Source organism: Salipiger bermudensis, assembly GCF_017309175.1.
GTDB classification, from domain to species: Bacteria; Pseudomonadota; Alphaproteobacteria; order Rhodobacterales; family Rhodobacteraceae; genus Salipiger; species Salipiger bermudensis.
Genome location: NZ_JAEKJV010000003.1, coordinates 169,693 through 227,363, shown reverse-complemented (window position 1 = coordinate 227,363; position 57,671 = coordinate 169,693). Strand labels below are relative to the sequence as shown.

46 protein-coding genes (2 of these 46 only partly in view) are annotated in these 57,671 nt (G+C 67.2%); 18 read left to right on the top strand and 28 right to left on the bottom strand.

What is annotated here, in order from left to right; genetic code table 11:
- The 5 genes from JF542_RS05865 to JF542_RS05845 all read left to right on the top strand — a co-directional run.
- Positions 1-446, top strand: partial view of a malonyl-CoA decarboxylase gene (locus JF542_RS05865; protein ID WP_207075101.1) — the 3' end only. 802 nt of this gene lie to the left of the window's left edge; only the last 446 of its 1,248 coding nucleotides appear in the window; the start codon falls outside the window, past its left edge; it ends in the stop codon at positions 444-446.
- An 11-nt stretch (positions 447-457) separates the two neighbouring features.
- Positions 458-1,957 (top strand): malonate--CoA ligase, encoded by a 1,500-nt coding sequence (locus JF542_RS05860; RefSeq protein WP_207075100.1) that lies wholly within the window; start codon positions 458-460, stop codon positions 1,955-1,957.
- Positions 1,958-2,803: 846 nt separating this feature from the next.
- On the top strand, positions 2,804-3,505 hold the full coding sequence (locus JF542_RS05855; RefSeq protein WP_207075099.1) for a gluconate 2-dehydrogenase subunit 3 family protein: 702 nt from the start codon (positions 2,804-2,806) through the stop codon (positions 3,503-3,505).
- Between the two features lie 2 nt (positions 3,506-3,507).
- Positions 3,508-5,277: a GMC family oxidoreductase gene (locus JF542_RS05850; protein ID WP_207075098.1), complete on the top strand. Its 1,770-nt coding sequence runs from the start codon at positions 3,508-3,510 to the stop codon at positions 5,275-5,277.
- A gap of 11 nt (positions 5,278-5,288) precedes the next feature.
- Complete coding sequence (locus tag JF542_RS05845) at positions 5,289-6,641, top strand: cytochrome c (protein WP_207075097.1); 1,353 nt, start codon at positions 5,289-5,291, stop codon at positions 6,639-6,641.
- A gap of 250 nt (positions 6,642-6,891) precedes the next feature.
- Here the strand turns inward: JF542_RS05845 and JF542_RS05840 are convergent, their stop codons facing one another.
- From JF542_RS05840 to JF542_RS05790, 11 genes are all read right to left on the bottom strand, one after another.
- A complete protein-coding gene (locus tag JF542_RS05840; RefSeq protein ID WP_207075096.1) occupies positions 6,892-8,616 on the bottom strand; it encodes an ABC transporter substrate-binding protein in 1,725 nt (574 codons plus the stop codon).
- Positions 8,617-8,698: 82 nt separating this feature from the next.
- Complete coding sequence (locus tag JF542_RS05835; protein ID WP_007802785.1) at positions 8,699-8,974, bottom strand: DUF2160 domain-containing protein; 276 nt, start codon at positions 8,972-8,974, stop codon at positions 8,699-8,701.
- A 198-nt stretch (positions 8,975-9,172) separates the two neighbouring features.
- Complete coding sequence (locus JF542_RS05830) at positions 9,173-10,036, bottom strand: carbohydrate ABC transporter permease (protein ID WP_007802786.1); 864 nt, start codon at positions 10,034-10,036, stop codon at positions 9,173-9,175.
- Position 10,037: 1 nt separating this feature from the next.
- Complete coding sequence (locus JF542_RS05825) at positions 10,038-10,907, bottom strand: carbohydrate ABC transporter permease (RefSeq protein ID WP_207075095.1); 870 nt, start codon at positions 10,905-10,907, stop codon at positions 10,038-10,040.
- Positions 10,908-11,043: 136 nt separating this feature from the next.
- On the bottom strand, positions 11,044-12,120 hold the full coding sequence (locus tag JF542_RS05820; protein WP_207075094.1) for an ABC transporter ATP-binding protein: 1,077 nt from the start codon (positions 12,118-12,120) through the stop codon (positions 11,044-11,046).
- Positions 12,121-12,132: 12 nt separating this feature from the next.
- Positions 12,133-13,221: an ATP-binding cassette domain-containing protein gene (locus tag JF542_RS05815; protein ID WP_207075093.1), complete on the bottom strand. Its 1,089-nt coding sequence runs from the start codon at positions 13,219-13,221 to the stop codon at positions 12,133-12,135.
- Between the two features lie 12 nt (positions 13,222-13,233).
- The gene (glpD, locus tag JF542_RS05810; RefSeq protein WP_207075092.1) at positions 13,234-14,829 is read right to left on the bottom strand and encodes a glycerol-3-phosphate dehydrogenase; all 1,596 of its coding nucleotides are present in this window, start codon (positions 14,827-14,829) and stop codon (positions 13,234-13,236) included.
- A gap of 421 nt (positions 14,830-15,250) precedes the next feature.
- The gene (locus JF542_RS05805; protein WP_207075091.1) at positions 15,251-17,047 is read right to left on the bottom strand and encodes an IlvD/Edd family dehydratase; all 1,797 of its coding nucleotides are present in this window, start codon (positions 17,045-17,047) and stop codon (positions 15,251-15,253) included.
- A gap of 16 nt (positions 17,048-17,063) precedes the next feature.
- A complete protein-coding gene (locus tag JF542_RS05800) occupies positions 17,064-18,380 on the bottom strand; it encodes a TRAP transporter large permease (RefSeq protein ID WP_007802794.1) in 1,317 nt (438 codons plus the stop codon).
- Entirely contained in the window at positions 18,380-18,940 is a 561-nt protein-coding gene (locus JF542_RS05795) for a TRAP transporter small permease subunit (protein WP_007802795.1), read from the bottom strand. The genes JF542_RS05800 and JF542_RS05795 overlap by 1 nt, the downstream gene beginning before the upstream one ends.
- A gap of 72 nt (positions 18,941-19,012) precedes the next feature.
- The gene (locus tag JF542_RS05790) at positions 19,013-20,056 is read right to left on the bottom strand and encodes a TRAP transporter substrate-binding protein (RefSeq protein ID WP_007802797.1); all 1,044 of its coding nucleotides are present in this window, start codon (positions 20,054-20,056) and stop codon (positions 19,013-19,015) included.
- 282 nt (positions 20,057-20,338) lie between these two features.
- Here JF542_RS05790 and gntR point away from each other — a divergent pair, with 282 nt between their 5' ends.
- Genes gntR through JF542_RS05775 form a run of 3 tightly spaced genes read left to right on the top strand, consistent with a single transcriptional unit; the run spans position 20,339 to position 23,002 of the window.
- A complete protein-coding gene (gene gntR / locus JF542_RS05785; protein WP_207075090.1) occupies positions 20,339-21,370 on the top strand; it encodes an HTH-type transcriptional regulator GntR in 1,032 nt (343 codons plus the stop codon).
- A 29-nt stretch (positions 21,371-21,399) separates the two neighbouring features.
- The gene (locus JF542_RS05780; protein WP_207075089.1) at positions 21,400-22,359 is read left to right on the top strand and encodes a 2-dehydro-3-deoxygalactonokinase; all 960 of its coding nucleotides are present in this window, start codon (positions 21,400-21,402) and stop codon (positions 22,357-22,359) included.
- A 1-nt stretch (position 22,360) separates the two neighbouring features.
- Complete coding sequence (locus JF542_RS05775) at positions 22,361-23,002, top strand: 2-dehydro-3-deoxy-6-phosphogalactonate aldolase (protein ID WP_207075088.1); 642 nt, start codon at positions 22,361-22,363, stop codon at positions 23,000-23,002.
- A 53-nt stretch (positions 23,003-23,055) separates the two neighbouring features.
- Here the strand turns inward: JF542_RS05775 and JF542_RS05770 are convergent, their stop codons facing one another.
- From JF542_RS05770 to JF542_RS05735, 8 genes are all read right to left on the bottom strand, one after another.
- Complete coding sequence (locus JF542_RS05770) at positions 23,056-24,978, bottom strand: FAD-binding monooxygenase (protein WP_207075087.1); 1,923 nt, start codon at positions 24,976-24,978, stop codon at positions 23,056-23,058.
- Positions 24,979-25,301: 323 nt separating this feature from the next.
- On the bottom strand, positions 25,302-25,886 hold the full coding sequence (locus JF542_RS05765; protein WP_207075086.1) for a DUF1190 domain-containing protein: 585 nt from the start codon (positions 25,884-25,886) through the stop codon (positions 25,302-25,304).
- Between the two features lie 11 nt (positions 25,887-25,897).
- Positions 25,898-27,103 (bottom strand): glutathionylspermidine synthase family protein, encoded by a 1,206-nt coding sequence (locus tag JF542_RS05760; RefSeq protein WP_207075085.1) that lies wholly within the window; start codon positions 27,101-27,103, stop codon positions 25,898-25,900.
- 154 nt (positions 27,104-27,257) lie between these two features.
- Positions 27,258-28,550, bottom strand: coding sequence for a TRAP transporter large permease (locus JF542_RS05755; RefSeq protein WP_207075084.1), 1,293 nt, complete (start codon positions 28,548-28,550; stop codon positions 27,258-27,260).
- Between the two features lie 78 nt (positions 28,551-28,628).
- On the bottom strand, positions 28,629-29,630 hold the full coding sequence (locus tag JF542_RS05750) for a TRAP transporter substrate-binding protein (RefSeq protein WP_007802814.1): 1,002 nt from the start codon (positions 29,628-29,630) through the stop codon (positions 28,629-28,631).
- A gap of 26 nt (positions 29,631-29,656) precedes the next feature.
- Positions 29,657-30,142: a TRAP transporter small permease gene (locus JF542_RS05745; protein WP_207075083.1), complete on the bottom strand. Its 486-nt coding sequence runs from the start codon at positions 30,140-30,142 to the stop codon at positions 29,657-29,659.
- A gap of 38 nt (positions 30,143-30,180) precedes the next feature.
- Complete coding sequence (locus JF542_RS05740; protein ID WP_207075082.1) at positions 30,181-31,320, bottom strand: FAS1-like dehydratase domain-containing protein; 1,140 nt, start codon at positions 31,318-31,320, stop codon at positions 30,181-30,183.
- A gap of 35 nt (positions 31,321-31,355) precedes the next feature.
- Positions 31,356-32,933, bottom strand: coding sequence for an acetate--CoA ligase (locus tag JF542_RS05735; RefSeq protein ID WP_207075081.1), 1,578 nt, complete (start codon positions 32,931-32,933; stop codon positions 31,356-31,358).
- A 147-nt stretch (positions 32,934-33,080) separates the two neighbouring features.
- Between JF542_RS05735 and JF542_RS05730 the strand changes: the two genes are divergently transcribed.
- Genes JF542_RS05730 through JF542_RS05720 form a run of 3 tightly spaced genes read left to right on the top strand, consistent with a single transcriptional unit; the run spans position 33,081 to position 35,558 of the window.
- Positions 33,081-33,866 (top strand): IclR family transcriptional regulator, encoded by a 786-nt coding sequence (locus JF542_RS05730; RefSeq protein WP_207075080.1) that lies wholly within the window; start codon positions 33,081-33,083, stop codon positions 33,864-33,866.
- A gap of 13 nt (positions 33,867-33,879) precedes the next feature.
- Positions 33,880-34,308 (top strand): PaaI family thioesterase, encoded by a 429-nt coding sequence (locus JF542_RS05725; protein WP_207075079.1) that lies wholly within the window; start codon positions 33,880-33,882, stop codon positions 34,306-34,308.
- On the top strand, positions 34,305-35,558 hold the full coding sequence (locus tag JF542_RS05720; RefSeq protein ID WP_207075078.1) for a CaiB/BaiF CoA transferase family protein: 1,254 nt from the start codon (positions 34,305-34,307) through the stop codon (positions 35,556-35,558). Before JF542_RS05725 ends, JF542_RS05720 begins: the two co-directional genes overlap by 4 nt.
- Positions 35,559-35,627: 69 nt before the next feature.
- On the opposite strand, the gene JF542_RS05715 is transcribed toward JF542_RS05720, so the two are convergent.
- Both JF542_RS05715 and JF542_RS05710 read right to left on the bottom strand, forming a co-directional pair.
- Entirely contained in the window at positions 35,628-36,713 is a 1,086-nt protein-coding gene (locus JF542_RS05715; RefSeq protein WP_207075077.1) for an acyltransferase family protein, read from the bottom strand.
- A gap of 204 nt (positions 36,714-36,917) precedes the next feature.
- Entirely contained in the window at positions 36,918-38,651 is a 1,734-nt protein-coding gene (locus JF542_RS05710; protein ID WP_207075076.1) for an ArnT family glycosyltransferase, read from the bottom strand.
- Between the two features lie 141 nt (positions 38,652-38,792).
- On the opposite strand from JF542_RS05710, the gene JF542_RS05705 reads away from it, so the two are divergent.
- The 4 genes from JF542_RS05705 (at position 38,793) to treY (ending at position 44,817) form a co-directional block, all read left to right on the top strand.
- Positions 38,793-40,277, top strand: a complete 1,485-nt coding sequence (locus tag JF542_RS05705; RefSeq protein ID WP_207075075.1) for a UbiA family prenyltransferase — start codon at positions 38,793-38,795, stop codon at positions 40,275-40,277.
- Entirely contained in the window at positions 40,274-40,648 is a 375-nt protein-coding gene (locus JF542_RS05700; protein ID WP_007802839.1) for an EamA family transporter, read from the top strand. Before JF542_RS05705 ends, JF542_RS05700 begins: the two co-directional genes overlap by 4 nt.
- A 273-nt stretch (positions 40,649-40,921) precedes the next feature.
- Positions 40,922-42,637, top strand: a complete 1,716-nt coding sequence (gene treZ / locus JF542_RS05695; protein ID WP_207075074.1) for a malto-oligosyltrehalose trehalohydrolase — start codon at positions 40,922-40,924, stop codon at positions 42,635-42,637.
- Positions 42,634-44,817 (top strand): malto-oligosyltrehalose synthase, encoded by a 2,184-nt coding sequence (gene treY, locus JF542_RS05690; RefSeq protein WP_207075073.1) that lies wholly within the window; start codon positions 42,634-42,636, stop codon positions 44,815-44,817. Before treZ ends, treY begins: the two co-directional genes overlap by 4 nt.
- A 35-nt stretch (positions 44,818-44,852) precedes the next feature.
- Here treY and JF542_RS05685 read toward each other — a convergent pair whose 3' ends face one another.
- Both JF542_RS05685 and JF542_RS05680 read right to left on the bottom strand, forming a co-directional pair.
- Positions 44,853-45,668, bottom strand: a complete 816-nt coding sequence (locus JF542_RS05685) for an SDR family oxidoreductase (protein WP_207075072.1) — start codon at positions 45,666-45,668, stop codon at positions 44,853-44,855.
- Between the two features lie 23 nt (positions 45,669-45,691).
- Positions 45,692-46,489 carry an SDR family NAD(P)-dependent oxidoreductase gene (locus tag JF542_RS05680; protein ID WP_207075071.1) on the bottom strand — a complete coding sequence of 266 codons (798 nt, stop codon included), beginning with the start codon at positions 46,487-46,489 and terminating at the stop codon, positions 45,692-45,694.
- 232 nt (positions 46,490-46,721) lie between these two features.
- Between JF542_RS05680 and JF542_RS05675 the strand changes: the two genes are divergently transcribed.
- Both JF542_RS05675 and JF542_RS05670 read left to right on the top strand, forming a co-directional pair.
- The gene (locus JF542_RS05675; protein WP_207075070.1) at positions 46,722-47,927 is read left to right on the top strand and encodes an FAD-binding domain-containing protein; all 1,206 of its coding nucleotides are present in this window, start codon (positions 46,722-46,724) and stop codon (positions 47,925-47,927) included.
- Positions 47,924-49,255, top strand: a complete 1,332-nt coding sequence (locus JF542_RS05670; RefSeq protein ID WP_207075069.1) for an ABC1 kinase family protein — start codon at positions 47,924-47,926, stop codon at positions 49,253-49,255. Before JF542_RS05675 ends, JF542_RS05670 begins: the two co-directional genes overlap by 4 nt.
- Before the next feature lie 24 nt (positions 49,256-49,279).
- Here JF542_RS05670 and JF542_RS05665 read toward each other — a convergent pair whose 3' ends face one another.
- A complete protein-coding gene (locus JF542_RS05665; RefSeq protein WP_207075068.1) occupies positions 49,280-51,334 on the bottom strand; it encodes an ATP-binding protein in 2,055 nt (684 codons plus the stop codon).
- A gap of 593 nt (positions 51,335-51,927) precedes the next feature.
- Between JF542_RS05665 and JF542_RS05660 the strand changes: the two genes are divergently transcribed.
- A complete protein-coding gene (locus tag JF542_RS05660) occupies positions 51,928-52,176 on the top strand; it encodes a hypothetical protein (protein WP_007802852.1) in 249 nt (82 codons plus the stop codon).
- Positions 52,177-52,286: 110 nt separating this feature from the next.
- Here JF542_RS05660 and JF542_RS05655 read toward each other — a convergent pair whose 3' ends face one another.
- The 4 genes from JF542_RS05655 to JF542_RS05640 form a co-directional block, all read right to left on the bottom strand.
- Complete coding sequence (locus JF542_RS05655) at positions 52,287-53,831, bottom strand: S41 family peptidase (RefSeq protein WP_207075067.1); 1,545 nt, start codon at positions 53,829-53,831, stop codon at positions 52,287-52,289.
- A 27-nt stretch (positions 53,832-53,858) separates the two neighbouring features.
- The gene (locus JF542_RS05650; RefSeq protein WP_207075066.1) at positions 53,859-55,196 is read right to left on the bottom strand and encodes a SagB family peptide dehydrogenase; all 1,338 of its coding nucleotides are present in this window, start codon (positions 55,194-55,196) and stop codon (positions 53,859-53,861) included.
- The gene (locus tag JF542_RS05645) at positions 55,193-57,451 is read right to left on the bottom strand and encodes a TOMM precursor leader peptide-binding protein (RefSeq protein WP_207075065.1); all 2,259 of its coding nucleotides are present in this window, start codon (positions 57,449-57,451) and stop codon (positions 55,193-55,195) included. Before JF542_RS05645 ends, JF542_RS05650 begins: the two co-directional genes overlap by 4 nt.
- Before the next feature lie 108 nt (positions 57,452-57,559).
- Positions 57,560-57,671, bottom strand: the 3' end of a protein-coding gene (locus tag JF542_RS05640) for a hypothetical protein (protein ID WP_207075064.1). Its footprint extends 719 nt past the window's final position; 112 of the gene's 831 nt are visible here — the last part of the coding sequence; the start codon falls outside the window, past its right edge; the stop codon is at positions 57,560-57,562.

Genomic DNA, 57,671 nt, shown 5'->3' with positions numbered 1-57,671 from the left:
TCTCGTTCGGCAATTCGCTGATCAAGCAGGTGGCGGCCGATCTCGCGCTTGAGCTGCCGCAGCTGAGCACCTTTGTCACCCTCTCGCCGATCCCGGGCTTCGCCCGCTGGCTCGAGGCGGAAGGCCACGCCCATGACGTGACGGACGACGCGCGGATGACGCAGCTGGCCGCCTATTACCTGACCAACGCGCGGCGCCCGAACGGTGCGCCGCAGGACCCGGTGGCGCGCTTCCATCTCGGCAACGGCGCGCTGGTCCACAAGGTCCACGCGAGGGCCGATACCTCCGACAAGGGCATGGCCCAGTCGGGCGGCGTGATGGTGAACTACCTTTACGATCTCGCCCGCGTGTCGCAGAACCACGAACACTTTGCAGCCTCCTACCAGATTGCGGCCTCGCCCGAGATCCGGTCGCAGGCCGCAACCGCAGAAAAATCCTTCGGATAGGAGCCGAATCCATGCCGAACCCGCTGTATGACCGCCTCTTCGGGGCCCATGCCGGACAAGACACCCCCTTCCTGATGCTCGCTGATGGCCGCGTACTGAGCCATTCGGATTTCCTTGCCATGGCGGCGCGCTTCGCGCATGTCATCGCCGATCTTGGCGTCGCGCCGGGCGACCGGCTGGCGGCGCAGGTCGACAAGTCGCCCGAGGCGCTGGCGCTTTATGCCGCCTGCGTGCAGGCCGGGGTGGTCTTTTTGCCGCTCAACACCGGCTACACCGTCGACGAGCTGACCTATTTTATCGAGAACAGCGGCGCGGCGCTGGTGGTCTGCGGGCCCAAGCGCGAGGCCGGGCTGCGCCCGGTCGCCGAGGGACTCGGCGCGCAGCTTCTGACGCTCGACGCGGATGGCTCGGGCAGCCTCAGCGACGCCGCCGCCGGCAAGTCCGACAGCTTCGAGACCGTCGACCGCGACGGTGAGGATCTCGCGGCCTTCCTCTACACCTCGGGCACCACGGGGCGATCCAAAGGCGCCATGCTGACGCAGAACAATCTGCTGTCGAACGCCGAGACGCTGGCCGAACATTGGCGCTTCACCAAGGATGACGTGCTGCTGCACGCGCTGCCGATCTTCCACACCCACGGGCTTTTCGTGGCGTCGAACATCATGCTGCTTTCGGGCGGTGCGATGGTCTTCCTGCCGAAGCTCGACATCGACCAGCTGATCGAGTGGATGCCGAAGGCCACCTCGATGATGGGCGTGCCGACCTTCTACACCCGCCTGCTCGACGATCCGCGCTTCACCCGCGATCTGGCGCAGCACATGCGGCTCTTCGTGTCGGGCTCTGCGCCTCTGCTGTCGGACACGCACGAGAAGTTCGAGGCCCGCACCGGGCACCGCATCCTCGAGCGCTACGGCATGACCGAAACCAACATGAACACCTCGAATCCCTATGACGGCGAGCGCCGCGCCGGCACCGTGGGCTTCCCGTTGCCCGGGGTCGAGCTCAAGATCACCGATCCCGAGACCGGCAAGGAGGTGCCTCAGGGCGAGGTCGGCCAGATCGAGGTGCGCGGCCCGAACGTCTTCAAGGGGTACTGGAAGATGCCGGAGAAGACCGCCGAGGAGCTGCGCGCGGACGGGTTCTTCATCACCGGCGATCTCGGCACGCTGGATGCCGATGGCTACGTGCAGATCGTCGGGCGCAACAAGGACCTGATCATCTCGGGCGGCTACAACATCTACCCTAAGGAAATCGAGATGGTCATCGACGACCAGCCCGGCGTGCTCGAGTCGGCCGTGATCGGCATCCCGCACGCGGATTTCGGAGAGACTCCGCTGGCGCTGGTGGTGGCCGAGCCCGGCGCGACGCCCGATCTCGACGCCATCGCCGCGACGGTGAAGGGCGCGCTGGCGCGCTTCAAGCACCCGCAGCGTTACGAGATGATCGATGCGCTGCCGCGCAACACCATGGGCAAGGTGCAGAAGAACCAGCTGCGCGAGAGCTACAGCTGACGAGACGTCGCGTCTTCCGCTTTTTCCGTGTGGGGACAGGGGAGGAGGGGGAGGCGCGGCGACCCTCAGGGAGGAGGAGAGAGGGTCGCCGCTGATTCCCAGGCTCAGGGAGGAGGAGAGAGCCTCAGGAAACTTGCTGAACATCTAGCAATGTTCGTTGAAGAACATTTGGAGGATCGCTCCGAGTCTTTCAATGCACGAGGGTGCAGACCCGCTTTGCGGTGTGTGCATGGCGCAAACCGGCGCCGCCCAATCGCTGGCAGGACTACGCAGTTTCACGGAATTTTTTGCATTCATTTTAGGCGGTTCTGGTGTTTCCGCCCCGTTTCGAAACTTGCCATGGGTCAGGTTTCTGCGGTCCCGGTCCGAGCTGGCCGGAGGCTTCCACGATGCAGTGCTCAAGGATTGGGCAATCCTCTTAGGGGTGGGCTGAGATCGGCCCTTTGCGATCTGCCGGACCCTCGCGGGACGCAAGGCTCCGACGATTCCCGTCCGACTACCGGGCGACCTTGGGACCGTGGTGCATGAACGCTTTCCCGGCCGCGACCCGAGATCGGGCTCTCTGCGTTGATGCACACTCAGTGTGCGATAATCGACTGCTCGGTCGAAGTATATGATCGAACGGGCGGTCAGATATGACTGATCGGGTCCTTATAATAAGGGCATTCTGTAAGTTTCTGCGCGATTGCACGGTATACCGCAGCACTCCGCCGGATGGCCGCGCTGCCACCGTCTCGGTCCTGCAAGCCCGCCGCAGCGCTTGCGCGGCATCCTGCCGCGGCCTAGGTCGAGCCCAGTGCATTGTTAGCGCACTTACGTTCCACCCATACCGGCAGGACATTCTACATGACCGATCTCCCCGGATACCCGAGCCGACGCAACTTCCTCAAAGCGTCGGCGGCAGGTGTCGCACTCTCCGGTCTGGCCGCCCAAGCGAAAGCGCAGGAGACCACGCCCCCCGTTCCCCTCGAAGATTACGACCGCGCCTATCTGACCGCGGCCGAGTGGGCCTTCGTGATGGCCGCGACCGCGCGGCTGATCCCCTCCGACGGCGATGGCCCCGGCGCCATCGAGACCCGCGTGCCGGTCTTCATCGACCTCCAGCTGGCCGGCGACTACGGCACCGCTGACGACTGGTACATGGAAGGCCCCCACGATCCCGATGCCGAGCCGGCCCGCGGCTGGCAGACGCCTCTGACCCCCGCCGAGATCTATCGGCAGGCGATCCCGGTTTTCGACGCTTGGTGCGAAGAGACCCACGGCGCGACCTTCGCCGAGCTCGATGCCGAGCGTCAGGACGCGGCGCTGACCTCGCTGCAGAACGGGGATGTCGCGCTCGATTCCGAGATCCGCGACTTCTTCACCATCCTGCTGGCCAACACCAAGGAAGGCTACTTCGCGGACCCGCAATATGGCGGCAACCACGAGATGCAGTCCTGGGTCTATATCGGCTTCCCGGGCGCCCGCGCGGCCTATCGCGCGTGGCCGGAACGGCACAATGAAAAATACCCGCTCGGTCCGGTCTCGATCAGCGGCGAAAGGGCATAACCATGGCACGTCAGGAAAAGAAAAAGGACGTGGTCATCGTCGGCCTCGGATGGACCGGCTCGATCGCCGGCATCGAACTGGCGCAGGAAGGGCTCGACATCGTCGCGCTCGAGCGTGGCCATGACCAGAACACGGTCCCGAACTTCGAATACCCGCAGCAGATCGACGAGCTGAAATACGGCGTGCGTCTGAAGATGATGCAGAAGCCGTCGCAGCAGACCGTCACCGTGCGCCGCAACGGCGACGAGACGGCGCTGCCCTACCGCCAGCTCGGCTCCTTCCTGCCGGGCAACGGCGTTGGCGGCGCCGGCACCCACTGGAACGGCCTCAACTGGCGTCCGCAGGAAGTCGAGATGCGGCTGCGCTCCTATGTCGAGGAGACCTTCGGCGCCGACATCATCCCCGAGGGCATGAACCTCGGCGACTACCCGGTGAGCTATGACGAGCTCGAGCCGTTCTTCACGCAGTTCGAGAAGGTCGCGGGCATCTCCGGCTACGCCGGCAACCTCAACGGCGAGATCCGCGAGGGCGGCAACCCGTTCGAGGGCTGGCGTTCGGAAGACTTCCCGATGCCGCCGATGCCCACCACCTATGACAGCTCGAAGTTCCGCGAGGCGGCTACCGCGATGGGCTACCACCCGTTCCCGGCCTCGGCGGGCATTGCCTCGACCTCCTATGTGAACCCCTACGGGATGCAGATGGGGCCGTGCAATTTCTGCGGCTTCTGCGAGCGTTACGGCTGTTACCAGTATTCCAAGTCCTCGCCGCAGACCACCATCCTCGGCGCGCTCAAGCGCTACCCGAATTTCGAGTACCGCACCCAGTCCGAGGTGCTCCGCGTGGAGCTGGCCGAGGATGGCCAGACCGCGACCGGCGTCACCTACTGGGACGAGGCGGCACAGGAAGAGGTCTTCCAGCCGGCCGACATCGTCATCCTGTCGAGCTACCAGCTCAACAACGTGCACCTGATGCTGCTCTCGGGCTTGGGCGAAGCCTATGACCCGCTGACCGGCGAGGGCACGCTGGGCAAGAACTACGCCTACCAGATGAACGGCGGCATCTCGATGTTCTTCCGCGACGAGGAGTTCAATCCCTTCGTCGGCCACGGTGCCAACGGCATCTGCATCGACGATTTCTCGATTTCGCAGAACGATTTCGGCGCCGAGGGCTTCATCGGTGGCTCCTACTGGCGCTCGGGCACGTTCAACGGCCAGCCGATCCGCAACATGCCGCTGCCGGCGGGCACGCCGAGCTGGGGTGCGGGCTGGAAGCAGGCGATCGGCGAGAACTACGGCCACGCCATGTCGATCGGCTCGCACGGCTCGCACATGGCCTATGCCAACAACCACCTCGACCTCGATCCGACCTACACCGACCGGCATGGCCGGCCGCTGATGCGGATGACGTTCAACTGGCAGGACAACGACCTGAAGATGAACCAGTTCATGAAGTCGAAGATGGAGCCGCTGGCGGCCTCGATGAACCCGGACTCGATGCGCTCGGGCTTCAAGGGTGAGGGCGCGGAATACGACGTTCGCCCCTACCAGACCACGCACAACACCGGTGGCCACATCATGTCCGAGAACGCCCGCGAGGGCGCGGTCAACCGCTACTGCCAGAGCTGGAAGGCGCACAACGTCTTCGCCATGGGCGCGGGCAACTTCGTGCAGAACACCCAGTACAACCCGACCGGCCTTGTCGGCGGTCTGGCCTACCACACGGTGAATGCGATCCGCACCCAGTACCTGTCCAACCCGCGTCCGCTGGTCTGAGGAGAACGTAGATGAAAACCTTTCTCCGCATCGTCGCGGGCCTCGCCCTTGTCGGCGTGGTCGCGCTTCTGGCCTTCATCTTCGTGCCGGTGCAACGCACCCAGCCGGCCGAGGCGCTTGCCGCCGACTGGGAACCGGCAGAGGGGCAGGGCGAATACGTCCTGCACGCCTCGGACTGCGTTGCCTGCCACACCTCGGATGACGGCGAGAGCCTCGCCGGTGGCCGGGCCATCGCCAGCCCCATGGGCACGATCTGGTCGACCAATATCACCCCCGATCCCGAGACCGGGATCGGTGACTGGTCCTATGCCGATTTCCGCGCCGCGATGATCGACGGGCTCGAGCCCGACGGCACCCATCTCTACCCGGCGATGCCCTACGAGAACTACCGGCTGATGACCGAAGAGGACATCCGTGCCCTCTACGAATACATCATGACCGAGGTCGAGCCGGTCTCGAACGAGGTTCAGGAAACCGAGCTCAGCTTCCCGTTCAACCTGCGCTTCGGCATCCGGGCGTGGAACTGGCTGGCGCTGACCCACGGTCCGGGCTTCACCCCGGCGGATGGGCCGGAACTGCAGCAGCGCGGCCAGTACCTCGTCGAGGGGCCGGGCCACTGCGCGGCCTGTCACAGCCCGCGCAGCGTGTTCATGTCGCAGGACGGCGTGACCGCGGACGAGGACAGCTTCCTCGCGGGTGGCGTGATCGACGGCTGGAACGCCCCGGCGCTGCGCGGCGAAGGAACGGACCTTGCCAAGTGGTCGGTGGGCGAGCTTGCCGCCTACCTCGCTACCGGCCGCAACGCCCACTCCACCGCCAATGGCGAGATGGGTCTCGTGGTCGAGCACTCGCTTCAGAAGCTGACCGACGAGGACAACCTCGCGATGGCCGCCTTCCTCAAGGGGATCGACGGCGACGCGGTGGACCTGCCCGAGAGCTTTGCGACCGCGGCAGGAGCGATCGAGGTGCCGACTGCGGACAGCGCCGGTTCGGTGACCACCGAGATGCTGGCCTCGGCGGATCCCGACATGCCGCTCGGTGCGCGTCTCTACATGGACAACTGCGTCGGCTGTCACTTCGCAACCGGCAAGGGTGCGCCCGAGATCTTCCCCGAGCTGCAGGGCAACTCGATGGTGGTCGGCTCGGAAACCATGCCGCTGATCTCGGTGATCCTGAACGGCGCCGAGGTGCCCTCGACGGCCAAGCGTCCGATGGCGCTGCGCATGCAGGGCTATGCCGACCGGATGTCCGACGACGAGGTCGCGGAACTGGTGACGTGGCTGCGCGGGGCATGGGGCAACGACGCCTCCGCGGTGACGGCCGCGGACGTGGCCACCGTGCGCGAGGCCGATCACGGGCACTGAGCATGCCCGCCGAGACGAAAGAGGGGCCGTGGCGGAAACGCTGCGGCCCTTTTTCATTCTCACAGGACGTTCGCTTTGCGGCGAGGGCCGGTACGCAAGCCGGCGCGGAGGCAAAGCCGCAGGGTGCCGCACCTCGCGGGTGAGCGCCTTGAAAGACACACGCGCGCCCACGAAGACAAGAAAGCCGCGCCCGAAGGCGCGGCCCGATCCTGTCGCGACCGGCGCGCAAGCGCGCCGGTCAGCCGCTGGCTTACTGCCAGGACTTCAGCAGTTCGTCATAGGAGATCGTCTTGGGCTCTTCGTCCTCGTTCTCCAGCGCCGCCTTGGGCGAACCTTCTTGGCTGAGCCAGTACTCCGGATCCTGCTCGTCGTTCATCACCGGGCCGATATCGCCCTGGATGCCGGCGCGCTCGAGACGCTCCATCACGCGCTCCTGATCTTCGCAGAGCGCATCAAGCGCTTCCTGCGGGGTCTTGGCGCCCGACATGGCGTCGCCGATGTTCTGCCACCAAAGCTGCGCGAGCTTGGGGTAGTCCGGCACGTTGGTGCCGGTCGGCGACCACGCGGTGCGCGCGGGCGAGCGGTAGAACTCGACCAGGCCGCCAAGCATCGGGGCGCGCTCGGTGAAGCTCTCGTGCTGGATCGTCGACTCGCGGATGAAGGTCAGGCCGACATGGGCCTTCTTCACGTCCACGGTCTTGGAGGTGACGAACTGGGCATAGAGCCAGGCCGCCTTGGCGCGATCGTCGGGGGTCGACTTCATCAGCGTCCAGGAGCCCACGTCCTGGTAGCCGATCTTGGTGCCTTCCTCCCAGTAGACGCCGTGCGGCGAGGGGGCCATGCGCCACTTGGGCGTGCCGTCCTCGTTCAGCACCGCGTCGGCCCCGTCACCGACCATGTCGGCGGTGAAGGCGGTGTACCAGAACATCTGCTGCGCGATGTTGCCCTGAGCCGGAACCGGGCCGGCCTCGGAGAAGGTCATGCCTGCGGCTGCCGGCGGGGTATACTTCTCGAGCCACTCGATCGCCTTGGTGATGGCATAGACCGCGGCCGGACCATTGGTGGCGCCGCCACGGGCAACGCACGAGCCCACCGGCTGCGAGTTCTCGTTGACGCGGATGCCCCATTCGTCGACCGGCAGGCCGTTCGGCTCACCCTTCGATCCGGCACCCGCCATCGACAGCCATGCATCGGTGTAGCGCCAGCCGAGCGAAGGGTCCTTCTTGCCGTAATCCATGTTGCCATAGATCTCGTCCTCGACGCCCATGTGCGACAGGTCGCGGCCGGTGAAGAACTCGGCGATGTCCTCGTAGGCGGACCAGTTCACCGGCACGCCGAGATCGTAGCCATAGGCCTCCTTGAAGTCGGCCTGGTTCTTCTCGTCGTTGAACCAGTCGTAGCGGAACCAGTAGAGGTTCGCGAATTGCTGGTCGGGCAGCTGGTAGAGCTCGCCATCGGGGGCGGTGGTGAACTCGGTGCCGATGTAGTCGTCGAGATCCAGCGTCGGCGAGGTCACGTCGGCGCCCTCGTTGGCCATCCAGTCGGTCAGGCTGCGGGCCTGCTGGTAGCGCCAGTGTGTGCCGATCAGGTCGCTGTCGTTGACATAGGCATCGTAGATGTTCTCGCCCGACTGCATCTGCGTCTGCAGCTTCTCGACCACGTCGCCTTCGCCGATCAGGTCGTGGGTGAGGTTGATGCCGGTGATCTCGCTGAACGCCTTGGCCAGAACCTGGCTCTCGTATTCATGCGTGGTGATGGTCTCGGAGACCACCTTGATGTCCATGCCCTCGAACTGCTTGGCGGCATCGATGTACCACTGCATCTCGGCTTCCTGCTCTTCGCGGGTCAGCACCGACATGTCGCCGATCTCGGCATCGAGGAAGGCGCGGGCTTCGTCCATCCCCGCAAGCGCGGCCCCTCCGGTGAGGCTGAGCGCGAGCGCCAGCGCGGTGGTGGATTTCAGGGTCAAGTTCATGTGGTCCTCCCTAGTTTGAACTTGTCATGTCGTGTTCCGGGGTGGGCGGTCTCCTGCCGTCTGCCCCGGCCGTCTCGGGCGCCTAGACCCAGCGGAACACCGCTGCGGCGTAGGCCAGGCAAACCGCCAGCGCCCAGGGCTGGGTGTCGGCTCCGACGAGCCCCAGCCAGGCGAGGTTGATGAAGGCGCTGCCCAGAAGCGTGATGAAGAGCCGGTCGCCGCGCGTGGTCTCGATCCGCAGCACGCCGACGCGCGGCGTTTCGGGGAACTTGATCGCGAGGATCGTGAAGACGATCAGCAGCGAGGCGATCACCATGAAGAAGATCGCGGTTGGCCAGGTCCATGCCATCCAGTCCATGTCAGGTCTCCTTTCGAAGGCTGGCCATCGGGTGCAACCGGCGCGCATGCGCCAGGCCCGACCTCCCCCCCGGGAGGGCCTTTGTTGGGTCGATGAATGCGCGCGTGGCAGTGGTGCTTTGGAGTGCGACCGCCGGGCTGGCGATGACGCCCTCCCGAGGTCGGGCCCGGCGCATGCGCGCCTTTGTGAAGGCCGTCATCACACCCTCCCCAGGGCGAAGCCCTTGGCGATGTAGTTGCGCACGAAGTAGATCACCAGCGCGCCCGGCACGATGGTCAGGATGCCCGCCGCCGCCAGCACACCCCAGTCGATGCCCGAGGCGCCCTGCGTCCGGGTCATGATCGCGGCGATGGGCTTGGCGTCCACGGTGGTCAGGGTGCGCGACAGCAGCAGCTCGACCCACGAGAACATGAAGCAGAAGAACGCCGCCACGCCGATGCCGCTCGCAATCAGGGGCATGAAGATCTTCACGAAGAACTTCCCGAACGAGTAGCCGTCGATATAGGCGGTCTCGTCGATCTCCTTGGGCACGCCGCGCATGAAACCCTCGAGGATCCACACCGCCAGCGGCACGTTGAACAGGCAATGCGCCAGCGCCACCGCGATATGGGTGTCGAAGAGACCCACCGAGGAATAGAGCTGGAAGAACGGCAGCGCGAAGACCGCCGGGGGCGCCATGCGGTTGGTCAGCAGCCAGAAGAACAGGTGCTTGTCGCCCATGAAGCTGTAGCGCGAGAAGGCATAGGCCGCCGGCAGCGCCACAAGAAGCGAGATCACCGTGTTCATCACCACGTAGATCAGCGAGTTGACGTAGCCCAGATACCAGCTCGGATCGGTGAGGATCGTGCGGTAGTTGGCCAGCGTCAGGTCGCGCGGGAACAGGGTGAAATCGTTGAGGATCTCGGCATTGGTCTTGAGGCTCATGTTGAGCAGCCAGTAGATCGGCAGCATCAGGAAGAGCAGGTAGGCCCCCATCACCAGCGCGCTCTTGTTGACGCGCACGCGTTTGCGGGTGGTGTCCCCGCCGGCGGTGAGATTCTCGGGAATGGCGCTGTCGGTCATGTCACATGCCCTTCTTGTCGAGATTGACCATCACGGTGTAGAACACCCAGCTGATCAGCAGGATCACGAGGAAATACATCAGCGAGAACGCCGCCGCCGGGCCGAGGTCGAACTGCCCCAAAGCCATCTTCACCAGATCGATGGAGAGCAGCGTGGTGGCGTTGCCGGGGCCGCCCCCGGTGACCACGAAGGGCTCGGTGTAGATCATGAAGCTGTCCATGAAGCGCAGCAGGATGGCGATCATCAGCACGCCCATCATCTTGGGCAGCTCGATGTAGCGGAACACCTTCCAGCGGCTGGCCTGGTCGATCTTGGCGGCCTGGTAATAGGCGTCGGGGATCGACTTGAGACCGGCGAAGGCGAGCAGCGCCACCAGCGAGGTCCAGTGCCAGACATCCATCACGATGATGGTGATCCAGGCGTCGAGCGTGTCCTGCGTGTAGTTGTAATCGATGCCGAGGCGGTCGAGCACGTAGCCCAGCAGGCCGATATCGACGCGGCCGAAGATCTGCCAGATCGTGCCGACCACGTTCCACGGGATCAGCAGCGGCAGCGACATCAGCACGAGGCAGAAGCTCGACCAGAAGCCGGATTTCGGCATGTTGAGCGCCACGAAGATGCCCAGCGGGATCTCGATGGCGAGAATGATGCCCGAGAACAGCAGCTGCCGTTTCAGCGCGTTCCACATGCGGTCATCGTGCAGCATTTCCTCGAACCACTCGAGCCCGGCCCAGAAGAACTGGTTGTTGCCGAAGGTGTCCTGCACCGAGTAGTTGACCACGGTCATCAGCGGGATCACCGCCGAGAAGGCCACGAGGATCAGCACCGGCAGCACGAGGAACCAGGCTTTCTGATTGACGGTCTTGTTCATCGGTTATGTCCCCCGGTTTGACGGGTCGCGCTGTCATCCTCGGGTCCGACCCGAGGATCTCGGGCCGAGTGCGTGCGCGTTGAGTTGGAGATCCTCGGGGCAAGCCCGAGGACGACGGGGAAGGGGGAATGCTGCATCATGCGGCCGCCCCCTTCACGCGCCAGTCGTCGGCATAGACGTTGACCTGCGAGGCATCGAAGCTCACCCGGTTCATGTCGGGGCTGATGCGGTCGTCCTCGCCGGCGATGATGTTGATCTCCTGTCCGAACATGTCGGCTCGGATGATCTTGTGCCGGCCCACATCCTCGACCCGGCGCACCTTCACCGGCAGGCCCTCGGTCTGCGACAGGCGGGCGAATTCCGGGCGGATGCCGATCTCGACCTTGCCCGAGAGCGCGCCGTAACCCTGCCCCAGCGCGATCTCGGCGCCGCCCACATGGGCGGTCGCGCCCTCGACGCGGGCGGGGATCACGTTCATACCCGGCGAGCCGATGAAATAGCCCACGAAGGTGTGCTCGGGCCGCTCGAAAAGCTCTTCGGGCGTGCCGATCTGGACCACGCGGCCGTCATACATCACCACCACCTTGTCGGCGAAGGTCAGCGCCTCGGTCTGGTCGTGGGTGACGTAGATCATCGTGTGGCCGAACTCGTGGTGCAGCCGCTTGAGCTGGGTGCGCAGCTCCCATTTCATGTGCGGGTCGATCACCGTCAGCGGCTCGTCGAAGAGCAGCGCGTTCACGTCCTTGCGCACCATGCCGCGCCCGAGGCTGATCTTCTGCTTCTCGTCCGCGCCGAGACCGCGCGCCTTGCGGCGGAGCATGTGTTCCATGCCGATCATCTTGGCGATCTCGTTGACGCGCTCGGCCACATAGGCCTCGTCACGACCGCGGTTGCGCAGCGGGAAAGCGAGATTGTCGTGCACCGTCATGGTGTCGTAGACCACCGGGAACTGGAACACCTGCGCGATGTTGCGCTCGGCGGTGGGGGCGCGGGTGACATCCTTGCCGTCGAAGAGGATGCGCCCCTGCGACGGCGTCAGCAGGCCTGAGATGATGTTGAGCAGGGTGGACTTGCCGCAGCCCGAGGAACCGAGCAGCGCGTAGGCCTCGCCATCGACCCAGTCGTGGTTCAGCTCCTTCAAGGCGTAGTCGTCTTCCGTCGCCGGGTTGGGCTTGTAGCTGTGGGCGAGGTTGTCGAGCGTGATCTTTGCCATGGTCCTCTCCCCTCAGGCGGCCAGCGCGTAGGCGGCGGGCGCGACCAGCGCGCCGTCCTCGCCGAAGATGTAGACGTGCCGCGCGTCGAGCCAGACGTCGAGATCGGCGCCCAGCGTCAGGTCGTGCACGCCGTGGATCAGCCCGACCCAGCGCTCGCCGTGGTGGTCGAGATGCACGAAGGTCTCGGAGCCGGTCAGCTCGGTCACCTGCAGCTTGGCGGTGAACTTCATCGCCTCCGTGCCGTGGCTCATGATCTCGAGATGGTTGGGCCGGAAGCCGGCGGTGTAGCGCCCGTCCGGCAGCTCCGCGAGCTTGCCGAGCGCCGGCGCGCTCTGGCCGTCGCCGAACATCAGCCGGTCGCTGGTCTTGGAGACGGCGAGGAAGTTCATCGGCGGATCCGAGAACACCCGCGCCGTGGTGGCGTCGACCGGTTGGCGGTAGACCCGCGGGGTGGGTCCGAACTGCGTGATACGGCCTTCCCAGAGCGTGGCGACGTTGCCGCCGAGCAGAAGCGCCTCCTCCGGCTCGGTGGTGGCGTAGACGAAGATCGAGCCCGAGGCCTCGAAGATCTTGGGGATCTCCTGCCGCAGCTCCTCGCGCAGCTTGTAGTCGAGATTGGCCAGCGGCTCGTCGAGCAGCACCAGACCGGCATTCTTGACCAGAGCGCGCGCCAATGCGCAGCGCTGCTGCTGGCCGCCCGAAAGCTCGAGCGGCTTGCGGTCGAGCATCGGGGTGAGCTTCATCATCTCGGCGGTTTCGCGCACCCGGGTGTCGATCTCCTTGGCGGAGACGCCCATCAACTTCATCGGCGAGGCGATGTTGTCGTAGACGCTCATCGACGGGTAATTGATGAACTGCTGGTAGACCATCGCCACCTTGCGGTCCTGCACGCGCTGGCCGGTCACGTCCTCGCCCTGCCACAGGATCTGGCCGCTATTGGGCACGTCGAGCCCGGCCATCAGCCGCATCAGAGAGGTCTTCCCGGCCGTGGTCGGCCCGAGCAGCACGTTCATCGTGCCCTTTTCCAGCGTCAGGTCGGTGGGGTGGATATGGGTCTGTCCCTCCACCACCTTCGACACGCCCTTGAGTTCCAGTGTCACCGGTCGTCCTCCCTATTCCGCCGCCGCAGCGGCGCGCCGGCGCGCGCCCATCCAGCGGTCGAGCCGCGCGACCTCGTCCTCGGACAGGCGCAGGCCCAGCTTGTTGCGGCGCCACACCACGTCCTCGGCGGTGCGCGCGTATTCCTTGCTCATCAGCCACGCGACCTCGGTCGCGGTCAGCGTGGCGCCAAAATCTTCGCCAAGATCCGCCAGCGTCTTGGCGCCCTTCAGCATCTCGGCGGCCTCGGTGCCATAGGCCCGCACCAGCCGGCGGGCATGGAACGGCGAGAGATAGGGGTGGGCGCTTGCGAGATCCGAGACCAGCCGGTCGACCCCGTCGACCGGGAAATCGCCGCCGGGCAGCGGCACGCCGGCGGTCCATGGGCCCTCTGCGACGGTCAGGTGTTCACCGATCTTCTCGAGCGCGCTCTCGGCGAGGCGGCGATAGGTGGTGATCTTGCCGCCGAAGACGTTGAGCAGCGGCGCGCCGCCCTCGGCCTCGACCTTGAGCGTGTAGTCGCGGGTCGCCGCGGTGGCACTGCTGGCGCCGTCGTCATAGAGCGGGCGCACGCCGGAATAGCTCCAGACGATGTCGTCCTCGTCGATCGCCCGCTTGAAATACCGGTTGGCGAACTCGAGCAGGTAGGCGCGCTCTTCCGGGGTGCAGACCGGGCGCTGCGAGGGGTCGGCGTGCGCCGCGTCGGTGGTGCCGATCAGGGTGTAGTCGGTCTCGTAGGGGATCGAAAAGATGATCCGCCCGTCGGTGCCCTGAAAGAAGTAGCACTTGTCGTGATCATAAAGGCGGCGCGTCACGATATGCGAGCCGCGCACCAGCCGGATGCCCTCGCGGGTGTTGAGCCGGACCTTGCTGCGGATGATGTCGCCGACCCACGGCCCGCCGGCATTGACCAGCATCCGGGCCCGATGGGTGCGCATCTCGCCCGTCTCTGCGTCCTGCGTGTCGATCAGCCACAGGTCTCCGTCGCGCGCGGCCGAGAGCACCTTGGTCCGGGTCAGGATCTCGGCGCCGCGCGCCTCGGCGTCGCGGGCGTTCAGCACCACGAGCCGCGAGTCCTCGATCCAGCAGTCGGAATATTCGTAGGCGGTCTCGAGCCGGTCGACCAGCGGAGCGCCCTCGGGCGTGCCCTTGAGCGAGACCGTAGAGGTGCCCGGTAGAATCTTTCGCCCGCCCAGATGGTCGTACATGAACAGACCCAGGCGGATCAGCCAGGCCGGGCGGCGGCCCTTCATCCACGGCATGACCTTGGTCAGCAGCTTCGAGGTGGGCGTGTCACTCTCGAAACGCATCGACGGGTGATAGGGCAGCACGAAGCGCATCGGCCAGCTGATATGCGGCATGGCGCGCAGCAGCACCTCGCGCTCGATCAGCGCCTCGCGCACCAGCCGGAACTCGAAATACTCGAGGTAGCGCAGCCCGCCGTGGAACAGCTTGGTGGAGGCCGAAGAGGTTGCCGAGGCGAGATCGCCCATCTCGGCCAAGCGGACCGAGAGCCCGCGCCCCGCCGCATCGCGCGAGATGCCGCATCCGTTGATGCCGCCGCCGATCACGAACAGATCGACCACGTCGATGTCGTGGCTGTCGCGCACAAGCTCCTCCTCACCTTGGCGTGAGCGGTAACCTGCTTGATTGAGGGCGCGTTCGCAAGCGTAAATTTTCGCTTATGTTCGGTTTATGCTAAGTTATTGAAATATATATGGTCACAATGATAACATTCGGTATTAGCGATATGTTATCGATGCCTGTTGAGCTCACAAGCACGCATTGGCGTTCATTGAAGGCGAGTTTCCCTAGCGTCAGAGTGCCCGTTGGCGCGCTTTTCCATAAAGCGAACAAAAGCGAAAATTTCGGCTGTGGAAACGCCGCGCCGGTGGCGTGAAACCGCATTGCAAGTCCGGGGGATGGGCGGCCTGGCGTGAGACTCGGCGCGTTTGCCGCGCAGCGGGGCCAAAACGCGGCTGCGCCCCGACCGAGGGCCGGGGCGCAGCAGGCATTCGAAAAGGGGCGCGCTCAGTGGCTGTGGCGCGGCATGACCTTGTTGCCGATGTCGCGGAACTGGTCGGCGCCCTCGAGCACCATGCCGTCCGAGAACTGCCGCACCCGGTCGCGGAAGATCGCCTGCCAGGGCGACTGGCTCTCGGGCACCTTGTAGCCGCCCTCGGCCTCGAGCGCGGCGCGGCGCTCGGCGATCTCGGCCTCCGAGAGCTGAAGCTGCACCTGCCGGGTGTTGAGGTCGACGCGCAGCCGGTCCCCATCGCGCAGGATCGCGAGGTTGCCGCCATCCGCCGCCTCGGGCGAGGCGTTGAGGATCGAAGCCGAGCCCGAGGTGCCGGACTGGCGCCCGTCGCCCATGCAGGGCAGGCCGCGGATGCCCTGCTTGATCAGGTAGGAGGGCGGGCGCATGTTCACCACTTCGGCGCCGCCGGGATAGCCCTTCGGTCCTGCGCCGCGCATCACGAGGATGCTGTCGGCGGTGATGTTCAGCGCCGGATCGTCGATACGCTTGTGAAAATCCTCGGGCCCGTCGAAGACGAAGGCCGGGCCTTCGAAGGCCATCGGATCGTCGGCATTGGACAGGTAACGGTCGCGGAACTCCTGCGTGATCACCGAGGTCTTCATGATCGCGGTGTCGAAAAGGTTGCCGGTCATGTTGAGGAAGCCGGCCTCGGGGGTGAGCGCGCGGTCGAGCGGGCGGATGACGTCGTCGTTCTCGCACGGCGCGTCGGTGTAGAGCTGGCCGAAGCCCTCGCCGGTCACGGTCACCGCATCGGGATGCGGAACCAGCCCGCCGCGCAGCAGCTCGGCCACCACCGCCGGCAGGCCGCCGGCGAGGTGGAAGTCTTCCGAGAGGTACTCGCCCGCCGGCTGCACATTGGCCAGCAGCGGGATCTTGTAACCGTGGGTTTCCCAGTCGGCATTGCTGATCTCGATGCCAAGATGCTTGGCGATGGCGACGAGGTGGATTGGCGCATTGGTCGAGCCGCCGATGGCGGAGTTGACCACGATGGCGTTCTCGAACGCCTCACGGGTCATGATCTGCGACGGGCGCAGATCCTCGTGCACCATGTCGACGATGCGGCAGCCGGTGTAATAGGCCATCTGGCCGCGCTCGCGATAGGGCGCGGGGATCGAGGCCGAGCCCGGCAGTTGCATCCCCAGCACCTCGGCCAGCGAGTTCATCGTCGAGGCGGTGCCCATGGTGTTGCAATAGCCCACCGACGGCGCCGAGGCGGCGGCCATGTTGAGGAACCCCTCGCCGTCGATCTCGCCGGCGGCATATTTCTCGCGCGCCTTCCAGATCACCGCGCCCGAGCCCGCGCGCTCGCCCTTGTGCCAGCCGTTCAGCATCGGGCCGACCGAGAAGGCGATGGCGGGGATGTTGACCGTGGCGGCGGCCATCAAGAGCGCCGGGGTGGTCTTGTCGCAGCCGATGGTCAGCACCACGCCGTCGATCGGGTAGCCGAAGAGGCTCTCGACGAGGCTCAGGTAGGCGAGGTTGCGGTCCAGCATCGCCGTGGGCCGCTTGCCGGTCTCCTGGATCGGGTGCACCGGGATCTCGAGCGGGATGCCGCCCTGGGCCCGGATGCCATCCCGGGTGCGCTTGGCGAGCTCCACGTGGTGGCGGTTGCAGGGCGACAGGTCCGAGCCGGTCTGGGCGATGCCGATGATCGGCTTGCCCGAGCGCAGCTCTTCGAGCGTGAGCCCGTAGTTGAGGTAGCGCTCGAGATAGAGGGCGGTCATTTCCGGATCGCCCAGATCGTTGAACCAGCTCTCCGAGCGAAGCGGCTTGCGGGTGTTGTCGGTCATGGTGGTCTCCGGGAGGTCAGTGGCCGGTGATGCCGGGGAAGATGATGAGCATGGCGACGGCGAGGATCTGCATCCCGATGAACGGCAGCAGCGAGCGGAAGATGTCGCCCAGCGAGATGTCCGGCGGCGCCACCGATTTCAGGTAGAACGCGGCGGGGCCGAAGGGCGGCGACAGGAAGCTCACCTGCATGTTCATCGCGAAGACCACGCCGAACCAGACCGGGTCGTAGCCCATCTGCACGACGATGGGAACGAAGATCGGCATGCAGAGCAGCGCGATGCCCACCCAGTCGAGGAACATGCCCAGCACGAAAAGGATCGCCATCATGAACAGGATGACCACGGTCGGATTGTCCGAGATGCCGGTGATCAGGCCCGAGACGAAGTTGATGCCCCCCATGAGGTTGAACACGCCCACCAGCGCCGAGGCGCCGATGCCGATCCAGACGATCATGCCGACGGTGCGCAGGGTCTGCTTGGCGGCGCCGATCAGCAGCGAGATGCTGAACTCGCCGCGGATCACCGTCGAGAGGGTCACGCCGATCACGCCGATGGCCGAGGCCTCGGTGACCGAGGCGATGCCGCCATAGATCGAGCCCAGCACGAAGATCACCACGAGGATCGGCAGGAACAGGCCCTTGAGCAGGCGCAGTTTCTCGCCGCGGGTGATGTCCTCGGGCTCGGCGATGGGGGCGAGCGCGGGGTTCATGTAGGCGCGGATCAGGATGTAGGCGGCGTAGAAGCCCGCCAGCATCAGGCCGGGCAGGAAGGCGGCCGAGAACAGGTCGCCGACCGAGACGTTGGCGGTCAGGCCGTAAATGATCAGCACGATCGAGGGCGGCACCATGGTGCCGAGCGCGCCACCTGCGCAGCACACGCCGATGGCGAGGTTGCGGTCATAGCCCAGGCGCAGCATCTGCGGCAGAGCCAGCAGGCCCAGCAGGATGACCTCGCCGCCGATGATGCCCGACATGGCGGCCAGCACCACCGCGACCAGCAGGGTCTGGATCGCGACGCCGCCGCGGATGCGGCCGGCCAGCACCTTCATGGCGTCGAACAGGTCCCGGGCGATGCCCGAGCGGTCGAGGATCGCCGCCATCAGCACGAACATCGGCACCGAGACGAAGACGAAGCTGTTGACGAAGCTGAAGATCCGCGAGGTGATCAGCGGCACCGCCATGGGGCCGAACCAGCCGAGCGCGAAGATCAGTGCCACCAGCAGGGTGACGAAGGCCAGGGGCATGCCTGTGAGAAGCAGCACCATGAGCATGACGAACATGGCGAAGGTCGCGCCGCCGATGCCCATGGCCTGAAAGTCGGGGAGGAATTCCATCACTTGGCCTTCTTGCGCAGGTAGTTGACCGTGAAGATCGCGAACTGGAGCGCCAGCAGGATCATGATGACGAAGAGAAAGACCTTGAGCAGCCCGGGATAGGGTGGGTTCCAGGCCGAGCCCGAGGTCTCGAGGCGGAACTCGCCCTGCGGCGTCCAGGCGGCGCGCTCGACGCTGAGCCAGGCGGCCCAGGCGAAGAACAGCGACGCCACCAGGCAGGCCAGCGAGATCGCCACGTCGAAGAGCCGCTTCATGCCGGCGCTCAGCCGGTCATAGAACAGCACCACGCGGATGTGCTTGTCGATGGCGGCGGCGTAGAGCCCGCCGAAGACGAAGGCGATGGCGCTGAGGAAGACCACGGTCTCGTGGACCCAGCGCGTCGGCGCGTTGAACACGTAGCGCATCACCACCTCGTAGAACAGAAGCCCCGCCGATGCGAGGATGCCGATGGCAAAGACGATGCCCACGGCGTTGACCGCGTGGCCGAACATGCCGGCCTCGGGCACCGGTTCGGGCGTCTTGTTGTGCGAGGAAAGGGTCTCGTCGATGGCGTCGGTCATGGAAACGCGGCCTCCGGAGCGGAAGGGAGAAGCCCCCGGCCTTGGCCGGGGGCGAAGGGCCTGGCGGTGAGCTTACTCGGCCGCCATCAGGCCTTCTTCGACGAGGTAGGTGGTCAGCGTGTCATAGACCTTCTGCGAGTTGGCCGATGCGCCGGCCGCCTCTTCCCACTGCGAGCGGGCGATGGCGCGGAACTTGGCGCGGTCCTCGTCGGACCAGTCATGCACGGTGATCTCGCCGCCGGCCTTGGCCTCTTCCACCGCTGCCATGTCACGCTCGTGCACGGTCTCGGACTGGTAGGTGGCGAATTCCTTCACCGACTCCTCGAGCGCGGTCTGCAGGTCCTCGGGCAGCGCGTCCCACTTGGCCTTGTTCATCGACACCTCGATGAGCGGCATCGAGTGGAAGCCCGGGTAGACCGGGTGCTTGGCCACGTCATGCAGGCCCTGCGCCGCGTTGGTCGAGAAGGTGTTGTAGTCGGCGGCATCGATCACGCCCTTGTCGAGCGAGGTGAAGACCTCGGAGCCCGGCAGGTTCACCGGCGCGGCACCCGCGGCGGCGAAGACGTTCTGCACCATGCCCTCGGGGGCGCGCAGCTTCAGGCCCTGCAGGTCGTCGACCCCCTCGAGCGGCACTTTCGAGACGAAGGCCTCGAGGCCCGGCGTGGTGGCGCCGATGAAGTGCAGGCCATAGGGCTCGAGCATCTCGTTCATCAGTTCCTTGCCGCCGCCGTTCTCGATGAAGTCGAACATCTGCTCCGGCGAGGACCACGCGCCCACGGGGTTGGCGATCAGGCCGAAGGCCGGATCCTTGCCCGAGGCGTAGGAGGTGTCGGTGAAGTGGCCGTCGAGGATGCCCGCGGCGACCGCGTCCATGGTCTCGGAGTGGGCGACGATGGTTTCCACGGGGAGCATCTCGATGGCGACGCGGCCGTCGGTCTTCTCCGAGACCATCTCGGCCCATTCCTTCTGCAGGATGAAGTTGGTGTTGCCGGCCGGGTCCGAGGACTGGAAGCGGAAGCTGTGTTCCTGCGCCTGCGCGGCACCGCCGAAGGTGGTCGTGGCGGCAATGGCGATGGCGGTTCCGAGGAAAAGGCTGCGGCGTGTCAAGGTCGTCATAAGAGGGCTCCTCCCTTTTGAAATGCGGCTCGACCGGGGCGGGGCCCCGTCTCCGAGTCGGCTGTACGATAGGTGACGCATGATGACAGCGCAATCATTTTGTCTGTCAGGCTTGCTGGGCCACAGCTCTCAACCCGACGCTACCGGCCGTGGTAATGCGGTGGAAACGTCGGGAGGATTTTCGAGGGCGCGATGCAAGATCCGCGAGAAGCGCAGTTTTTCTTGAACAAACCTGACGGTTCGGCGATGATGCGCCGGCATGAAAGGACCCGAGCAGCGCCCATGGCCCGCAAGAGCAAGATCCAGTCAGACCGCCCGACATTGGTGGATGTGGCCCGCGAAGCCGGTGTCAGCGCAATCACCGTGTCCCGCACGATTCGCTCGCCCGAGATCGTCTCGGAGCGTGCGCGCCGCAAGGTCGAGGAGGCCATCCGCAAGCTCGGCTACACCCCCGATCCGGCAGCCTCGGCGCTGGCCTCGCGCAGCACCTCGACCATCGGCCTGCTGGTGCCGTCTCTGACCAACAACGTCTTTGCCGACGTGCTGCGCGGCGTCTACGAGGGCGTCGAGGGCACGCGGTTCTTCGTGCAGATCGGCAACTACCGCTATAGCGCGCTCTCCGAGGAGGGGCTGATCCGCAACTTCCTCAGCCAGCGGCCAGCGGGGCTGATCGTGTCGTCGATGGACCAGACCCCGGCAGGGCGCAAGCTGCTCGAGGAGGCACCTTGCCCGGTGGTGCAGATCATGGAAACCAGCGCGGACGCGGTCGACATGAGCGTGGGTTTTGACCAGCTCGAGGCGGTGCGCGCCGCGGCGCGGCACGTGGCCGAGTGCGGCTATCGCAGGCCGGGCTTTCTCAGCGCCCGGATGGACCCGCGCGCGCAGCGCCGGCTGGCGGCATTCCGCGAGGTCGCGGCGGCCCATGACATGCTCGACGAGGCGCGCATCATCACCACGCCGCAGCCGTCCTCGGTGGGCATGGGACGGCACCTGCTCGAGCAGCTGTTGGCCCGCGCGCCGGAGACCGACGCGGTGATCTGCAACAATGACGACCTCGCCGTCGGCGCGCTGATGGAGGCGATCCGGCGCAACATCGCGGTTCCGGAACAGCTTGGTATCTGCAGTTACAACGACATCGAGATGGCCCGCCACATGGTGCCCGCGCTGAGCGCGGTGGCCACGCCCCGGCGCGAGATCGGGCGGCGTGCCATCGCCATGCTGCTGGCAGAGATCGAGGCGCCGGGCTCGGTCCGGGAGCGCCATATCGACCTTGGCTACGAGCTTGTGGTGCGCGAGTCGACCTCGTCACGCTGACCACGTTTACACGGGCGGGAGGCCCTTTCATGAGCGACACGACAACCGCGCTGATCGCGCTGGACTGGGGCACGTCGAGCCTGCGCGGCTTTCGTCTCTCGGCGGCGGGCGAGGTGCTCGAGACCCGTGCCTCGGCGCATGGCATCCAGCACCTGCCCGAGCCCGGAGAAGCCGGGTTCGAGGCCGCCTTCGCGGCGCTTTGCGGCGACTGGCTGGCGGCGGGCCCGGTGCCGGTGGTGGCCGGCGGCATGGTGGGCAGCGCGCAGGGCTGGCGCAAAGTGCCCTACCTCTCCTGCCCGATGCAGCTGGCCGGGCTCTATGGGGCGGCAGAGCGGGTGGTGACCCGCGACGGCGTCGAGATTCTGCTGGCGCCGGGGCTGATCTTCGAGCCCGAGGGCGGCACGCCGGAGGTGATGCGCGGCGAGGAGATCCAGATCGCCGGAACGCTGGCAGGCCGGCCCGACTGGCAGCGGGCCTCGACCCTCGTTCTGCCCGGAACCCATTGCAAATGGGCCGAAATCCGCGACGGCAGCGTCACTGGATTTGCCACCTACATGACCGGCGAGATCTTTGCCCTGCTGCGGGGCCACTCGATCCTCGGGCGGCTGATGAGCGACGCGCCGGTCTCCGAGGACACCCGCAACGGGGCCTTCGCCCGCGGCGTGGCGCAGGCCGCCGAGGCCGGCCCCGGCGATCTGACACGGCAGCTGTTCAGTACCCGGACGCTGGGCTTGACCGGGCAGCTGCCCGGTGGCGCGCTTGCCGATTACTGCTCGGGGCTGCTGATCGGGCACGAGATCGTTTCGGGCCTGCGCGACAGCGGCGATGGGCCGGTGGTGCTGGTCGGCAGCGGGGTGCTCTGCGCCCGCTACGGCGAGGCGCTGCGCCAGCTGTCCGGCCGAGACCCCGCTGCCATCATCGAGAATCCGGCCCCTGCGGGGCTGCACCGTTTCGCCCGCGACGCGGGCCTGCTTCGCCAGGAGAGCTGACATGACCGACCCGACCCGCCCCCAACGCCTCGAGGCTGCCTGCGAGGCGCTGCCGCTCGTCGCCATCCTGCGCGGGTTGCGGCCCGAAGAGGCGATGGAGATCGCCCAGGCGCTTTTCGACGCCGGCTTCCGCCTGATCGAGATCCCGCTGAACTCGCCCGAGCCGTTCGACAGCATCGCCGCCGTCCGCAAGGCGCTGCCCGCCGAGGCGCTGGTGGGCGCGGGCACCGTGACGACGCTGGCCGACGTGGCGCGGCTCGACCGGATCGGCGCCGATCTGGTGGTGATGCCGCATGCCGATACCGAGGTGATCGCCGCGGCCAAGACGGCGGGGATGATCTGCATCCCCGGCATCGCCACCCCGACCGAGGCCTACGCGGCGCTCAGCGCCGGGGCCGATGCGCTCAAGGTCTTTCCGGCGGAGCTGGTGGGGCCGGCGGCGGTCAAGGCGATCCGCACCATCCTGCCCGCCGGCACCCGGCTCTTCCCGGTGGGCGGTATCGCGCCCGACACGATGGGGCCGTTCCGAAGCGCAGGCGTCGCGGGGTTCGGCCTCGGCAGCGCGCTCTACAAGCCGGGCGATACGGTCGAGACAGTGTCCGACAAGGCGGCGCGCTTCGTCAGCGCCTGGCAGGAGGGCTGATCCCGCGCAGGAGGGCGGGGCGATTGTCGCCCCCCCCGCTTTGGCCGCTGTCGTCAGCGCGCCGGCAGCAGGACGCCGTCGAAGAAGTCTGCCAGCGCGCCATAGCCGTCAGGCGGCAGCACATGGGCAATGTACTGGTCCGGGCGCACCACGATCATGCAGCCGGTCTCGCGGTCGATGCCACGCATGTCGAAGATGTCGCCCGCGCCCTTGTGGTCGGTGCAGAACGCCTTCTCGTGGTCCTGCAGGCCATACCTGCCCTTCAGCGGTCTTAGCAGTGACGGCATGTCCTCGTAGGCGAGCTGGTCGAAGGTCTGCTGGAACACCGCGCGGACATCGATGATCGCGTCGATATCCTCGCCCGGCCGGGTGTATTTCATCACCGGCGAGGCAGGGTCGCGCTCCAGCCAGTCGGCTAACCTGTGGATCGCCGAACCCGGGGCAGAGCCGTCCGTGGCGGCGGCGAAAGCATAGATCCGCCAGCGCCCGTCGGCCTCTGCCACGTGGCCGAGCTGCATCTGCATTGCGTCCGACACCCGCACCACCGGCGCCGAGTGGAAGCGCTTGCCGATCACCTCACCGGTCGCAAGCGCCTGATGGGTGGGCTGACCGATCAGCGCCGAAGGCTCATACTTCACCGCCAAACCGCCGGTGAACTCGAGGTTCTCGATGAATTGTGCCTGCACGCGGGGCACGTCAGTGCCATCAAGTTCGGACTCGCCCGGTGGGGCCGACATGATGCGCGCCCATTTGTGATCGGTGTCGATCAGCCGCTTGGCCTCGAGCCAGCGTTCGGCGGAGTAACTGTGCAGCAGGCCAGGCGCGGCGCGCTTCTGGAACACATGCCCCAGCTTCCAGCCGAGGTTGAACGAGTCCTGCATCGACACGTTCATGCCCTGACCGGCCTTTGGGCTATGGGTGTGGCAGGCGTCACCGGCGGTGAAGACCCTCGGATGCCGTGCGTCGCGCTGATCGTCGGGCACGTCGTCGAAGCGGTCGGTGAGGCGGTGCCCGATCTCGTAGACCGACCACCAGACCACCTCCTTCACGTCGATGGTGTAGGGGGCCATGATCCGGTTGGCGGCGGCGATCATGTGTTCGGAGGTGAGGTTGCGGCTGGCCACGCGCTCGTCGGGGTTGAGCTTGTCGAGCTCGACATACATGCGGAACAGGTAGCCGCCTTCGCGCGGCAGGATCAGCACGTTGCCCTCGCTCTTCGAGGCGACGATGCATTTCTGCCGGATGTCGGGGAAATCGGTGTTGGCGAGGATGTCCATCACGCCCCAGGCCTGATGCGCCGCATCGCCGTGCAGCATGCCGCCGATCGCCTTGCGCACGTTCGAACGCGCGCCATCGCAGCCCACAACGTAGTTCGCCCGCACCGTCTGCAACGTGCCGGCGTTCACCCCGGTGTTCTCGAGCGTCACGGTCACCGGGTGATCCTCGGTGCTTTCGTCGACGCTGAGATCCTTGACCGACCAGCCGTAATCGGGCTCGAGCCGCTTCGGCGACTTGCGCATCACGTCGAGGAACAGCTCGTGGATGCGGGCCTGGTTGATCAGCGTGTGCGGCATCTCGGAGGAATCGTCGGCCACGTCCTGCACGCGGCCGATGCGGCGCACATGTTCCGGCCTTTGCGGGTCCGGGGTCCAGAAGGTGGTCTGGTTGACCCAGTAGCTCTCGCGCTTGACCTGCTCGCCGAAGCCAAAGGCCTGAAACATCTCCATCGTGCGGGTGTTGACGCCGTCGGCCTGCCCCTTCTCCATCGGGCCCGGCTTGGGCTCGACGATCATCACGTCGATTTCTGGGAATTGCGACAGCTGCGCGGCGAGGCAGAGGCCCGCCGGGCCGCAACCGGCGATCAGCACGTCGACCGTCTCGGGTAGCGGTGCGAAGGCACCATACTCTCGGCGGCAGGGGGCCGCATCGCGCAGGTCGGGATCGCCGCCCCGAAAGCCGTTCAGGTAGTACTGCATCAACGCTCCTCCGTCTTGTGCAGGTATGAGCCATGGCTCGTCTGACCTATATGGTAGCTATACTTATTATATTCGGTCAATAATAGATATGCATGCATATCAAATATGCCTATAGAATTGAAATTAAGAGAGTTTTGGGGGATTCTCGTCTCAAGGAGGGGAGGAGTTGCGCAAAAAAATCGGGAATCGCTCCGCCACTGCGCAATGGCAGAGCTCTGCGCGGCCGTTGTCCGGCGCGGCCGGACGAATGTCGGATGAGGGGACGGTTGCGCGCCCTTGGGCGCGACCGGACGCGGCTATTCCTGCCCGGCGCTGCGGCGGCCTCAGCCGCCGAAGCTGCGCAGTCCGCTACCGGTCTTCGAGCCGCCGAAGCCGCCACGCGAAGCGGCGGTGGCGCGGGTGAGGGGCGGCTTGCCGGCGGTCACGGGCGCCTTGTTGAAGGTGCTCGGGTTGAGGTTCGCGCGGCCGGTGTTGTTGGCGTAGGTCGTGCCGCCCGCCGGCGTGGTGAAGCGGCCGTTGGCGTTGCGATACATCGGCTGCGCCGCGAGGCCGCGCTGCCCGCCCAGCATGTTGCCGATCAGATAGCCGGCCAGCAGCGGCATGAAGATGCTGCCCGAGCCGCCGCCCGTGGCCTGCGCCTCGGAGCCGCAATTGCCCTCGCCATACTGCTCCTCGCAGACTGCGAGGCTGTCATAGCGCGGCGCGGTTTCGGCGTGCAGGGTCTCGGCCTCTGCGAAGGCGTCGGTGCAATCCTGCTCGGAGAACAGGCTGGTCGGGCCGACGGCGCTGCGACAGCTCTCGAGATCGGGGAAGGCCTGCGCCTCGACCGGTTCCTCGCGGCATCCGGCGAGCGCAAAGGAGGCGGCGCCGACGATGGCGAGGGCGGCTGTGCGGGAACGTTTGGTCATGGCGGTCTCCGTCAGTCTCGGATGAAATGGGGTTTGAAGCGCGACAGATCCTGGGTGATCCGTCCGCGATCCTCGCGAATGCCGATGCCGGCGCAGTGCTCCCCCGCGATCCAGGCGCCGATCACGGGGCGGAAGCCGCCGAAGACCGGCAGCGGGTGATAGGCCTGCGCGATGCGCGGATGCTTGGCATAGCTGTCATTGCTGGCCGTCTCGGTCACCGCGCCGTCCTCGACGATGCTGATCGACGCCCCCTCTCGCGAGAAGATCGGCTTCAGCACATGACCGCGTGCCATCGCCTCCGAGGCCCGCTCGAGCCGGGCGGCAGTTTCCGGCGACGGGTCGGTCAGGTCGCTCTCGAAGAAGGCGGGCAGCAGGTTGGGGTGGTTCTCGAACATCTCCCACAGCACCGGCAGAATGCCCTTGTTCGACAGGATCGCCTTCCACGGCGGCTCGATCATCCGGCACTGCGCGGTGGCGAGATGGGCGGCGTAGTCGTCGCGCAGCAGGTCTTCCCAAGGATAGAGCTTGAACAGGGTGCCGATCACCCGGTCCTCGTCGTCGAGGAACTGGCCGTCCTCGCTGACGCCGATCTTCTCTAGATCGGTGTAATGCGCGCCGAGCCCCGCCTCGCGCGCCGCCCAGCCAAGCGCCTCGACGGTGGCGTAATCCTCGGGCGCGCCGGAAAGTGCGGTGAAATGCAGCTGCGTCTCGGGGGCGAACATCGCGCCCAGCCGCTCGACGATGGCCTCGTGGATGCCGTTGAACTGGTCGTCGCCCTCGCGCAGCACGCCGAGCGCCTGCTGGTCCTCGAACCACTGCCACTGGAAGGCCGCGCTTTCGTAAAGCGAGGTCGGGGTGTCGGCGTTGTACTCCAGCATCTTGGCCGGACCGTCGCCGCCATAGACCAGATCGAAGCGGCCATAGAGCTCGGGCTCGCCGTCCTGCCAGCTTCGCGCGATGTAGTCGCGATGCGCCTCGGGGATCTCCAGCCGGTCGAGCAGCTCCTCCGAACCGATCACCCGCGCGACGGCTTCGCGGCAGAGCCCGTGCAACTCGGTGGCGGGGTCCTCGATGCGCTCTTCGATTTCGGCCAGCGAGAAGCAATAGGCCGAAGCCTCGTCCCAGTAGGGCTCGCCATGCATGTCGGCAAAGGTGAAGCCCTGGTCGGCGGCCTTGTCGCGCCAGTCCGGGCGCTCCGGCAAATCGAGCTTCTGCACCTGTGGTCCTTCCTCCTGTCGCCGCGCCTTTCCGAGGGCGGCGGTGTTGCGCGATATATGGGCAGTTCGCGCGGGATTGTGAACCTTGGAAACGGAAAAAGGCGCCGCGCATCCCCACGCGGCGCCTGTCCCCGTCATGCCGGCGCGGGCCGGCTCAGCGCGACATCATCAGCTCCGGCAGGAAAAGGGTGATCTGCGGGAACGAGAGCAGCAGGGCCAGCACGACGATCTCCATGCCGAGGAAGGGCAGGATGCCGCGAAAGATCGTGCCGAGCGGCACCCGGGTCTGCGCCGCGGCGACATAGGCGTTGAGCCCCAGAGGCGGCGTCAGCAAGCCGATCTCGACGGTCTTGGTCACCACGATGCCGAACCAGACCGGATCGTAGCCCATCGCCATGGCGGTCGGGAAGGCCAGTGGCATGGCCAGCGACAGGATCGCGAGCTGATCCATGAACATGCCCATCACCAGCAGCACGAGGATGATGATCGCCATGATCAGCTCGCGCGGCATCTCGGTGGTGGCGACGAACTCCAGCATCGCGTGGGTGATGCGGGTGAAGGCGAGGTAGTTCGAGAAGATCGCCGAGCAGGCCACGATGGCCACGATCATCACCGTGGCACGGATCGCGCGGCTGACCGAGGTGCCAAACTGCACGAAGCTGAGCGTGCGCTGAAGCATGACGATGATGAGCGAGCCCATCACCCCGAGCGCCGCCGCCTCCGAGGGTGAGGCCAGCCCGCCATAGATCGCGCCGATCACCGCCAGAAGCAGCACCACCATCGGGATCACGTGCACGCTCTGGCGCAGCGCGCCCTTCAGTTCGAACGGATCGCCCTTCGGGGCCTGGTCGGTGGTCTGGGCGATGATCTTGATCACCAGCGCGAGGCCGGCGGCGGTCAGGAAGCCCGGCACGATGCCGGCGATGAAGAGCTTGCCGATCGAGGTCTCGGTCAGCACGCCGTAGACCACCAGCACGATCGAGGGTGGCACCACCACGGCGAGCGTGCCGCCGACGCTGACCACCGCCGCGGCGAGGCGGTCTGAATACCTGTGGGCGCGCATCTCCGGGAAGGCCGAGGCCGCCATGGCCGCGGTCGACGCGGTCGAACTGCCGACCAGCGCAGCAAGGATCACCGAGGCCGCGACGGTGGCGATGGCGAGCCCGCCCTTCGCGTGGCCGATCCAGCGCTGGCAGGCGATGATGGCGCGGCGCGTGACATCTCCGGCGGTCAGCAGCTCTGCCATCAGGATGAAGAGCGGGATCGCCACGAGGATGAACGACGCGGAGGTGTCAAAGAAGGTGCGTTCGAGCACCGCCAGCGCCGGGCGCATGCCGAGTTGCGCGGCGAGCCCGGCGGTGCCGGCAATGCCCATGGCGAAGGCGATCGGCACGCGGAACACCATCAGGGTGGCGAGCAGCAGCAGGATGGCGAAGAAGGTCAGCATGAAGGGTCCGTGCGCGTCTTGAGGGGCGGGCAGCCGCGCGATGATCGCGGCTGCCCCGGGATGGTCTTCAGCTGCGGCTCAGTTGCCGGTGAGTTCGCTGTAGGTCTCGAGCACCGAGATCGCGCCGTCATTGTCGATGCGCTCGACCCAGTCGGTGCTGACGGCGCCGGTCGCCTCGGTCACGGCGGCAAGCTCCTCTGCCGAGAAGCTGTAGGTGTCGATGCCCTCGGCCTTCCACTCCTCGATCAGCCCGGCGACCGAGGCGTCCTGCGCCTGAGCCACGTGCGCCGCGGTCTCGGCGCCAAGGCTGACCAGCTTGGCTTGCGTGTCGGCGGGCAGCCCGTCGAACAGGTCACTGCGGATCACCATGACGAAGCTGTAGCCACCGAAGGAGCCGTTGGTTGAGATGTGGCTGACCACCTCGTTGAGCTTGTAGCCCGGCACCGAGGCGAGCGGGAAAAGCACCGCGTCGAGCCGGCCTCGCTCGACCGCGGTATAGACCTCGGGGCCGGGGATCGAGATGCCGACCCCGCCGAGGCTGCGTGCGGTCATCGCCTGGGTCGAGCCCGAGGTGCGGATGTCCTGCGAGGCCCAGTCCGCGGGCATCCCGAGGCGCGTCTTGGCCAGCACCTGGTAGGGCGGCAGCACGAAGCCGAAGACCGGCGTGACGCCCGCGGCGAGGAACTCGTCGCGCAGCGGGCCGGCCTCGAGCATGGTCTGCAATGCCTGGGTGCCCTCGGCGGCCGAGCCGTAATAGCCCGGCAGCGCCACCACCGAGTTCAGCGGCAGCACGTCGGCGTGGTAGGGTGTGCCCAGAAGGGCGGCGTCGAGAATGCCGTTGTTCACCGCGTCGAGCTGCGCCTTGGACTTGGCCGCCTGCTGCGAGGGAAAATGCTCGAAGCCGATCTCTCCGCCGGTGGCCTCCTCCACCGCCGCCATCCATTTCGTCGTGCCCTCGACCGACACGATATGCGTGGTCGACTGGAAATCGCCCAGCCGCAGGGTTTCCGCCGCAAGCGGCGCCGCCGCGAGGGTCAGAGCGGTGCCCAGCACCGCGATCATCCGGGTCTTGGTCGTCATGGTGTCTCTCCTCCCTTGAGAAATCATCACAGGTCTGCCGGTTCGCGTCTCCTCAGCGCGTCGTGCAGCAGTCTCAGAACCAGCACGCCGCATCCCAGCGGGACGACGGCGTAGGCCCAGCCGAGGGGCCAGTCGACCACCCCGTATTCCACGTCTCCTTGCAGGATCGCCTCTAGGGCGAACTCGCCCGACATCACCGTCACCGCGCCGAAGAACAGCGCCGGCAGCAGCAACCGAAGCCGCGCCACCACCGCGCCGAAGGGGCCAGGCATCCGCTCGGGCGTGAGCTCGAGCGCCAGGTGGCCGCCGTCGCGGAACACCCGCGACAGCGACAGGCAGGCCAGCGCCGGCATCAGGAACAGCTCGGTCAGCTCGAACTGGATCTGGACCGGGCGGTTGGCGAACAGCCGCAACAGGATGTCGAGGTTGATCAGCCCGGCGACCAGCACCAGGCAGAGGCACCCCGCGATGTGCAGGATGTCCTCGAGTTTTCTCAGTCCGGTCTCAAGCATCGGCGCTCCTCCCTAGCCGCTGCGTGATGGACGGGCGCTCAGCGCTTCGGCAGTTCGACAATCGCCGAGCCCATGGCCGAGAGCTCTCCGTCCTGCTGCTCCGCGCGTTGCTGGATCTCCAGCAGGAAGCGGCCGTCCTCTTCGAATTTCCGCACCACGGTGCCGTGGATCAGAATGATGTCGCCTTCGGGGTTGTGCCGGCGGACCTGGCACTTGGCCTGCCGCAGAAAGCCGTCATCGCCCATCCAATTGGTGATCTGATGCGTCAGCCACGAGGTCCGCTCGGGGCCGTAGTCATAGGCGCCGGGGGCGCCGACCTCGAGCGCGAACTCCTCTTCCCAATGCACCCGCTCGGGGCAGTCGGGAATGCCGAACTTGTTCTTCGGGCCGGCGCTCGGGTGCTTCTGCTGTAGCTGCCATGCCAGCTTGTTGGCGCGGATGTAGAGGCCGCCCCAGCCCTGGGCGTAGGCGATGAAGCCGGTGGCCGTCATCGGGCCCTTCACCATGGTGGGCAACTCCTCGCCCTCGACCACGTCATCCCAGTAGCGGGTCTCGGCGCCGCGCACCGTCTCGTGCTCGTAATACTTGTAGTAGCTGTCGAGCTCTTCCTGGGTCCAGACCTTGCGCCCCTTGGCCTTGGCCTCGGTGTACTTGGTGCCGTTCTCGCGCGCCTGGTCGCGGTCGGTGCGGAAGCACCAGCTGTCGGCATCGGCCACCAGATCGCCGGTCGCCGCGTCGTAGAAATCTACGTGGTAGATCTGCTGCACGGCGCGGCCGGCAAAGCGGGTCTCGTGCTCGATCAGATCCTTGAGATAGGCTTCGGTGCGGAATGCCATGTTCCGGGTGATCGTCTTGTGCCAGTTCCAGTTCGCGCCAGACCACATGGCGTGCACCCCCGGCAGCCCCCCGACATAGCCGGAGATGATGCGATTGGTGGCAAACAGAAAGCTCGGCAGAGCGATCACGTCGCCATGCCTGGTGCCCGCGGCATAGTCCGGGTCGCACCAGAGCGGATTGTCGTCGCCGATGCCATGGGCATAGTGACGGATGTTGTCGCGTGTCGCCTCGTAGCACCACGGCTCCACCGTCTTCTCGATCTTCACGCCAACGCGCTGGCGCAGGTCGTCGAGCCCCTCCTGGGTGATCTTGGGGAATTTCCTCTGGGTCATGTCGTTCATTTACGTCTCTCCTCGAACGTCTGTGGCGGGGCGGATCACTCCGCGGTCTCGAATGCCTCGGCCTCGCGGTTGCGCAGGATCTTGCGGTTGACCTTGCCGGCGGGGGTCTTCGGCAGCTCGCTGACGAAGACGATCTGGCGGGGGTATTCGTGGCGGGCGAGCCGGGCGCGGACGTGGTCCTGGATGTCCTGCACCAGCGCGTCGGCCTCGGCGCCTGACGGGGGCGCGGCGTGCTTGAGAATGATGTGGGCCTTGACGACGAGGCCGCGCACCGGATCGGGCGCGCCGATCACGCCGCATTCGGCCACCGCCGGGTGGCTCAGGACGGCGTCCTCGACCTCGACCGCGCCGATGGTCCAGCCGGCCGAGATGATCACGTCGTCCGCCCGGCCGCCGTGGTAGAAATAGCCGTCCTCGTCGACCCGCCCGAGATCCTTGGTCGGGAACCACTGGCCGCGCTTCCTCACCATCAGCTCGCCGGTCTCGCCCGGCGCGGCGGGGCTGCCATCGGCGCGCTGCACCTCGACCTCGACCCCGGGCACCGCCTTGCCCATGGCACCGTCGCGCACCTCGAGATCGTTGGCGCCGGGATAGTTGGCGATGATCACGCCGATCTCGGTGGTGCCATACATCGAGCGCACCTTGGTGCCGAAGACGCGTTCGACATAGGCGGCGGTCTCGCTGTCGATCGGCTCGCCGGTGAACGAGAGCTTGTCGAACTGGTAGGTGAAGCGCTCGGCCTGACCGGAATTGCGCATCATGCGGTAATGGGTGGCGGCGGCGGTGAGGTTGGTGATGCGAAAATCCTGCAGCGCCTTCAGTAGTCGGACGGGATCGAACTTGCCGCTGAACGTGCCGGTCGAGACCCCCATGGCCAGCGGCGCCAGCGTGCCATGCCAGAGCCCGTGGCCCCAGGCCGGCGAGGACGGGCAGAAGAAGCGGTCGCCGGGGCGGATGCCGGTGGCATAGAGCGCGGCGACCATCAGCGTGACGATCGACTGGTGCGAGTGCTGCACTGCCGCCGGCAGCGCGCGGGTGGTGCCGGAGGTGTATTGCAACACCGCGAGATCGCTGCCGGCGGTGTCCCAGTTGAAGCGGGTGGGCAGAGCGTCGAGTCCCGACAGGAAGTCATCGTCGACGACGGTCACGTTCTGCGCGCCGCCCTCGATCGCCTCGGGCGCCTTCTCGGCATTGGCGAAGAAGATCTTCGGACGGCAATCGCCGACCCGCAGGCGGATGCCGTCGGGACCGAAGAGCGAGAACATCGGCACCGCCACCGCGCCGGCTTTGATCACCCCGAAGAGCGCGCAGTAGAAGGCCAGCGACGGCTCGATCATCACCGCGATGCGGTCGCCCTTCGCGACGCCCCTGCCGGCGAGGTAATGCGCGATCTGCGACGAGCGGCGTGACAGCTCCTCGAAGGACATGACCTCGTCGCGCCCATCCGCATGGGCCACCCGCAGCGCCACCGCGTCGCCCTTCACGTGCCGGTCGATGCACTCGTGGGCGATGTTGAAGCGCTCCCTCGTGCCGTCGAACAGCTCCCACAGCCGGTCCTTGGAGTAGTGCGTCTGGGCATCGGCGTAGGACGTGAAGTCCACAAGGCTGGTCATCTGGTCGTGCCTCCTAGGTCGCGGTCGGGGCTGGCGCAGGGCGCTGCGTCCGGTTCGTTGACAACGGTAGGGATCGCAGGCAATCATTGTCAATACGCTATTATTATTGTATATAGGCAATGAAATCTGGCGAAACCGAGGATGGACATGACCACGGAACAGGCATCATCAGGCAGCAAGCGGGCGGTTCCCGCAGTGACGCGCGCCCTTGCGATATTGAGGTTTCTGGCCCGTTCGGCCGAGCCTGTGGGGGTCAACCCGATGGCGCGCGAGCTCGAGCTGGTGCCAAGCACCTGCCTGCACATCCTGCGGGTGTTGCAGGACGAGGGGCTGGTGGATTTCGATTCGGCCACCAAGCGCTATTCGATCGGCGTGGGCATCCTGCCGCTCGCCCGCTCGGCGCTTCAGCGCAACACCTTCTCGGTGCTGATCCAGCCGAAGCTGTCGGAGCTGTCGCAGGCCTTCGGGGTCACCAGCATCGCCACGCAATTCGCGGAGCCGGCGCAGATGATCGTTGTGGCGCTGTCGCAATCGAGCATGCCGTTCCGGCTTCAGGTCGACCTCGGCAGCCGCTTCCCGGCGCTGATCAGCGCCACCGGCCGTCTCTTCGCGGCGCATAACGTGCCCGACCCGGAGAGCCTGCGCGCCCGCTTCGACAAGCTGGTCTGGGACCATCCGCCAAGCTTCGAGCACTGGCTCGAAGAGGTGGCCGAGGCGCGCCGCCGCGGCTACGCTCTGGACCGGGGGAGCTATATCTCGGGGGTCACGGTGATCGCCGTGCCGGTATTCGGGCCCGGCGGGCGGATGATCCGCTCGCTCGTCGCCATCGGGATCTCGGAGCGGCTGGAGGACCGCGAGATCCCGAAGTTGGCGCAGGCCATGTGCGCCATGCGCGACGAGGTCCAGGATTTGCAGATCGACGCAGGGAACTAGGAGGGGAGCAGAGATGCGTGAGGAGGAGGTCAGTCCCGAGGGCTGGAAACCGATCAATGTCAAAGGGTTCATCAACGAGATCGGGCCGCTCTTGCGCCCGCTGGAGCGCGGCGAGGAGGAGGTCTACGCGATGCAGGCAGAGGCACGGCACCTGAACCCGCTCGGGCTGGTGCATGGCGGCGTGCTGACCAGCCTGCTCGATCAGGCGGTGGCGCTTGTCGCGTGGAACGCCTGCGACCGGCAGCCGACGGTCACGGTGCAGATGGACACCCGGTTTCTCGGCGCGGCGCGCGCCGGGGATTTCCTCGCCACCCGCGCCAGCCTGCGCCATGCAACGCGCTCGCTGCTCTTCGTCGACGCAAGCGTGAGTGCCGGCGGAGCGCCGGTGGCGGCGGCCTCGGCGATCCTGAAACGCACAGCCAAGACGGGACAGAGCACATGACCGACAGCCAGACGCAGATGCGCCGGGGTCCGCTTGCCGGCATCCGTGTGCTCGATTTCTCGCGCATCCTCTCGGGGCCCTATGCCAGCATGGTGCTCGCTGATCTCGGAGCCGAGATCATCAAGATCGAGCCCATGGGCAACGGCGACGACACCCGGAACTTCCCGCCCTTCCAAGGCGGGCTCAGCCACTACTACATCGCGCTCAATCGCAGCAAGAAGAGCCTCGCGCTCGATCTCAAGTCCGAGGATGGCCTGCGCATCGCGCGCGAGCTTGCGGCGACCTGCGACATCGTGCTGGAGAACTTCCGCCCCGGCGTCATGGATCGGCTGGGCCTCGGCTACGAGACCCTGCGTGACGGCCACGAGGCGCTGATCTATTGTTCGATCACCGGGTTCGGCGCGAACAGCCCGCACAGCGACAAGCCCGCCTTCGATATCGTGGCGCAGGCGCTGTCCGGCGTCATGAGCGTCAACCGCGAGCCGGGGCAGGCACCGAACAAGCTCGGTATTCCACTGGGCGACATGGCGGGCAGCATCTTCTCGCTCTTCGGGCTGCTCGCCGCCCTCCACGAACGCAACGCGACCGGGCAGGGGCGGCACGTCGAGGTGGCGATGCTCGACAGCATGATCGCGCTGCAAGGCTACCTCTCTCAGATCTACTTCGTCAGCGGCGAGAGCCCGCAGCCCGTGGGCACCCAGCATCCCAGCATCGTGCCCTATGGCTCCTATCCCACCGCCGACGGTCACGTCATCGTGGCCTGCCTGACCGAGCGCTTCTGGCACAATTTCGCCCGTTGCATCGGCCGGGCCGAGCTGATCGACGATCCGCGCTTTGCCGCCTACGAGGCACGTCTGGCGAACCGCGGTGCGCTCGAGCCGCTGATCCACGAGGCGATGGCGGGAGAGGGCACCGCCTACTGGCGCGCGCGGCTGACCGAGTTCGACGTGCCCAACGCTCCGATCCTGTCGATCGGCGAGGCGCTGGAGCAGGAGCACGTGGCGGCGCACGGGCTGATCGAGGAGGTCGACCACCCCGAGGCCGGCGCGCTGCGGCTGGTGCGCGGGCCGATCCTGTTCGACGGCGAAGGGCCCTCGCCTGCGACGCCGCCCTCGCTGCTGGGCGCGGACACGGCAGAGGTGCTGCGCGAGGGGCTGGGTTATAGCGACTCCCAGCTGCGCGCACTCGAGGCGCGCGGTGTGCTGTCCTGCGGCGTCACGCAGCCGGACCGCAAGCAAGAGGTGTCGTGACGCGCCGCCGCCCGGGCCCGCGCGGCTGATCCCGCCCAGGCGCATGTTGCAGCGTGCCGAGGGGCCGGGTCACTCCGCCGGGCGGCGCTGCCGGGATGTGCGCCGGTTGACCCAGGCTTTCAGGCCCCGTTCGGCGGGGCGTTCGAAATAGATGAACAGCACCAGAGAGGCGACGATGGCCAGCGCGAACGCCGCTGCCGCGACGAAGAGATCGCGGTGGGGAAGGTCGCCGATCAGCCGGTTGCAGATCCGGATCGCGGGCTGATGGATCATGTAGAGCGCGAAGGACGTCTCTCCGAGCAGCACCATCGCCCGCCCCGACAGGATGCGGCAAAGCGCCGGGGCGCGGTCGAGATGGACATAGAGCAGCAGTGTCACCACCGGCAGGAAGAACAGCGACATGCGCACCGCCTCGGGGATGCTGTCGGCCACGAACATCGCTGCGAAGAGCAGCGCCCAGGCAAGCGGCAGCGCGCTCCGTGGCAGGCGCAGCCCCCGTTGCCAGAGGTCGTAGAGGGCCATGCCCGCAAGGAACTCGAGCAGGCGAAACCCCGGGAAGATGTAGAACACCCAGTGTCCCACGGTGCGCTCTCCGACGAGGATGACGCTGTTGTAATGCGTGACCGCATAGGCCGCGCAGGCCGCAACGGTCATTGCCAGAAGCGCGGTCAGCAGCCAGCGCCTCGGGGCGGCGACAAAACAGAGCGGAAAGAAGCACAGGTAAAAGAACATCTCGTTCGAAAGCGACCATGACGGCGCGTTGAGCGAGAGGTAGTAAGTCGAATCCGGCACCCAGGATTGCAGGAAACTCAGGTTGAGCAGCGCCACCGGGGCGGTGAGGTTGTTGCGCCAGATCCCGACCAGCACATAGGGCAGTGCGGTAGCGAGGTGCAGCGGCGAGAGCCGCGCGAGGCGCAGCGCCATGAAGCGGCCGTAGGTCATGTCACCGCAGGTGATGCGGGTGGCGTAGGAGTGCGACAGCACGAAGCCCGACAGCACGAAGAAGAACGAGACCCCGACAAAGCCCTGCGCGAGCATCGTCTGAAGCCAGTCTGGCGCCGAGGGCCATGGCACGTGACTTAGAAAGACCAGCAGGGCCGCGATGAAGCGCAGGCCGGTCAGCTGGTCGAGCCGGGTCACGTCGCCGTTGGACATCAGACAGGCCGACGACAGGGAGGCCGGGTGGCACGCCGCGAGGGGCGCGGCGGCGGCCGGTCGAGGGGGCAGGGAGGCTGACGCCATATCCGTCTTCCAGGAGTGGCGCATGCGCCAGGGGGCCGCCGCGCCATCGTCCGACGCGGTGGTTCATGAGCGGAGCGCCGGGGGGCGCTCCTGCCCGGGAAAGCCGGACGACCGGCGTTAACTTTCGGCGACTGTTCCATGCTGCGGACACCGGAAGATGCTGACATCGCGTTCGAGATACAGGGGCTTGCGGGCGCTGAACTCGGCATCGAGCACGCAGCGCGCCTCCATGTCCGCAAAGAAGCCCCGCATCAGATCAGAAGGCACTTCGTCGCGCATGTACGGCAGGTTCTTGACGACGAAGACCGAGAAACCCTGATCAAGCCAGTAATCGAGCTGCCACTCCTCGCGCTGCGGTGGCCAGGCGTGGGCCTGGACCACGTAATCTTCAGCGTCCTCGTCGACGCCTTCGAGGCCGTACATCACCGTCGGCATCCCGATGTAGAACACCGCGCCGGGCACGTTCTCGCGCACGAGGCGCTCTTCGCTGAGCTCGGGCATCACCACGTCGTATTTCGCCGCCAGCCGGTCCCAGCGCGCGTGCTCCATGGCCTGCGCCTCCATGCGCTTGGGCAGGTTGGTCTCGAGCATGGTCATGATGCGCTCATCGGCGTAATCACGCGCGATGCGGGTGTCGACCTCCTCGCGGATCGCGGGGGCGTTGGCCTGCCGCAGCGGGATCGCGGCGTTCGAGGCGCTGAGCACGAGTCCAACCGCCAGCGCCGCCGTGGCGCCAAAGCGCAGCACCGGCTGCGGCGCGGCGCTGAGCCCCGCGAGCGCCAGCGCGGCGAGCAGAGCAAGGCCGGCGAAATTGGCGATCCAGAGATGCTCGGGCTGGCGCGATCCCACCAGCAGCGCCGTGCCGACTGTGGCCAGCACCAGTGCGATCCAGACCACGATGAGCAGCGGTTTGTGGTCGAGCCTGACGCCCGGCAGCAGCAGCGCCAGCGGGGCCAGCAGCGCTGCGACCAGCCAGACCGGGTTGAGCCCCAGCACCGGCGTTGCGAGCCGGTCGAGCAGGGTCACAAGACCCACCGTGCGGTCTGCGTCGCCGGTGACCGACATCACCGCCTGGATCTTCTGGAACTCGAGGAAGCTGGCGAAATCGAGCACCAGGCCGATATTGAGGATCGGCCATGCGATCGCGGCGGTCAGCAGGATGCGACCGACCGAGGCGGCACAGGCCCGGCCGCCCTCGCTCCGTGCGATCAGGAGCCAGTATCCCAGCGCCAGCGGCGCGAGGATCAGGACGCCGGATTGCTTGAAACTGACGGTCAGCACCGCCATCAGCGCCACGATCACGTCCCAGCGCCCCGGGCGCGGGGTGTCGAAACGCACCAGAGTGGCCCAGATCGTCGCGATCAGGGCGGTGGCCAGCGCCACGTCGCCCTTGGCGATGTTCGACATGAAGACCCCGAGAGGAAAGAGCGCCCCAACCAGCCCGACCGCGAAGGCGCGGTCGCGGGCAAGCCCGGAGTGACGGGCAATGCCGTAGAACAGCGGCGCGAGCAGCGCGCCGGTGGCGGCGGTCAGCAGCCGTGCGGTGACATAGAACGGCGTCGCATCCTCGAAATACTGGGCGCGGAAGCCGCTCGGACCCGACCACCAGTCAAGCACCTGCCCGAGGCCGAACAGCCCGGCCAATCCGATGGCGTTGAGGTAATTGATCAGGGGCGGATAGAAATGCTGCTCGGGCACCAGTTGCCCGGTGAGCACCTTCGCCGCCTCGTTGATGCGTTCGTCGCCGTGGAAATAGCCGTAATCCGCTCCAACCGCCCGCAGCAGAAATGCAACGGTGAAAAGAACGAGAACCGACACAGTTCCGACCCACTTCTGGCCCGTTATACTCATACCCATGATCCCTGGCCCTACCTGGGACCAGTCAAATACCATAGAGCCTCAATTCGAAATAGTTTTTGTATGTATTGTCCCGAGACGCGCACGAATGGCCAAGGCCAGATCGGACTGTACCGGGGAACAGGGGGAAACCCGATGAACGCTGCGCTCCCGTCTCAGGCCTCCGCGTCGCCCGGTGCCGAAACGCCGCTCTATGTCGATCTCGACGGGACGCTCATCCGCACCGATGCCGCGCAGGAGCTTCTGATCGAGTCGCTGAAGACACCGTCGCGTTGGACGGGCATCCTTCGCGCCGCGCGACAGGACGGACGATCCGGGATCAAGCACGCGCTCTGGGACGAGGCGGGGTTCCGGGCCGAGCTGCTGCCCTACAACGACGACGTTCTGTCCTATCTGCGGCAGGCCCGCGAGCAGGGCCGCCGGGTGATCCTTGCCACCGCCGCCGACCGCCGCGTTGCCGAGGCCGTCTCCGCGCATCTCGCGCTCTTCGATGGCATTCTGGCCTCGGAGCCGGGCAACAACCTCAAGGGTGCCGCCAAGCTCGAGGTGATCCGGGCCGACGCCGGCGGCGAGCCCTTCGAATATCTCGGTGACAGCCGCGCCGACATCCCGATCTGGGAGGCCGCCGGCTGGGCGGGCTTCGTGGCGCCTTCTGGCGCCGTGGACGAAGCGCGGCGCCGGACCGGAGACCGGGCGACGCTGGTCTCTGAGGGCAACGGCTCGCTGGTGCGCGGTCTATGGAAGGCGATGCGGCCGCATCAATGGTCCAAGAACGTGCTGGTCTTCGTGCCGCTGCTGCTGTCGCACCAGTACGGTCATGCGGGGATGCTGCTCGCGGCGCTGATGGCCTTCGTCTGCGTCTCGATCCTCGCCTCGTCGGTCTACCTCGCCAACGATCTCGTCGATATCGAGGCCGATCGCCGCCATCGCACCAAGCGCAACCGCCCCTTCGCCTCGGGCGCGGTGTTGCCGGTTGAGGGGGCGGGGGCCGCGCTTGGGCTGGCCACGCTGGCGCTGCTTCTGGCCTTCGCCACGCTGCCGCCGAAATTCGGCGCAATCCTGCTGGTCTACCTCGCGATGACCACCGCCTATTCCTTCGTTCTGAAGCGCTTCTCGACCATCGACACCATCGTTCTGGGGATGCTCTACACGTTGCGCATCGTCGCCGGAGCGGCGGCCTGCGGCATCGCCGTCAGCTCGTGGCTGCTGACCTTCTCGCTGTTCTTCTTCGTCAGCCTCGCCTATCTCAAGCGCGCCATCGAGCTCGAGAGGGTGGAGGAGGCGACCAAGCTGCCGAGCCGCAACTACTGGGGCGCCGAGCTCTCGACGGTGCGTGCCTTTGGCATCGCCAATGCGGCGGCGGCGATGCTGACGCTTGCGCAGTACATGTCGAGCGCCACCGCCAGCCAGACCTATGGTGCCGCCGACCTGCTCTGGCTGGTGCTGCCGCTGATGATGTTCTGGATCTACCGCACTTGGATGTGGGCCTGCCGGGGCAAGATCGGCGACGACCCGGTGATCTTCGCGGTCACCGACCGGATCAGCCAGCTGACCCTTGCCACCACCGTGCTGCTGGTGATCGCCGCGCGCTACCTGACCATGGAGCCCATGATTCAATGACGTTTCTCGGTTTCGCGCTGATCTTCGTCTCGGTCGCGCTGTCCGCGCTCGGGCAGACCTGTTTCAAGGCCGGCGTGACCCGCGTGAGCTTCGCCGACGGCGCCGGCGTGCTGGGCAAGGCGGCGGCGCTGCTGTTTTCGCCGTGGGTGCTGGGCGGGCTGGCGTTCTACGGCATCGGCACGGTGCTCTGGCTCTTCGCGCTACGGCGGGTGGATCTTTCGCTGGCCTATCCCTTCGTGTCGATGAGTTTCGTCATGGTGGTGGGGGCCGGCGTGGTGTTCCTCGGCGAGGCGCTGACGCTGCCAAAGCTGCTGGGATTGTGCCTGATCATCGCGGGGCTCTGCGTCATGGCGCTGGACGGGGTGCGCTGAACGGCAACGCCCTGAGACGGGCGCCCTGAACCGACCGTCGCGACAGGCCGGGAGCTTGGGAACTTCGGGCCGCCGCGTGGCGTTAGGCGACGGGCTGCTCAAGGCTTGCCGGTGGGTATCTTGCGTGGCCGACCAGACCGACATCCGCTTCCGACAGGGCCTGACCATATGAAAAGACCCTCAGCCGCGCCGCCAGACCGTCTTCCGGGGCGCGCGTTGATCCCGCGGCTGGCCGTAAAGAAGTTAACAATTCCTGAACGATAAGGGGGCGGCATGAGCCGATCTTGCGACTGGGGCGCGCAGCCCTGCGACGACGGGACGTGGTCGTTCAACATCTGGGCCCCGGCGGCGGGCAGCGTGCAGCTGCTGCTCGATGGCGATGCACGTCCGATGACCGGCGGCAAGGACGGCTTCTGGCGGGCGCGTCTGCCGGCCGGCGCGGGACAGGACTATCTCTTCCGCATCGACGGGCACGAGCGGCCCGATCCGGCCTCGCGCGCGCAGCGCGGCGGTGTCGAGGGCGCCTCGGTCACCGTCGACCCCGCCGGCTTCGACTGGGGCGCGCCTTGGCCGGGCCGCGCGCTCGAGGAAGCCGCGATCTTCGAATTGCACATTGGCACCTTCACCGCCGAGGGCACCTTTGCCGCCGCCACCGCGCGCCTGCCCGAGCTTGCCGCGCTCGGTATCACCGCGGTCGAGATCATGCCCGTGGGCCAGTTCGGCGGGCATCTCGGCTGGGGCTATGACGGCGTGCTGGTGCGCGCACCCCACGCGCCTTACGGCCCGCCCGACGATCTGCGCCGCTTTATCGCCACGGCGCAGGGCCATGGCATGATGGTGCTGCTTGATCTGGTGATGAACCATTTCGGCCCGTTCGGGAATTTCCTACCGGGCTACGCGCCCGACTTCTTCAACCAGCGCCCGACGCCCTGGGGCGACGGCATCGCCTTCGAGCGCCCCGAGGTGCAGAGCTTCTTCCGCGAGGCGGCGCTTGGCTGGCTGACCGAATACCGGCTCGACGGGTTCCGCCTCGACGCGGTGCACCAGATCCGTGACGGGCAGGAGCAGAAATTCCTCCGCGATCTGGCGCAGGAGATCCGCGCGCAGGATTTAGGTCGGCCGATCCACCTGATCACCGAGGACGAGCGCAACCTGCCGCACCTGCGCGAGCAGGGCTTCGACGCCGAGTGGAACGACGACTGGCACAACGCGCTGCACGTGGCGCTGACCGGCGAGACGCAGGGGTATTACAGCCGCTTCGCCCGCGATCCGTTCGGCGATCTGGCGCTGGCGTTGACGCGCGGACAGGTCGACGAGGGGGCACCGCATCCCGAGGAGGTGCGCGGTGCGCCTGCCGGGCACCTGCCGTGGACCGCCTTCATCAATGCCAACCAGACCCATGACCAGATCGGCAACCGCGCCCATGGCGAGCGGCTGATTTCGCTGATCGGCGAGCCCGCGGCGCGGGTCTGCCACGCGGCGCTTTTGCTGATGCCGTTCCTGCCGATGCTCTACATGGGCGAGGAGGAGGGGCGCGACACGCCCTTCCTGTTCTTCTGCGATCCGCCCGACGAGGATGCGCGCGAGGCGGTGCGCAAGGGGCGCTCTGCCGAGTTGCGCGGCATCGGCTACGATCTCGAGGGGATGCCCGACCCGACCGGCCCCGAGGCCTTCGAGGCCTCGAAACCCTACGCCTCGGACCCGCCTTCTCATGCCGAGGCGTGGCGCAAGCTTACCCGCGAGCTGCTCGCCCTGCGCGCGGCGCAGGTGGTGCCGCTGCTGCGCTCTGGCAAGACCGGGCTCGGCGAGGTCACGCGCCACGGCCCCAAGGCTTTCGAGATCCGCTGGCCCTTCGCGGCGGGCGAGACCCGCATGCTCTTGGCACTCGGCGCCCCGGCGATCAGCGCCGCGCCGCTTGCCGCCCCACAGTTCCGCCTCGGCGATCCCACAGCCGAGGCCTTTGCCATCGAAGTGGAGTTCCGCGCGTGAGACCTCTTGTCGCCAGCTACCGCCTGCAACTGCGTCAGGGCGTCGATTTCGACCGCGCCGTGGAGCTTTTGCCGTATATCGCCGGGCTCGGCGTGAGCCACCTCTATCTCTCACCGATCTTCACCGCCGAGAGCGGCTCGACCCACGGCTACGATGTCGCCAACCCCGCCGAGATCGACCCGGTGCTCGGCGGGCGCGCGGGCTACGAGCGGCTCGCCGCGGCGGCACAGGCGCGGGGCCTCGGGATCATCCTCGATCTGGTGCCGAACCACACCGTGCTCAGCGTCGAGAACCCGTGGCTTCTCGATGCGCTGACCCACGGCGTGGACAGCCCCTATGCACGGCATTTCGACGTCGACTGGGAGGCCGGGCTGATCCTGCCGATCCTGCCCGAGCCTCGCGACGAGATGATCGCGGTGGGCGCGTTCGAGATCGACCGCGAGACCCAGCGCGTGCGCTGGGAGGGCGGATGGCTGCCGCTGGCGCCGGGCACCGCGGAGGAGGGCGGCGTGGCCGAGATCTTCGAGCGCCAGCACTGGCAGCTGCGCCACTGGGTGCGCGAGCGGCGCAAGCTCTCGCACCGGCGGTTCTTCAACATCACCAGCCTGATCGGGATGCGGGTCGAGGACCGCGCGGTGTTCGACGCCATGATGGCCCTGCCGCTCGAGCTGGTGCGCGCCGGGCTCGCCGATGGTTTGCGGATTGACCATGTCGACGGGCTTGCCGATCCGGCGGGCTATCTCGACCGGCTGCGCGAGGAGGTCGGGCCGGATGTGCCTGCGTGGGTCGAGAAGATCCTCACCGGCGACGAGGAGATGCCCGACTGGCCGGTCGAGGGCACCACCGGCTACGAGGCCAATGACCGCATCACCCGGTTGCTGCTCGAAGAGGCCGGCATGGACCGGCTCGACGCCATGTGGCGCGGGGTGACCGGCGCGCGCGGCGATTACGAGGCCGCCTGCCGCGCCGCGCGGCACCAGATCCTGTCGGGCGATCTCGCCGCCGAGCTGCGCGAGATGCAGCGCCGGGCCGGGGCCGCGCTGGCCGAAGCGGGCCAGCACCTGCCTGAGGAAACCCTGCGCGCGGCGCTTCGCGAGATGCTCGTGGCCTTTCCCCGCTACCGCAGCTACATCGCGGCGGATGGTCCCTCTGCCGAAGACCGGGCGCTGCTCGACCAGACCGTCGCCATCGCCACGGATGCCGGGGCGGACAAGGCTGCGCTTGATATGCTGCGCGAGATTTTGCTGTCCCCGCGGGGACAGATCGGCGCGGCGTTGGTTGTCCGCTTCCAGCAGGTCTCCGGCGCGGTGGTCGCCAAGGCGCAGGAGGACACTGCCTTCTACCGTCACACCCGCTGCCTCGCCGAGGCTGAGGTCGGCTCCGAACCCGATGCCGCCCCGCTCGCGGGTCCGGCGTTCGAAGCGTGGTGCACGTCACGTCTGGCGCGCTGGCCAGGCGCCATGTCGCTGGGCTCGAGCCACGACACCAAGCGGGCCGAGGACGCCCGCGCGCGGCTTGTCGCGATGACCCACCTGCCGGCGGAGGTGGCCGAGCTCTGGGTGCAGGCCCACACGCTCGACGCGCCCGAGCCGCCTGACGAGGCGACACGCTGGTATATCCTGCAATCGGCCATCGCGCTCTGGGAGCCCGATCGTGAGGATCTGGAGGCGCGCCTCGCGGCGCATCTCGAGAAAGCGCTGCGCGAGGCCAAGGAACTGACCGACTGGCACGCGCCCGACGAAGAGGCCGAGAGCCGTGCCGCGGACTTCGCGGGCGCGCTGCTCGGGGCGTGGCGCGAGGCACCGCCCGCGGCGCTGGAGGCGCTTGTCGCGCGCGGCGAGATGCTGTCGCTGAGCCAGCTTGCGCTGCGGTTTGTCATCCCCGGCCTGCCCGATATCTATCAGGGCAGCGAGACGGGAACCTTTGCGCTCACCGACCCGGACAACCGCGCCCCGCTTGATCCTGACGCGCCTGTCTCGGCCTTCGGCGCGCGCAAGCTGGCGCTGATGAAGGAGTTGGTCGATCTGCGCAGGGCGCTGCCGGAGCTGTTTGCGGCCGGCAGCTGCAGCGTCACGCAGGGCGGGGAGAGGCTCACGCTGTCCCGCGCGCAGGGCGGCGCGCAGGTAGCGCTGACCGTCGCGACCGATGGCACCGCCGCGCCGGAGCTCACGCGCTCCTGACGCGGCGAAGGGTCGGGGCCTGCGGCCCCGCCTCGTCAGGCGCCGACGATCATGCCGCCATTGACGTGTATCGTCTGCCCGGTGATGAACGAGCCGTCGCGCGAGGCGAGGAAAACGTAGGCCGGGCCAAGCTCGCGCGGCTGGCCGACCCGCCCGATGGGGGCGGCCATGTTCCTGAGCTTGTCCTCGTCGAAATCCTCGAACACCGACTGGATGTCGGTGGCCACCGGCCCTGGGGCCACCTCGTTCACGCGGATGCCGCGCGCCATGACCTGCTTGGCCAGCGAGCGGGTAAAGGTGGTGATGGCACCCTTGGTGGCGGAGTAGGGAAGCAGCGCATCGTTGCCGACAAAGGCATTGATCGAGCTGGTGTTCACGATCGCGCTGTCATCGGGCATATGCTGCAGCGCAGCACGGGACAGGAAGAACATGCCAGCCATGTTGACGTCGAAATGGGCCCGCCAGTCCTCGTCGCTGACCTCGTCAAGCGTGTGGTAGGGCTTCTGGAAACCGGCATTGTTGACCAGCACGTCGATGCCGCCCCAGGCCTCGACGACGCGCGCCACCGCCGCATCGCAATCCGCGCTCTTGCCGGTGTCGCCTTGGATCACGAGCGCGTCCGCGCCTTCGGCCTCGAGCCCCTTGCGGGTCTCCTCTGCCTTGTCCTCGGCGGAGTGGTAGATGATGGCGACCTTCGCGCCCTCGCGGGCCATGTGCAGCGCCACGGCGCGACCGATGCCGCTGTCGCCGCCCGAAATCAGCACCCGCTTGCCGGTGAGCTTGCCGGCGCCCTTGTAGCCGTCATCGATATATTCCGGCTCGGGCAGATGGGGGATGTGTCCGTCAGACATGGGAGAATCCTTTGGATTGAATATCACGTGTTTATGGCCGCAACCGCGCCGCCATCCGCGCGCCAGGCCGAGCCGTTGGTAAAGCTCGCACGGTCCGAGCAGAGCAGCGCTGCCACCGCCGCGACCTCGTCCGCCTGTCCGCGGCGTTTGAGCGAGAGATAGGGACGTTCCTCGTCGAGGAAGCTCTCGATGGCCTCGTCCTTCGAGACACCGAGGGCCTCGGCGCGCTTGTCCATCATGCCATCGGTCATCGGGCTTTCGATGAACGCGGGCATGACCGCGTTGACCAACACACCCTTGGGTCCGTAGGGCAGCGACAGGGCCTTGGTGTAGCTCAGCAGCGCCGCTTTCGAGGCGTTGTAGACGGCCTCGTCCGGGTAGGGCTGCACGGCGTTCTCCGAGACCGTGAAGACCACCCGGCCCCATCCCTTCTCGACCATGCCCGGCACCAGCGCTCTGGTCATGCGCACGGCGGACATGAAGTTGGTGTTCCAGCAGGCGAACCAGTCGTCGTTGCTCATCTCGAGCGGGTCGCCCTTGGCGCCGGTGATCCCGGCCATGTGCACGAGGATGTCGGCGCCGCCCTTCCAGCCGATGCGCTCGGTCAGCGCCGCGACCGCGTCGTCATCGGTCAGGTCGGCGGCGTAGCTGCCCACCACGCTGTGGCCGAGCGTGCCGGCCGCCTCGGCGAGTGCGTCCTCGGAGGTGTCGGTCAGGAACAGGCGCGCGCCGTCCTCGGCAAGCACCCTGGCCGTGGCCAAGCCGATCCCGCCAGCTGCGCCGCTGATCACGGCGAGCCGTCCGTCTATATTCAGTTTCATCGCTAGACCTCTTGGTTTCAGGCGCAACGAACGGGGCGAAAGATCGGTTCCGGGGGTGCGCGCAGAAGCCGGCTCCGGGCCCCTGCCCGAGCGCAGGTTGCCGGTGTTTGAGGCAGAGGCGCGGTCGTACCGGGCTTTTACGCCCTGCTGCGGCGCCGTCCGCAGTCACCGGCAGGCTTGAAAGCCGCGCCGCGCGCCGCATTTTCCAGCTCAGAGCGACGAGGAGGACCCGATGACGGTGCCAGAGGCAACACGGGAGGCAGGCTTGCGGCGGCTTGAGGCCTTCCGGCCGCATATGGGACGCGACTACGCCGAGCTGCGGGGGTTTGACCTTGGCGCCGGCGGGCATGTCCACGTCTCCGGTCTCTCGCCCTACCTGCGGCGGCGGCTGGTGACCGAGCCAGAAGTGATCTCGACGGCGGTCGAGACCCATGGCATCGATGGCGCGGGCACCTTCGTCTCCGAGGTCCTCTGGCGCAGCTACTTCAAGGGCTGGCTCGAGCAGCGTCCGCAGGTGTGGGACGACTACCGCGACGGTCTGCGCCGCGATCTTGCGGCGCTCGATGAGGATGCCGACCTGCGGGATCGCGTGGCCCGGGTCTGCGCGGGGCGGACCGGGCTCGCCGGGGTCGACGACTGGGCCGCCGAGCTGGTGCAGACGGGCTATCTCCACAATCACGCGCGCATGTGGTTCGCCTCGATCTGGATCTTCACGCTGGGCCTGCCGTGGCGGCTTGGGGCGGATTTCTTCCTGCGCCACCTGCTCGATGGTGATCCGGCGTCGAACACCTGCAGCTGGCGCTGGGTGGCCGGGCTGCACACGCGTGGCAAGCATTACGAGGCGCAGGCGTGCAACATCGCGCGGTTCACGCGGGGGCGGGTGAACCTGCCCGAGGAGCGGCTTGCGCAGGACACCGATCCGCTCGACGCGCCGCTGCCCGAGCGACAACCGCTGCGCCAGATCGCGCCCCCGCGCGAGGGCGTGCCGACGCTTCTGCTGCTCACCGAGGAGGATAGCCTGATCTCTGAATTCGCGCCGGAGCGGCTGGACCTGCGCGGCGTACTCTGCCTGCGAGCCAGCACCCTGCGCTCGCCGGGGCAGGTGGCGGCGCGGGTCTGCGGGGTCGAAGAAGCGGCGCTGGCCGACAGCGTGGCGCGGCTCGGGCTTGCCGCCGAGTGGCGCGATGCCGGTGATCCGGCAGAGCTTGCGCGGCACGCACAGGCCGCTGGCGCGGTGCAGGTGGTGACGCCCTATATCCCGACCGGGCCGCTGCGCGACTGGATCACTGCGGCGACGCCGCCGCTCGAGGCGGCGGGCATCGCGCTGGCCGAATGGCAGCGAGGGTGGGACGCACTGGTCTGGCCGCACGCGACCGCCGGGTTCTTCAAGCTGCGCAAGCGAATGCCGCGGATCCTGCACGAGGCGGGTCTGGCATGAGCGGCGACAAGACCCCGTCGCGCCCGGTGCCGATCCCGTCTGGACGGGTCGGGCGCGCCCTGCGGCTGGGCGGCATGGCGGCAGGCATCGCGGGCAACATGGCCCTCGGCGCCTTGGGTGAGGCCGGTCGCGGAAGCCGCCCGGAGATGCGGCGCCTGCTGATGACGCCCGGCAACCTGTCGCGCGTGGCCAGCGAGCTGGCGCGGATGCGAGGCGCGGCGATGAAGATGGGCCAGCTGATCTCGATGGACAGCGGCGAAGTGCTGCCCCCCGAACTGGCCGAGATCCTCGCGCGGCTGCGCGATCAGGCCGATTTCATGCCGCCGAAGCAGCTGCGGGACGTGCTCGACGGGCAGTGGGGGCCGGGCTGGCGTCGCGCGTTTCGAACCTTCGACGTGCGTCCGGTCGCGGCGGCCAGTATCGGTCAGGTGCACCGGGGCGAGCTTCAGGACGGGCGCGAGGTCGCCATCAAGGTACAATATCCCGGCGTCGCACGCAGCATCGACAGCGACGTGACCAATGTCGGCGCGCTTCTGAACCTGTCGGGACTGCTGCCGAAGGGGTTCGAGCTGGCGCCCTACCTCGCCGAGGCGCGCCGGCAGCTGCACGAGGAAACCGATTATGCCCGCGAGGGCGCGCAGATGCGCCGCTTCTCCGAGTTGCTGGCTGATGCGCCGGGTTTTGTGCTGCCGGAGTGGCATGAAGACTGGAGCACGCCGCGGGTGCTGTGCATGAGCTGGCTCGACGGCCAGCCGATCGAGACGGTTGCGGAGACGCCGCAGGCCGAGCGTGATCGCGTTGCCGCGGCGCTCATCGACCTGTCGCTGCGCGAGATCTTCCAGTTCGGACTGACCCAGAGCGATCCCAATTTCGCCAATTACCGCTATCAGCCGGAGACCCGGCGCATCGTCCTGCTCGATTTCGGGGCGGCCCGGAGCCTTGATGCGGAGGTCGTCTCGCAGGGGCGGGCGCTTCTGAAGGCCGGGCTCGAAGATGATCCCGATGCCATCCTGAGCGCGCTCGAGGCGCTCGGGATCGTCGCGACGGGGGATCGGTTCGGACCCGACATCACGGGCATGGTGCGGCGGCTCTTCGATGCGTTGCGCGGGCCGGAGCCCTATGATTTCGCCGACCGGGTCCTGCGGGACCGGCTGCGCGCGGACGGGATTGCGCTGGCCGAGGCGGGCTATTGCCCGCCCGAGCCGCCGATGGACGTGCTCTACCTGCAGCGCAAGCTCGGGGGGATGTCGCTGCTCGCCACGCGGCTCGGCGCGGTGCTGCCGCTGCGCGACAGGCTGGCGGACTGCGTCGCATCGGAAGAGCGCTGATCGAGGCGAGCGGAGGCGGCGGCTTCAGGCTCCTGACGTCAATTCCACCATCCGGCGCACCATCACGTCGAAGGCAAACGGTTTGAGCAGCACCTCGGCACCGGCCAGCGCCGGGCCCGAGCCTGCCTCGTCGTCATAGCCGGTCATGAACATGATGCCGAGATCCGGGTCCGCGTCGCGCGCCGCCCGCGCCAGCTCGCGCCCGGTCATGCCGCCGGGCAGGCCGACATCGGTGAGCAGCGCCGAGATCTCGGGATGCGCCTCCAAGAGCGCGAGCCCGTCGCGCGCGGTGCCCGCCTCGAGCACCTTGAACCCGGCATCGGTCAGCGATTCCGCCACCACCATGCGGACCAGAACCTCGTCATCGACCACGAGGATCGTGGCGCCGCTGCCCTCAGGCGCATCGGCAAGGCCAGCCGACGGCCCGGCGGTCTCGGCCGCCTGTTCGGAGCGCGGCAGGAACAACTCGACCGTGCTGCCCTTGCCGAGCTGCGAGCGGATCAGCGCGGCGCCGCCGGTCTGGCGGGCGAAGCCATAGACCATCGACAGGCCAAGCCCGGTGCCCTTGCCGCTGGGCTTGGTGGTGAAATAAGGGTCGAAAGCCTTTGCCAGCTGTTCCGGGGTCATGCCGCTGCCGCTGTCACGCACCGAGAGCTTCACGTAGGCGCCGGCCGCCAGATGCTCGGTTCCGGCGGAGAGTGTCTCGTTGCCGGCCTCGATCTCGATCAGCCCGCCGTCGGGCATCGCGTCGCGGGCATTGAGGCAGATATTGAGCAGCGCGTTCTCGAGCTGGTTGCCGTCGACCATTGCGGGCCACATGTCGGTGGCGAAGCGGGTCGTCACACTGACCTGCGGTCCGATCGCGCGGCGCACCAGATCCTCCATGCCGCGCACCAGCGCGAGCACATCGGTGGGCGCCGGCAGCAGTGACTGGCGCCGGGAAAAGGCGAGCAGCCGCTGGGTCACCGTGGCGGCCCGCTCGGTCGAGGCCAGCGCCGCCTCGACGAAGCGGTGGGCCTCGTCGGTGCGGCCCTCGTCGAGCCGGCTGGTGATCAGTTCGAGCGAGCCCGCGATCGCGGTCAGCAGGTTGTTGAAATCATGCGCCAGCCCGCCGGTCAGCTGACCGACCGCCTCCATCTTCTGCGCCTGACGCAACGCCTCTTCCTGTTCCATCAGCTTCGAGGTCTGTTCCGCGACACGCTGCTCGAGCGTCTGGTTGAGGTGGAACAGTTCGGCAGTGGCGCGGTCGCGCTCTGCGAGGATGGCGCGCCGCTCGTCGAGATCCATCAGCACGCCGGCGAAGATGCGCGGGCTCGTGCCTTCGAGGCGGCCATTGGTTTCGATCCAGTGGTACTGGCCATCGGCCTGCCGCACGCGGAACTGGAAGGCGATTGCGGCCCGTTCCGAGATCGCCCGGTTGATCTCTTCCATCAGAGCGGGGCGATCACTTGGGTGGACGTTCGACACGATCATCTCGAGCGTGAGATCCGACGCGGGCTGCTCCGGGTCGAGGCCCATCGCCTGCGAGAATCCGGTGTCGAGCTCGAAATGGTCGGTGTCGAGAGCCCAGATCCAGGTGCCGAGAATGGCCCCGGCCGACAGAGCCCGGGCCAGATGGCGGGCGTCGCGCGTGGCGCGCTGCTCGCTGTCGCGCAGCGCTTTTTCGGCGCGTTTGCGTTCGGTGATGTCGCGGAACAGGACGGCGACCCGGCCCTGCTCGACGCTGTCCGCCAACGTGGCGGAGACCTCGATATGGCGGTCGATCTCGGCAAAGCGGCGTTCGAAGCGGATCGGCTGGCCGGTGTCGAGCACGCGACGGTAGATCTTGACCCATTCGGCGCCGTCCTGCGGCGAGACGTCGAACACCGTCTTGCCGACGATCCCGGGAATGCCGGTATGCCGCTCGTAGCCCGAGTTGGACTCGATATGAACGTAGTCGCTGAGAGGCCCATCGGGGCCATCGATAAATTGGATGATGCAGAAGCCGTCATCCACGAGATCCATCAGGGCCTGATAGCCCGAGGGTCGTGCCGGCGCCGGGCGGGATGTGCCAAGACGCAGCTTGTCTTTCCAGTTCACGTGCGGGGTCGCTTTCGGATGAAGGGCAGCTGTCTGGAGGATAGGCCGGTGCGCGCCGGTATCAACAGGCGTTGCGCAGCATCGGATGCCGGTCGCAGGGTGCGGGACGACCTTTCGCAGACCGCCAGCATTTGTGGTCGGGCCTCGCGCGCGGACGGCCCGTGGAATCCGGCCGGCGGGTCTGTCTTGCGCCGCAGCCCGCGGCATCCGCCAAACCCGTGCGCCAGCTGGGGTTGGAGCGCCACGCGTCGGGAAACCGGGCGTCTTGCCACCTCTTTGGTCCATTTCGATTTACAACGTGCGCATATGCACAATTGGCCTGCTTCGTGCTTTTCGGGCGCCGTTCGCGATGCTGCTTCACGAGGCAACGGCCCTGTCGAAGTCTCGCGTGGTCCGAAAAATATGAGGATTGGGCAGTGTTTGTTGCGGTATGCTCGCGGACGAGTTCGGATCTCGCACGAATTCGAGAGCGCACGTGAGCGTTTCGGTGATTTGAAACTTCCGGGGCGGATGGGCAGATATTCCTCATCCGAACGACACGGAACACAGAATTCTCGCACAACAGTGCGAATACACACCGAAAGGACCTAGACATGAAAAACGCAGCATTCCTCACCGTCGCCGCTCTTGCCGCCGCCACCGCCTTCTCGGGCGCCGCGTCGGCTCAGACCTTCAACACCGGCGATTTCGCACGCGCCGCTCTTGAGAAGATCGCCCCCGAGGCGGATGTCGCGGATCTGACCAACGCGCAGGCCGTGGCCGTGTACCAGGCTGTGCAGGACGAAAACACCGCCGCAAACCGCGCGGCCAGCGCCGAAGCGATGATCAAGAGCTACCAGTGATCGCGCAGGCCGCCTTCGGGCGGTGCGGGCAGAGATCCCTATAGGATCACCGAAAGGGGCGCCAATTTGGCGCCCCTTTTTGCATGACCGGCGGCCCGTCCTCATTCTGGTCAGGCGAGGCTCGCGACGGCGCAGGCGATCAGGTCGACATTGTCCTCGAGCAGGTCGCGCATGGTCTGCTTGTGCAGGATCTGCGCGCGGATCCCCAGATCCTCGATCGGCAGGCCGGCGCTCGCGCCGGTTCGGTAGGCGCGGCGCATCGAGATGTTGAGGTCGAACCCCGAGGGCAGGGGCTCGGGGCCGGAAATCCCGAGAAAGCGCGTGTAGTTCACCAGCACCGACCACGGCCAGACATTGGCGCCGCCCGCGCCCGTGCTGGCGTCGATGCCGATGATCGGGCCGATTTCGTTGTCGGCAAAATCCGCCGAAAAGAAATCCGTGGTCGAGTAGCACAGCGCGTCGATGATGATCGCGACCTTGCCCGGAAAGCGATATGGCGGCACGTCGTCGTAGTAGGGCGCGATGGGAAAGGCCTGCGCCCAGACATTCGAGGTCGCGCTCTGCAGCTCGAGCGAGCGGCGCCATTCCTGAAAGGCCGGGGCCGCGGCGAGGCCCAGCGTCGTGGGCGTCGCGCGGAAGGCGATGGGGGCGGGGGTGAGCGGCTTTGCGGTCAGCATCCGGATCAGCCCCTGACCGGCGGGGATCTGGCCGCCGGGATTGCCGCGCAGGTCGATGACCAGCCGGTCCTGCGGCAGGTTTTCGAGGATGCCCGCGAGTTTCTTGAGGAAGGCGCCCGGGTCGGGCACTTCGAAGCTGAAGATTCGCATGTAGCCGCTGCGTCCGCTCGGCGTATGCACGACGCCATAGCGCAGGATGCCGTCGGTGGTGAGCGCCTCGCGCGCCTTCTCGGGGGGCTTCTGCGCGATCGAGCGGAACTTGTTCGACAGCAGCGTCTGCTCATCGAGCCCGACGGTCAGCGCGGCGGCGGGAACGTCGCCCGCCTTCACGCTGCCATGGCTCTGCGCCCCGGCGGCGGTGGAATAGAAACGCCACGGCGTGGAGACGGCACGGGCGGTTCCGTCGGGGTCCACGTAGTTGATCGTCACCCAGTCTTCTCCGGGCATCAGCACATAGGCCAGCGGACGGATCGTCAGGTTCGCCATTGCCAGCCGCAGCGCCGCCGCCCAGTTCGAGCCCTGCGTCTCGCGCGCAAGCGCGTTGATGTGCAGGTGAATCGGGGTGCCGTTCCAATGGGTGACGGTGGCGCCGACCGGGATCTCGTCATAGCCGAAGAGCTGCTTGGTGACGACGTAATGAGGCAGGTCGTCGTGATAGACCCGCTCGATCACGAAGGGCACGTAGGCCACGAGCGCGGACCACGGCGGTGGCATGCGCAGCGTGGTGTGCCGATCCTTCAGCCCGTTGATGATGCGCAGCATGCGACGGGTGAAATTGCCCTCGCGGCTGGCCCTGAGCGCGCGCAGCTGCGCGATCGGGTCGATGCCGAAGGCCGACATCTTCTGCGGCAGGTGGGTGTAGAGCTCGCGCATGCCGATCTCGAGCTGGTCGCAGAGCGCGTGACGTGCCTCGGACGGAATGCCGGGGACCCGGCCGCGAAGGGATGAGAGCAGCGGGCTTTCGGTGTAGGAAACCATTGTCGTCTTCTCCTTCGTGGCAGGCTGTCAGAGCGGGCGGCCGATCATGAATTCCCCGATCGAGCCCTCGGTGGCGTAGTCGTGACCGGTCATCCGGGCGAAACGGTCGGCATTGCCGAGTCCCAGACCGCAGGCGCCGAGCCCCATTGCCGTCGCGACGAGGTACATGGTCTGGTAGATCGCCCCGACGTTCTTGAGCTGCGCGGCGTAGCACATGGCCGAGTACTTCCAGTTGAAGCCACCGAAGCGGCTGGCGATGGTGAAGAGGATCTGTGGCCGACCAAGCCCGGCGGTGGCGCTCACCGCCTCCTCGATCAGCATGGACATGTCCGCATCCGGCGGGCTGATCGGGCAAAGCGCGTGGGCCACGGGGTCGTAATGATAGAAGCCGCGCGGCAAGTCGGCGCAGGCCTCGACGGTGACATAGAGTTCCTGCTCGTAGATGCCGCCGCCATTGGGGTAGGGACGCGAAGCGACCTCGTAGTCGCCGTTCTTTACGTGCGCGCGCACCCGCATGGTGCGGTAGAGGAATTCGCCCAGCTCCCACGCGGTGATCGGGGCAGGGCTGTAGGCGCGCACCGAGCGGCGGGTCTCCATCGCCTCGAAGAGCGGCATGTCACGCGACAGCACCGTCGGGCGGTAGAGCGGGAGGACGCCGTTGTCGCGCCACGGGCTGTCGCGCAGGATCGGCGGCTGCGGGATCTCGTCGCGGAATTCCCATGTCGCGCCGACGCGGAAGCCCGAGCGTCCAAGCCGGCTGCGGCTGTGATAGACCAGCTCGTGGAAATCCCACATCCGGCGCTGGTCGTCGGTCTCGTCGGCGGTGCGGCCCTCGCCGTCGCAGGGCAGCAGGATGCCCGCGCAGGCGAGCAGGCCAAGAAATCCCGCGCCGCGATTGCCGAGATCGCCCTTGTCGAGCGCCTCGGCGGGCGTTGTCGCGACCGAGAACCGGCCCATCAGCGCCAAAGCCGCGGGGTCGTGGATCTGCACCATCGCCAGCCCCAGCGCCGAGCGCGCCACCGCCTCGCCGCCCTCGCTCTGCACATATTGGAACTTCGACAGCTTCCAGCGTTCGGCCTCGGCCAGTGGATCCTCCGGCCCCAGCGCAAAGCCCTCGGCGACCGGCAGCAGCGTCGCAACGTCCTCGCTGTCGCGGAAGGCCACGAGCCCGCCGCGGGCCAGTTGTTCGATGGCGGCGCGCTCGGGCGGCTTGGCAGCAGTGAGCGCCACGCCACCATTGGCGAGCGCCGCGTGCAGGGTGTGGCTGGCCCGGTCGCCCAGCAGGCCGGTGGCGGCCAGCGCCCGGGGCGCGTTGGCCTCGAACCCTTCGCGGCGCAGGACGGCGCGCATCCCGGGCCCGCTCATATGAACATCGCGACCGGGTTCAGGTCGTCCTCCGTCAGGGCCTTCTTGAGCCAGCCCATCTTGACCGGCACGTCATAAAGCCGCCCCGGCGCGTGCCGGGCCCAGAAGTGGCGCATTCCCGGCACGATCACCTTGGCCACCGGCAGGCCAATATCGGGGCGCGACTGGTCGAGGATCAGCACCTCGTGCCCGAGCGCCTCGAACTGTCCGAAGACCTTGCGCACGTTGTCCGAGACCGAGCCCTCGGCCCTGAAGCCGAAATCCTCCGGCTTCCGCTTCTTCGCCCGCGACGGCTTGAGATAGGGCTGGTTCGCAAGCGTCGCCGTGCGCCACCAGTCGAGCGAGTCCGGGTCGTCATAGGCATAGTGTGTGCTGCCATCGGCATTCACGCTCAGCACCGCCGGCATGAACTGGTTCATCTCGGTGAGGCAGCGCGATAGGGCGATGCGCGGGTCGAGATGGGCGCCGAACCCCATCACGATGTCCTCGGTGGGGCCCGAGATGCGCCGGTTGACCGCCGCCATGCAGGGAATGCCCATGTCGTTGGTGAGGTCGAGCACCCAGAACTCGCGGTCGCAGGCGGCGTAAAAGGCTTTGAGCTCCTCGACATAAGGGTCGGCGAAGCTGTCGAGGTCGATGCCGGGTCGCGACAGTCGGTTTATCCACCAGATCGCCACGCCGTCGCGCTCGATCACCTCGAGCGCGCCCTGCAGCAGTGCGTCCTCGAGATTGCCGCCCGCCGCGGCGCCGTTGCTGTCGCCCCAGCAGTAGAAGGCATTGTCGCCCTCGTTGACGTTGTAATAGGCCAGCGAGGTCGGGATCAGCCGCCGCCGCTCCTGCGTCCACGACCAGACCGGAGACCACGAGATGCGGGCGGTCTCATCAAAGGGCTGTGGCACCACTTGGAAGCGCGCGCCCTTGGCGTTCCACGCGTCGCGCTCGGCATACTGGCGCTCGCTGTAGAGCATCACGTCGCGCGGATCGATGGCCTCGTCTCCGAGCTCTTCGAGGCTTGCGTGGATGCACTCCTCCTCCTGTCGAAAGGTGCCGGAGTAGCGCTCGAGCGCTTCGCAGAGCGCCGAGGTGCGGGCCTGGGCGTCGGTCTTGCCCTTGCCCGAGGAATTGGTGCGCAGCCCGTCCTTGAGAAAGAACAGATGGTCGTTCTTGAGCGCGAAGTTGTGGCCCGCCATGTAGGAGCGTATCGGGGTCGAGAATGAGGCCGGCACCGGGAACACGCCCTTGATGACCCCGGTCAGCGGCGACACGAGATGCTGGTAGCGCTGGTAGGTGACCTCGGGCGCTTCGGGGCGGAAGCCGTTCTCGTTGGCGACGCGGCCGAGCCCCTCCGAGAGCACCACCGGCCGGCCCGCGACGCGGGCGCAGGCCGGGTCGCCACACTCGGGGCATTGCGGGCGGCGGGTCACGGCGTGGTGGCTCTGCTCGCCCGTGAGCGTGTCGATGGCCACGAGGCGCCCGTCCATCAACGGGCTCTCGGCGCGGGCCAGAAGCCGTGCCATCTGGAGAAGCGCCAGCGAGATGACCTGTGTCTCGCCCAGTGGCACCTCGGCGCGCGACGTGCTGAACGGGGCGTCCTGCCCGGTGCGGCGGCGGACGTAGGTCTCGACCTCGCGGTTGTGGCGCAGCCACGTGGCGAGGCAGGCCCAGCAGCCGCCCGAGTTGGGCCGGAAGATCGGCCCGGCCAGCGGCAGCAGGCCGCGCGGCTTGACCAGCATCCACGGCGCGCCCGTGGACAGCATGTGGCGGTTGATCTCGGCCAGCATGGGGTTCTCGTAGTCGTCGGTCAGGACCAGCGTGAAGGTGGCCAGGCGCTGCGGATCGGCCTGCAGCCCCAGCGAAGCCAGCCCCTGAAGCGCGGCCTGTGCCGAGACCTCGCCAAGCGGCACCACGTGCACATTGCTGCGCGCCAAGAGCTCGGCAGTGGCCTGCGGCGTGAGGCCAAGTTCGGTCCAGAAGATCTGGAAGCGTTGCCGGTCGTCGGGCTGGGCCTCTTCCACGTGGGCGTTGGCCAGCAGCACCTCGATGCCTTGTCCCACCGCGTCCGGGCCGAGCGCCGGGGCGAGGGTGGCGTGGATCTCGGGCCAGCCGCGCTGGCCGTCGAGCAGCGGCACGAGCTGCATCATGGTCTCGCCCTCGAGCACGTGCTTCTCGTTCTCGCTGAGCAGGTAGATGCCCTCGCCCGAGACCGGGACGACGACATATTTCGACTTGATGACAGGACGTTGGATCGGGTGCATGGGGGTCACTCGGCAGCGGATACAGGGATGTGGGAAGGCGCGCCCCTCGACAGGCGAGGGGCGCTGGGGGAGCGGCCTGCGCAGGGCGCGGACCGCTCCGAGGAGAGCTTAGCTCTTGGAGCCTGCGGTTCCCGCGGTGCCGACCGATCCGGCGGTGCCGCAGAAGGTGCCGACGGAGCCCGCGGTGGCGGCGCTGCCCCATGTGGCGCCCGACTGTGTC

Coding starts and splice junctions, on each gene's coding strand:
- JF542_RS05795 (WP_007802795.1), bottom strand. CDS start 18,940: ATGACCGACGCCATCGACGAGACCCTTTCCTCGCACAACAAGACGCCC.
- JF542_RS05750 (WP_007802814.1), bottom strand. CDS start 29,630: ATGACGACCAAGACCCGGATGATCGCGGTGCTGGGCACCGCTCTGACC.
- JF542_RS05730 (WP_207075080.1), top strand. CDS start 33,081: ATGACCACGGAACAGGCATCATCAGGCAGCAAGCGGGCGGTTCCCGCA.
- JF542_RS05770 (WP_207075087.1), bottom strand. CDS start 24,978: ATGCAGTACTACCTGAACGGCTTTCGGGGCGGCGATCCCGACCTGCGC.
- JF542_RS05765 (WP_207075086.1), bottom strand. CDS start 25,886: ATGACCAAACGTTCCCGCACAGCCGCCCTCGCCATCGTCGGCGCCGCC.
- JF542_RS05645 (WP_207075065.1), bottom strand. CDS start 57,451: ATGCACCCGATCCAACGTCCTGTCATCAAGTCGAAATATGTCGTCGTC.
- JF542_RS05825 (WP_207075095.1), bottom strand. CDS start 10,907: ATGAACAAGACCGTCAATCAGAAAGCCTGGTTCCTCGTGCTGCCGGTG.
- JF542_RS05805 (WP_207075091.1), bottom strand. CDS start 17,047: ATGACCGACAACACCCGCAAGCCGCTTCGCTCGGAGAGCTGGTTCAAC.
- JF542_RS05670 (WP_207075069.1), top strand. CDS start 47,924: ATGAGCGGCGACAAGACCCCGTCGCGCCCGGTGCCGATCCCGTCTGGA.
- JF542_RS05790 (WP_007802797.1), bottom strand. CDS start 20,056: ATGACGACCTTGACACGCCGCAGCCTTTTCCTCGGAACCGCCATCGCC.
- JF542_RS05745 (WP_207075083.1), bottom strand. CDS start 30,142: ATGCTTGAGACCGGACTGAGAAAACTCGAGGACATCCTGCACATCGCG.
- JF542_RS05735 (WP_207075081.1), bottom strand. CDS start 32,933: ATGACCAGCCTTGTGGACTTCACGTCCTACGCCGATGCCCAGACGCAC.
- JF542_RS05675 (WP_207075070.1), top strand. CDS start 46,722: ATGACGGTGCCAGAGGCAACACGGGAGGCAGGCTTGCGGCGGCTTGAG.
- JF542_RS05840 (WP_207075096.1), bottom strand. CDS start 8,616: ATGAACTTGACCCTGAAATCCACCACCGCGCTGGCGCTCGCGCTCAGC.
- JF542_RS05850 (WP_207075098.1), top strand. CDS start 3,508: ATGGCACGTCAGGAAAAGAAAAAGGACGTGGTCATCGTCGGCCTCGGA.
- JF542_RS05710 (WP_207075076.1), bottom strand. CDS start 38,651: ATGAGTATAACGGGCCAGAAGTGGGTCGGAACTGTGTCGGTTCTCGTT.
- JF542_RS05655 (WP_207075067.1), bottom strand. CDS start 53,831: ATGGTTTCCTACACCGAAAGCCCGCTGCTCTCATCCCTTCGCGGCCGG.
- JF542_RS05800 (WP_007802794.1), bottom strand. CDS start 18,380: ATGGAATTCCTCCCCGACTTTCAGGCCATGGGCATCGGCGGCGCGACC.
- JF542_RS05835 (WP_007802785.1), bottom strand. CDS start 8,974: ATGGACTGGATGGCATGGACCTGGCCAACCGCGATCTTCTTCATGGTG.
- JF542_RS05660 (WP_007802852.1), top strand. CDS start 51,928: ATGAAAAACGCAGCATTCCTCACCGTCGCCGCTCTTGCCGCCGCCACC.
- JF542_RS05855 (WP_207075099.1), top strand. CDS start 2,804: ATGACCGATCTCCCCGGATACCCGAGCCGACGCAACTTCCTCAAAGCG.
- JF542_RS05685 (WP_207075072.1), bottom strand. CDS start 45,668: ATGTCTGACGGACACATCCCCCATCTGCCCGAGCCGGAATATATCGAT.
- JF542_RS05705 (WP_207075075.1), top strand. CDS start 38,793: ATGAACGCTGCGCTCCCGTCTCAGGCCTCCGCGTCGCCCGGTGCCGAA.
- JF542_RS05715 (WP_207075077.1), bottom strand. CDS start 36,713: ATGTCCAACGGCGACGTGACCCGGCTCGACCAGCTGACCGGCCTGCGC.
- treZ (WP_207075074.1), top strand. CDS start 40,922: ATGAGCCGATCTTGCGACTGGGGCGCGCAGCCCTGCGACGACGGGACG.
- JF542_RS05700 (WP_007802839.1), top strand. CDS start 40,274: ATGACGTTTCTCGGTTTCGCGCTGATCTTCGTCTCGGTCGCGCTGTCC.
- JF542_RS05820 (WP_207075094.1), bottom strand. CDS start 12,120: ATGGCAAAGATCACGCTCGACAACCTCGCCCACAGCTACAAGCCCAAC.
- JF542_RS05775 (WP_207075088.1), top strand. CDS start 22,361: ATGACCGACCCGACCCGCCCCCAACGCCTCGAGGCTGCCTGCGAGGCG.
- JF542_RS05725 (WP_207075079.1), top strand. CDS start 33,880: ATGCGTGAGGAGGAGGTCAGTCCCGAGGGCTGGAAACCGATCAATGTC.
- JF542_RS05650 (WP_207075066.1), bottom strand. CDS start 55,196: ATGAGCGGGCCCGGGATGCGCGCCGTCCTGCGCCGCGAAGGGTTCGAG.
- JF542_RS05720 (WP_207075078.1), top strand. CDS start 34,305: ATGACCGACAGCCAGACGCAGATGCGCCGGGGTCCGCTTGCCGGCATC.
- gntR (WP_207075090.1), top strand. CDS start 20,339: ATGGCCCGCAAGAGCAAGATCCAGTCAGACCGCCCGACATTGGTGGAT.
- JF542_RS05845 (WP_207075097.1), top strand. CDS start 5,289: ATGAAAACCTTTCTCCGCATCGTCGCGGGCCTCGCCCTTGTCGGCGTG.
- JF542_RS05755 (WP_207075084.1), bottom strand. CDS start 28,550: ATGCTGACCTTCTTCGCCATCCTGCTGCTGCTCGCCACCCTGATGGTG.
- JF542_RS05740 (WP_207075082.1), bottom strand. CDS start 31,320: ATGAACGACATGACCCAGAGGAAATTCCCCAAGATCACCCAGGAGGGG.
- JF542_RS05780 (WP_207075089.1), top strand. CDS start 21,400: ATGAGCGACACGACAACCGCGCTGATCGCGCTGGACTGGGGCACGTCG.
- JF542_RS05830 (WP_007802786.1), bottom strand. CDS start 10,036: ATGACCGACAGCGCCATTCCCGAGAATCTCACCGCCGGCGGGGACACC.
- JF542_RS05860 (WP_207075100.1), top strand. CDS start 458: ATGCCGAACCCGCTGTATGACCGCCTCTTCGGGGCCCATGCCGGACAA.
- JF542_RS05680 (WP_207075071.1), bottom strand. CDS start 46,489: ATGAAACTGAATATAGACGGACGGCTCGCCGTGATCAGCGGCGCAGCT.